The sequence below is a fragment of the Streptomyces sp. NPDC056061 genome (genome assembly GCF_042266885.1).
In the GTDB taxonomy this organism is placed as follows: Bacteria; Actinomycetota; Actinomycetes; order Streptomycetales; family Streptomycetaceae; genus Streptomyces.
This window is the reverse complement of the sequence record NZ_JBHJWQ010000022.1, coordinates 1-57,671: the sequence shown is the minus strand read 5'-3', so window position 1 is coordinate 57,671 and position 57,671 is coordinate 1. Positions and strand designations below refer to the sequence as shown.

General features: G+C 73.3%; 31 protein-coding genes (1 of these 31 running past the window's edge). 25 read left to right on the top strand and 6 right to left on the bottom strand.

Going from position 1 to position 57,671, the window contains the following annotated elements; translation table 11 throughout:
• Positions 1 to 6,929, bottom strand: partial view of an amino acid adenylation domain-containing protein gene (locus tag ACFC79_RS26850; protein ID WP_376244825.1) — the 5' portion only. It extends 589 nt beyond the left edge of the window; 6,929 of the gene's 7,518 nt are visible here — the first part of the coding sequence; it begins with the start codon at positions 6,927 to 6,929; its stop codon lies beyond the left edge, outside the window.
• Positions 6,930 to 7,074: 145 nt separating this feature from the next.
• Here ACFC79_RS26850 and ACFC79_RS26845 point away from each other — a divergent pair, with 145 nt between their 5' ends.
• Positions 7,075 to 8,247 (top strand): M20 family metallopeptidase, encoded by a 1,173-nt coding sequence (locus ACFC79_RS26845; protein WP_376244822.1) that lies wholly within the window; start codon positions 7,075 to 7,077, stop codon positions 8,245 to 8,247.
• Positions 8,248 to 8,388: 141 nt separating this feature from the next.
• Here the strand turns inward: ACFC79_RS26845 and ACFC79_RS26840 are convergent, their stop codons facing one another.
• Positions 8,389 to 9,384 (bottom strand): ABC transporter substrate-binding protein, encoded by a 996-nt coding sequence (locus ACFC79_RS26840; protein ID WP_376244819.1) that lies wholly within the window; start codon positions 9,382 to 9,384, stop codon positions 8,389 to 8,391.
• 461 nt (positions 9,385 to 9,845) lie between these two features.
• On the opposite strand from ACFC79_RS26840, the gene ACFC79_RS26835 reads away from it, so the two are divergent.
• From ACFC79_RS26835 to ACFC79_RS26825, 3 genes are all read left to right on the top strand, one after another.
• Positions 9,846 to 10,850: a sporulation protein gene (locus ACFC79_RS26835; RefSeq protein WP_376244816.1), complete on the top strand. Its 1,005-nt coding sequence runs from the start codon at positions 9,846 to 9,848 to the stop codon at positions 10,848 to 10,850.
• Positions 10,850 to 11,095 (top strand): twin-arginine translocase TatA/TatE family subunit, encoded by a 246-nt coding sequence (locus ACFC79_RS26830; RefSeq protein ID WP_376244813.1) that lies wholly within the window; start codon positions 10,850 to 10,852, stop codon positions 11,093 to 11,095. Before ACFC79_RS26835 ends, ACFC79_RS26830 begins: the two co-directional genes overlap by 1 nt.
• Positions 11,096 to 11,350: 255 nt before the next feature.
• On the top strand, positions 11,351 to 11,545 hold the full coding sequence (locus tag ACFC79_RS26825; protein ID WP_376244810.1) for an MbtH family protein: 195 nt from the start codon (positions 11,351 to 11,353) through the stop codon (positions 11,543 to 11,545).
• 32 nt (positions 11,546 to 11,577) lie between these two features.
• Here ACFC79_RS26825 and ACFC79_RS26820 read toward each other — a convergent pair whose 3' ends face one another.
• Positions 11,578 to 12,597 carry a LuxR C-terminal-related transcriptional regulator gene (locus ACFC79_RS26820; protein ID WP_376244807.1) on the bottom strand — a complete coding sequence of 340 codons (1,020 nt, stop codon included), beginning with the start codon at positions 12,595 to 12,597 and terminating at the stop codon, positions 11,578 to 11,580.
• A gap of 253 nt (positions 12,598 to 12,850) precedes the next feature.
• On the opposite strand from ACFC79_RS26820, the gene ACFC79_RS26815 reads away from it, so the two are divergent.
• From ACFC79_RS26815 to ACFC79_RS26730, 18 genes are all read left to right on the top strand, one after another.
• Positions 12,851 to 13,048 (top strand): hypothetical protein, encoded by a 198-nt coding sequence (locus ACFC79_RS26815; RefSeq protein WP_376244804.1) that lies wholly within the window; start codon positions 12,851 to 12,853, stop codon positions 13,046 to 13,048.
• 30 nt (positions 13,049 to 13,078) lie between these two features.
• Entirely contained in the window at positions 13,079 to 13,981 is a 903-nt protein-coding gene (locus ACFC79_RS26810) for a LysR family transcriptional regulator (RefSeq protein ID WP_376244801.1), read from the top strand.
• 447 nt (positions 13,982 to 14,428) lie between these two features.
• Positions 14,429 to 15,235, top strand: coding sequence for a thioesterase II family protein (locus tag ACFC79_RS26805; protein ID WP_376244799.1), 807 nt, complete (start codon positions 14,429 to 14,431; stop codon positions 15,233 to 15,235).
• Entirely contained in the window at positions 15,232 to 16,872 is a 1,641-nt protein-coding gene (locus tag ACFC79_RS26800) for a condensation domain-containing protein (RefSeq protein ID WP_376244796.1), read from the top strand. The genes ACFC79_RS26805 and ACFC79_RS26800 overlap by 4 nt, the downstream gene beginning before the upstream one ends.
• 34 nt (positions 16,873 to 16,906) lie before the next feature.
• Positions 16,907 to 18,757 (top strand): amino acid adenylation domain-containing protein, encoded by a 1,851-nt coding sequence (locus ACFC79_RS26795; RefSeq protein WP_376244794.1) that lies wholly within the window; start codon positions 16,907 to 16,909, stop codon positions 18,755 to 18,757.
• Complete coding sequence (locus ACFC79_RS26790; RefSeq protein ID WP_376244791.1) at positions 18,754 to 23,394, top strand: beta-ketoacyl synthase N-terminal-like domain-containing protein; 4,641 nt, start codon at positions 18,754 to 18,756, stop codon at positions 23,392 to 23,394. The genes ACFC79_RS26795 and ACFC79_RS26790 overlap by 4 nt, the downstream gene beginning before the upstream one ends.
• Positions 23,387 to 24,652, top strand: a complete 1,266-nt coding sequence (locus ACFC79_RS26785; RefSeq protein WP_376244788.1) for a MupA/Atu3671 family FMN-dependent luciferase-like monooxygenase — start codon at positions 23,387 to 23,389, stop codon at positions 24,650 to 24,652. Before ACFC79_RS26790 ends, ACFC79_RS26785 begins: the two co-directional genes overlap by 8 nt.
• Positions 24,649 to 28,776 (top strand): amino acid adenylation domain-containing protein, encoded by a 4,128-nt coding sequence (locus ACFC79_RS26780; protein ID WP_376244785.1) that lies wholly within the window; start codon positions 24,649 to 24,651, stop codon positions 28,774 to 28,776. Before ACFC79_RS26785 ends, ACFC79_RS26780 begins: the two co-directional genes overlap by 4 nt.
• Positions 28,769 to 30,034 (top strand): MFS transporter, encoded by a 1,266-nt coding sequence (locus ACFC79_RS26775; RefSeq protein WP_376244783.1) that lies wholly within the window; start codon positions 28,769 to 28,771, stop codon positions 30,032 to 30,034. The genes ACFC79_RS26780 and ACFC79_RS26775 overlap by 8 nt, the downstream gene beginning before the upstream one ends.
• On the top strand, positions 30,031 to 33,243 hold the full coding sequence (locus ACFC79_RS26770) for a condensation domain-containing protein (RefSeq protein WP_376244780.1): 3,213 nt from the start codon (positions 30,031 to 30,033) through the stop codon (positions 33,241 to 33,243). Before ACFC79_RS26775 ends, ACFC79_RS26770 begins: the two co-directional genes overlap by 4 nt.
• Entirely contained in the window at positions 33,240 to 34,547 is a 1,308-nt protein-coding gene (locus ACFC79_RS26765) for an enoyl-CoA hydratase/isomerase family protein (protein WP_376244778.1), read from the top strand. The genes ACFC79_RS26770 and ACFC79_RS26765 overlap by 4 nt, the downstream gene beginning before the upstream one ends.
• A complete protein-coding gene (locus tag ACFC79_RS26760; protein WP_376244775.1) occupies positions 34,544 to 36,115 on the top strand; it encodes an amino acid adenylation domain-containing protein in 1,572 nt (523 codons plus the stop codon). The genes ACFC79_RS26765 and ACFC79_RS26760 overlap by 4 nt, the downstream gene beginning before the upstream one ends.
• On the top strand, positions 36,112 to 38,625 hold the full coding sequence (locus ACFC79_RS26755; RefSeq protein WP_376244772.1) for an amino acid adenylation domain-containing protein: 2,514 nt from the start codon (positions 36,112 to 36,114) through the stop codon (positions 38,623 to 38,625). Before ACFC79_RS26760 ends, ACFC79_RS26755 begins: the two co-directional genes overlap by 4 nt.
• A 266-nt stretch (positions 38,626 to 38,891) precedes the next feature.
• Positions 38,892 to 40,139: an acetyl-CoA carboxylase biotin carboxylase subunit family protein gene (locus ACFC79_RS26750; RefSeq protein ID WP_376244770.1), complete on the top strand. Its 1,248-nt coding sequence runs from the start codon at positions 38,892 to 38,894 to the stop codon at positions 40,137 to 40,139.
• Positions 40,132 to 40,836 carry an HAD family hydrolase gene (locus ACFC79_RS26745; RefSeq protein WP_376244768.1) on the top strand — a complete coding sequence of 235 codons (705 nt, stop codon included), beginning with the start codon at positions 40,132 to 40,134 and terminating at the stop codon, positions 40,834 to 40,836. The genes ACFC79_RS26750 and ACFC79_RS26745 overlap by 8 nt, the downstream gene beginning before the upstream one ends.
• The gene (locus ACFC79_RS26740) at positions 40,833 to 41,966 is read left to right on the top strand and encodes a hypothetical protein (protein WP_376244765.1); all 1,134 of its coding nucleotides are present in this window, start codon (positions 40,833 to 40,835) and stop codon (positions 41,964 to 41,966) included. Before ACFC79_RS26745 ends, ACFC79_RS26740 begins: the two co-directional genes overlap by 4 nt.
• An 883-nt stretch (positions 41,967 to 42,849) precedes the next feature.
• On the top strand, positions 42,850 to 45,678 hold the full coding sequence (locus ACFC79_RS26735; RefSeq protein WP_376244763.1) for a LuxR C-terminal-related transcriptional regulator: 2,829 nt from the start codon (positions 42,850 to 42,852) through the stop codon (positions 45,676 to 45,678).
• A 240-nt stretch (positions 45,679 to 45,918) separates the two neighbouring features.
• Positions 45,919 to 47,580 (top strand): flavin monoamine oxidase family protein, encoded by a 1,662-nt coding sequence (locus tag ACFC79_RS26730; RefSeq protein ID WP_376244760.1) that lies wholly within the window; start codon positions 45,919 to 45,921, stop codon positions 47,578 to 47,580.
• A gap of 78 nt (positions 47,581 to 47,658) precedes the next feature.
• Here ACFC79_RS26730 and ACFC79_RS26725 read toward each other — a convergent pair whose 3' ends face one another.
• Both ACFC79_RS26725 and ACFC79_RS26720 read right to left on the bottom strand, forming a co-directional pair.
• Positions 47,659 to 49,071: a class I adenylate-forming enzyme family protein gene (locus ACFC79_RS26725; protein ID WP_376244758.1), complete on the bottom strand. Its 1,413-nt coding sequence runs from the start codon at positions 49,069 to 49,071 to the stop codon at positions 47,659 to 47,661.
• Positions 49,072 to 49,123: 52 nt separating this feature from the next.
• On the bottom strand, positions 49,124 to 49,795 hold the full coding sequence (locus ACFC79_RS26720; RefSeq protein WP_376244755.1) for a thioesterase II family protein: 672 nt from the start codon (positions 49,793 to 49,795) through the stop codon (positions 49,124 to 49,126).
• Positions 49,796 to 50,508: 713 nt separating this feature from the next.
• Here ACFC79_RS26720 and ACFC79_RS26715 point away from each other — a divergent pair.
• From ACFC79_RS26715 to ACFC79_RS26705, 3 genes are all read left to right on the top strand, one after another.
• Positions 50,509 to 51,537, top strand: a complete 1,029-nt coding sequence (locus tag ACFC79_RS26715) for an ABC transporter ATP-binding protein (protein WP_376244752.1) — start codon at positions 50,509 to 50,511, stop codon at positions 51,535 to 51,537.
• A complete protein-coding gene (locus ACFC79_RS26710) occupies positions 51,534 to 52,601 on the top strand; it encodes an ABC transporter permease (RefSeq protein WP_376244749.1) in 1,068 nt (355 codons plus the stop codon). Before ACFC79_RS26715 ends, ACFC79_RS26710 begins: the two co-directional genes overlap by 4 nt.
• A 97-nt stretch (positions 52,602 to 52,698) precedes the next feature.
• Positions 52,699 to 53,652 (top strand): ACP S-malonyltransferase, encoded by a 954-nt coding sequence (locus ACFC79_RS26705; RefSeq protein WP_376244747.1) that lies wholly within the window; start codon positions 52,699 to 52,701, stop codon positions 53,650 to 53,652.
• 86 nt (positions 53,653 to 53,738) lie between these two features.
• On the opposite strand, the gene ACFC79_RS26700 is transcribed toward ACFC79_RS26705, so the two are convergent.
• On the bottom strand, positions 53,739 to 57,659 hold the full coding sequence (locus ACFC79_RS26700; protein ID WP_376244744.1) for a type I polyketide synthase: 3,921 nt from the start codon (positions 57,657 to 57,659) through the stop codon (positions 53,739 to 53,741).
• Positions 57,660 to 57,671: the final 12 nt, after the last annotated feature.

Sequence of the window (57,671 nt, the reverse complement as noted above, 5' to 3'; positions counted from 1 at the left end):
TAGTGCGCGGCCAGCTCCTCCAGGGTGGTGGGCAGGGGCCGACCGGCTGTGGCGGGGCCGACGCCCTGCGCCTGGAGGCCGTAGATCGGCACGTCGGCGGGCAGGTGACGGATGAGGCCGGCGTAGCACCAGCTGAGCCCGCCGGCCGGGTGCACGCAGTACAGCGGGGCGCGGTCGCCGTCGCGGGCCGGACGGAGCGGCAGCAGCACGTCGAGCGGGTCGTCGCCCGCGCCGTCCGGTGCCGTGTCGAGTGCGGTGGCCAGGGACGCGACCGTCGGGGACCGGAAGACGGTGCCGATGGACACCTCGGTGCCGAGGGCGGCCCCGACCCGGGCGGCGAGACGGACGGCGAGCAGCGAGTGGCCGCCGAGGTCGAAGAAGTTGTCGTCGGCCCCGACCCGGTCCGTGCCGAGCACCTCGGCGAAGATCGCGCAGAGCTGCTCCTCGCGCGGCCCGCGCGGGGCTCGTGCGAGGGCCCCGGCGGCGGGGCGGCCGGGGGCGGGCAGGGCCTTGCGGTCCAGCTTGCCGTTGCCGGTCAGCGGCAGCCGCTCCAGTTCGACCACGGCGGACGGGACCATGTGGGCGGGCAGGTCGCGGGCGGCGTGCTCGCGCAGCCGCCCCGCGAGGTCCGCCGTCGTGGTCCCGGTGCCCGTTCCCGCCGCCGTGTCCGCGTCCGTGACCCGCGCGGTGTCGGGGGCCGGGGCGGCGGATGTGTCCGGCGCGGCGGGCACCGCGTAGGCGACGAGCCGTTTGTCGCCGGGGACGTCCTCGCGGACCACCACGGCCACGTCCGCCACCTGCGGATGGGCGGCGAGGACGGCCTCGATCTCGCCGAGTTCGATGCGGAAGCCGCGGATCTTGACCTGGTGGTCGGCGCGGCCGAAGTACTCCAGGGTGCCGTCCGCGCGGCGGCGGGCGAGGTCGCCGGAGCGGTACATCCGGCTGCCGCTCTCCCCGAACAGGTGGGCGTGGGGGTCGGCGACGAAGCGGATCGCCGTCAGGTCGGGCCTGCCGAGGTATCCGGCGGCCACGCCCGCTCCGGCGACGTACATCTCCCCCGTCACGCCGGGCGGTACCGGCTGGAGCCGTTCGTCGAGTACGTAGACGCGCAGGTCGGGGATGTTGACGCCGATGGCGGAGGAGGTCGCGGCGGCGGCCGTGCGGCGGTCCAGGGCGTGGTGGGTGACGTGCACGGTGGTCTCGGTGATGCCGTACATGTTGACCAGCCGGGGGGCGTCGTCGGCGTGCCGGGCGTACCAGTCGTCCAGGCGGCCCGGTTCCAGGGCCTCGCCACCGAACACGACGTAGCGCAAGGCGAGTTCGTGTCCGGGGTCCTCGCGGTCGGCGGCGGCCAGCTGGTAGAAGGCGGACGGCGTCTGGTTGAGGACGGTCACCCGTTCCGCGGCGAGCAGCCGCAGGAAGGCGTGCGGGTCGCGGCTGGTCAGGTGGGGCACGACGACGACCTTGCCGCCGTACAGCAGCGCGCCCCACAGCTCCCAGACGGAGAAGTCGAAGGCGTAGGAGTGGAACAGTGTCCAAGTGTCGTCCGGTCCGAAGCCGAACCAGTGGTCGGTGGCGGTCAGCAGCCGGGTGACGTTGTGGTGGGTGACCACGACGCCCTTGGGGCGGCCGGTGGAGCCGGAGGTGTAGATGACGTACGCCGGGTCGTCGGGGGTCAGCGGGCGGACCCGGTCCTCCTGGCGGAGCGGGGCGTCGTCGTACGCCGCGTCGGCGGCGCCGTCGACGGTGATGACGGGCAGCTCGTGGGCGGGCAGCCGGGGCGCGGTGGCGGCGTCGGTGACGACGGCGGCGGGGCGGGCGTCGGCCAGCATGTACGCCAGCCGGTCGGCCGGGTAGTCGGGGTCGAGCGGGAGGTACGCGGCGCCCGCGAGACAGACCGCGAGCAGCCCGGTGACCAGGTCGGGGGAACGGGGCAGGGCGAGGGCCACGATGGAGCCGGGGCCGATGCCGCGGTCGGCGAGCAGCCGGGCCAGCCGGTGGGCGTGCCCGGAGAGTCCGGCGTACGTCAGCGAGACGCCTTCGTGGCCGACGGCGGTCCGGCCGGGGTGGCGGCGGGCGGCTTCCTCGTAGCGGTCGGCGAGGGTGGCCGCGGCGGCGGGCGCGGCGGGCAACACGCGGGAGACTCCGCACGTCGCGGCGCCGTTCTGCGCGGTGCCGCTTCCCGGGCCGCCGTCCTCCGTGACTCCGTGCCGCGCGGTGCCGTGCTCCGTGCTGCCGTGCTCCGTGCTGCCGTGCTCCGTGCTGCCGGGGAGATTGCCGTCGACCAGGGCGTGGTGGCGCTCGTCCTCACTGAGCAGCGGCAGCAGGCTCAGCGGGGTGTCGGGGGTCTCGGCCGCGGCGCCGAGCAGGCGGACCAGGCGGTCGGCGAGCGCCTGGGCGGTGGAGCGGTCGAAGAGGTCGGTGCGGAACTCCAGGAAGCCTCCGATGCCGCCACCGGCGAGTTCGCCCGCGTTGAGGGTGAGGTCGAACTTGGCGGTGCCCGAGGTCATGGTGGACAGCCGGGCGGTGGCGTCGGGCCCGAGCGGGAAGGCGGCGTCCGGTACCGACTGCCAGGCCAGCATGGTCTGGAAGAGCGGGTGACGGGACAGCGAACGGGGTGGGTTGAGGGCTTCGACGAGGTGGTCGAAGGGCAGCTCGTCGTGTTCGAAAGCGGCGAGTGCGGAGGTCCGTGCCCGCTTCAGCAGGTCCCGGAAGGTGGGGTCGCCGGAGGTGTCGGTGCGCAGCACGACGGTGTTGGTGAAGAAGCCGACGAGGGCGGCGGTGGCGTCGTCGTCGCGTCCGGCGACGGGGGTGCCGAGCGGGATGTCGGTGCCGCAGCCGTGCCGGGTGAGGAGGGCGGCCAGGCCCGCCTGGACGGTCATGAAGACGCTGGCGCCGGTGGTGCGGGCGAGCCGGACGAGGGCGGCGTGCGTGCCCGTGTCCAGGGCGAAGGGGACGGTGTCGCCGTCGGACGGGGCGACGGCCGGGCGGGGCCGGTCGGTGGGCAGGTCGAGCTGGTCGGGAAGTCCGGCCAGTGTCCGCGTCCAGTGGTCGAGCAGGGCGGTGGCGAAGGGGGTGGGCTCGGCGGGGGTGCCGAGCCGGAGCCGCTGGCGGGCCGCGTGGTCGGCGTACTGCACGGGCAGTGGGGCGAACTCCGGTGCCCGGTCGGCCAGCCGGGCGCGGTAGGCGGCGGCGAGGTCGTGGGAGAGCGGGGTGGTGGAGGCGCCGTCGCCCGCGATGTGGTGCAGCACCAGCAGCAGGGTGTGGCGGTCGTCGGCCCCGCTGAACAGGGTGGCGCGCAGCGGGATCTCGCGGGCCGGGTCGAAGCTGTGGCGGGCGGCGGCGGTCAGGTCGCCGCCGTCGGGGACGCGGTGCAGGACGGGCCGGGCCGCCGGGTCGCCGGGGGCGAGGACGTGCTGCCGGGGCAGGCTGTCGGAACCCTCGTCGGGGACCGGGTAGAGCGTCCGCAGTGTTTCGTGGCGGGCCGTCAGGTCGGCGAGGGCGTCGGTGAGGGCGCCCTCGTCCAGCGTTCCCTCGACGGTGAGGACGAGCGGGATGTTGTAGGTCGGGCTCGGCCCCTCCAGCCGGTGCAGGAACCACAGCCGCTGCTGGGCCGGTGACAGCGGCAGTTCGCCGGTGCGGGGCACCCGGACGAGGGGGACGTCGTCGGTGGTGGCGTCGTCGGTGTGACGGGTGCGGACCAGGGCGGCGAGGGCGGCCGGGGTGGGCTCGCGGAACACATCGGCGACGGAGACCGGCACGTCGAAGACCTCGCGCAGCCGGGCGGCGAGCCGGGCCGCGAGCAGCGAGTGCCCGCCCAGGTCGAAGAAGGAGCCGCCGGGGGCGGGGGCGGTGTCCAGGCCGAGCAGGTCGGCGAAGAGCCCGGCGACGACGTCGGTGTGCGGGTCGGCCGCCACCGGGCCGGTGGCGGCGGCCTCGGCGGTCTGCGGGGCGGGATCGGGCAGGGCGCGGTGGTCGAGCTTGTCGTTGGCGGTGAGCGGCAGGGTGTCGAGGAGGACGACGGCGGCCGGGACCATGTGCGCGGGCAGTTCGGCGGCGAGGTGGTCGCGCAGGGCGGCCGGGTCGGCGTCGGTGCCCGGCCGGAGGACGGCGTAGGCCAGCAGCCGCTTGCCGCCGGGCGCGTCGCGGGCGATGACGGCGGCGCGGGCGACGGCGGGGTGCCGGGCCAGGACGGCCCGGATCTCGCCGGGTTCGATGCGGAAGCCGCGGATCTTGACCTGGTCGTCGGTGCGGCCGAGGAACTCGATGGTGCCGTCGGGGCGGCGGCGCACCAGGTCGCCGGTGCGGTACATCCGGCCGCCGGGCTCGTCGTGCGGTGCCCCGAAGGGGTCGGCGACGAATCGCTGCGCCGTCAGGTCGGGCCGCCCGAGATAGCCGCGGGCGAGACAGGCCCCGGCGACGTACAGCTCGCCGGGCACGTCGTCGGGGGCCGGGCGCAGGGCCGTGTCCAGGACGTAGAGGCGGGTGGCGCGCACCGGGCTGCCGTCGGAGTCCGGCCCGGTCCAGTGGCAGGCGTCCACGGTGGTCTCGGTGGGTCCGTAGAGATTGAGCGGGTGGACGCCGTCGGCGGCGGCGAGGCGCTGCCAGAGCGGTGCGGGGACGCTCTCGCCGCCGACGACGAGGACGGCGGGCCGGTGGTGGCCGTCGCCCAGCAGCCCCTCGGCGAGGAGGGCCTCCGCGTAGGAGGGGGTGACGTCGAGGTAGTCGACGCGGTGCTCGTCGACATAGGCGGTCAGCGCGGCCGGGTCGCGGTAGGTCGCGTCGTCGAGCAGGTGCAGTTCGTGGCCGTGGACCATCCACAGCACCGGGTCCCAGGAGGCGTCGAAGGCGAAGGAGGCGCTGTGGGCGACCTTGAGCCGGGCGCGGCCGGTCCGGGCGACGGCGGGCGCGATGTGGTCGGTGCCGTGGCCGGCGTACAGGTTGGCCAGGGAGGCGTGGGTGACGACCACGCCCTTGGGGCGGCCGGTGGAGCCGGAGGTGTGGATGACGTACGCCGCGTCGTCCGGGCCGGGCACGGCGGCGGGGCGGTCGCCGGGGGCCCGTCCGAGGACGGTGCGCGTCTCCGGGGCGTCCACGGCGATCACCGGCAACCCGTGTGCGGGAAGGGCGGCGAGCGCCTCGGCGGTGCCGAGGACGCAGGCGGGGCGGGCGTCCTCCAGCACGGCGAGGGTGCGGGCGGCCGGGTGGCCGAGGTCGAGCGGCTGGCAGACGCCGCCCGCCTTGAGGACGGCGAGCAGGGCCGTGACCATGCCGGTGGAGCGCGGCAGGGCGAGCGCGACGGGTGTTTCGGGGCCGACGCCGTGGGCGGTGAGGTGGTGGGAGAGCCGGTTGGCGGCGGCGTCCAGTTCGGCGAAGGTGAGCGTGTCGCCGCCGCAGCGGACGGCGGTCGCGTCCGGGGTGCGCGCGGCCCGCGCGGCGAACTCCTCGGGCACGGTCGTGGTGACGCGCGGCTCCGAACGGCCCGCCGTGGCGCGGTGCACCTCGTCCTCGGTGAGCAGGTCGAGTGCGGCGAGCGGTCGGTGCGGGTCGGTGAGCAACAGTTCGGTGAGGCCGTCGAGGCAACGGCGGAGGGTGGCGGCACAGCGGTCGGCGTCCGCGGCGGTGTAGCGGGCGGCGTCCGCCTCCACGACGAGGGCGAGGCCGTCGTCGTGGCCCGGCCAGGCTCCGACGGAGAGATCCTCGACCGGTCCGGCGGCGAGGTTGCGAACGGTGCCGGGCAGCCCGTCGAAGTCCAGCGAACCGCCGTCGTGGGGCTTGATGTTGACCATCGGTCCGGTGAGCGGTGCGGCGGGTGCGGTCAGACCCAGGTCGCGGCGGAGGTCGGCCTGCGGGTAGCGCTGGTGGCGGCGCACCTGCCGGATCTCCAGCACGATGCGGCGGAGCAGTTCGGCGGCGGTGTCCTGCGGGCGGACGGCGATCCGCAGCGGCAGCACGTTCACGGTCATCGCGGGGGTGCGCAGCGCGGCCGGGCCCCGGCGGTTGGTGAGCGGCAGGCCGAGGACGACGTCCTGGGAGCCGGTGAGCCGGTGCAGCTGGACGGCGGTGGCGGCGACGACGAGTTCGGCCCAGGTGGCCTTGGCGGCACCGGCGGCACGGGTGAGGCGGCTCAGCGCACCGGCGGGCAGGTCGGCGGCGCGGCGCAGCAACGGGCCGTCCGCGGGGGCGGCGGCGTCCGGTGCCGGGTCGGAGTCCGACGCGCTTGCGGGCGTCGTCGGGGCGGGGCGTGCGGAATCGACGGAACGTGCGGACACCGCGGGCGCGGCGGGCGCGGCGGGCGGCGCCAGGGTGACGGGGACGGCGTCGGCCATCCGGCCGGCCCAGAACTCCCGGTCGGCGGCGTACTGTTCGCCCGCCAGGTACTCCTGCTCCTCGGCGACGACGTCGCGCAGCGGCACGAACCGGGCCTCCGGCGGTGTCCGCCCGTCGGCCGTGTACAGCTCGGCGACCCGGCGGCCGATCAGGGTCAGGGCGTAGGCGTCGACGGCGATGTGGTGGACCCGCTGGTACCACCAGTACCGCGTGTCGCCGACCCGGAACAGCGCCTGGTTCATCAGGCCGTCCGCCGCGGCGAGTCCGCCCGGACGGGACAGGTCGGCGCGTATCCACCGCCCCGCCTCCCGGACGGGCTCGTCCGCCGCCCTCAGGTCGATTCGGTGCAGCGTGAACCCGGCACCGGGGTCGGCGTACTGGACCGGCGTCCCGTCCTCCTCGGCGATCCGCAGCCGCAGGGTCTCGGCCTCGGCGACGGTACGGCGCAGCGCGCGCTCGAAACGGTCCTCGTCGAGGGCCCCGGCGATCTCCACGACGTCCGCCGTGTGGAACTCCGTGCTGCCCGGGGCGAGCTGTTGTGCGTAGTGGATACCGCTCTGCGCGGTGAGCAGGGGAAACGGCTCCGGACGCTGGTTCATGTGGGGACAACTCCTCGGTTGTGAAAGCCTTGCCGCGCACTGGCCGCCAAAGACTTAGGTAAGCCTAAGCTAAATTCTTGTATCGCATGCCTCCGGCACGAGCTTCACGGCGGAGGGCAGCACGAGCACACCGGAGGAAGAACCGATGACCGACCCGCACGGCGACACCGCCGCCACCCATCAGGACGTCAGATCCCGTGTGCGGCAAGGGATCGAGCGGGATACGAACGCCCTGCTCGGCCTCAGCCGCCGCATCCACGGCCACCCGGAGACCGCGTTCGGCGAGTACCGGGCCGCCGCCTGGTGCACCGAACTGCTGGCCGACCGCGGCTTCGACGTGACCGCCCCGGCGTACGGGCTGGACACCGCCTTCGAGGCCACGGCGGGCAGCGGCCCCACGACGGTCGCCATCGTCTGCGAGTACGACGCCCTGCCGGACCTCGGTCACGCCTGCGGTCACAACCTCATCGCCGCCGCCGGGATCGGCGCCGCGCTCGGCCTCGCGCCGACCGCGCACGAACTCGGGCTGCGGATACGGGTGCTGGGCACCCCGGCCGAGGAACGCGGCGCGGGCAAGGCACTGATGCTCCGGGAGGGGGCCTTCGACGGGGTGGACGCCGCGATGATGGTCCATCCGTGCCCGTTCGAGATGACGGACTTCCGGTCCTTCGCACTCGGCACCCTGTCCGTCACCTACACCGGCCGGTCCGCACACCCCAGCCTCGACCCGCACAACGGCCGCAACGCGGCGGACGCGCTGACCGTGGCCCAGGTGGCCATCGGCCTGCTCCGCCAGCAACTGCCGCCGCAGTGGCGGGTGCACGGCATCACCACGGAGGCCGGCAGCGCGCCCAACGCGATCCCGGACCGGGCCCGCGCCTCGTACGAGCTGCGGGCCCTGGCCGCCGAGGACCTCACCGAACTGCGGGCGCGGGTGGAGGCGTGCTTCCGGGCGGGCGCACTCGCGACCGGCTGCGAGGTGTCCCTGGAGCGTCCCGAGCCCGACTACCTGGACTTCCGGGGCGACCCCGGGCTGCTGCGGCTGTGGGCGGCCAACGCCCGCACCCTCGGCCGCCCGGAGCCCGTGGAGCGGCCCCCGTTCGCCTGCACCGACATGGGCAACGTGTCGCACGTGGTGCCCTCCATCCACCCGGTGCTCGACATCAGCGGCGGCACCTGCGGTCCGCACGAGGCCGCCTTCGCCGAGGCGGCCGTCTCGCCGACGGCCGAGCGGGCGCTGCTGGACGGGGCGACGGCGATGGCGTGGACGGCGGCCGACTTCGCGCATGCGCGACAGGACGGACGACGACCCGCGTGAGCGGCGCAGGGTGCGGGCGGACGGGAGCCCGCCCGCACCCGGCACCCGGCACCCGGCACCCGGCACCCGGCACCCGGCACCCGAGCATGCGGCACCCGGCATGCGGCACCCGCCATGCGGCACCCGCCATGCGGCACGCGCTCAGGAAGCGCCCAGCGCCTTGACGATGTCGTTCACGACCACGTCGGCGGCGAGCGGTCCGCCGCGGGTCGACCAGACGGAACCGTCGACCGTCACGGCATGGCCCTTCCCGACGGCGTTCAGCTCCTTGTACGCCGGCTTGGTCTGGACGTCCTTGAGCGCCTTCTCGCCGTCGGAGGTGAGGGTCGACAGGAACAGCCAGTCGCCGTCGATCTCGTTGATCTTCTCCAGGCTGAGCGACGGGGTGTGGGCGTTGCCGTCCTTGTTCTGCGCCTCGGGACGCTTCAGCCCCATCTCCAGTGCGATGCCGCCGGCGAACTGCTTGTTCTCCATCCAGCTGGGGCCGTCCGGGTTCCAGCGGACGATGGAGACCTCGGCGCCCTTGTTCGCCCCCAGCTTCTCGCCCGCCGCCTTGGCGGCGCTCTCGCGCTCGGAGATGACCCGGTTCGCCGCGTCGAGCTTGTTGAGGGCGTTGCCGATGCCGCGGAACGACAGCTTCCAGTCGTCGGTCGGCGCCATGGTGACCAGGGTGGCCGGGGTGATCTCGCGCAGCTGCTTCAGGACCTGCTCGTCCTGCATGTCACCGGCGAGGATCAGGTCGGGCCTGGCGGCGACGACCTTGTCCATGACCGGCTGGAGCAGGTTGCCGACGACGTCGATGCCCTGCACCTTGTCGGCGAGGTAGGCGGGCGGCTCGTCGAGCCCCTGGCCGTTGGTGATGCCGACCGGCTTCACGCCGAGCGCGAGGACCGCGTCCAGCTCCTCCTGAGTGAGGGTCACGATCCGCTTGGGGGCGACCGGAACCTGGACGGCGCGGCCGGTGGCATCCTTCACCGTGCGGGTGGCCGAGGCCGAGGAGTCCTTGCCCGAGCCGCCCTCGGCGTCGTCGGAGTCCGAGCCGCAGCCGGTCACGAGCAGCGTGGTCGCCGCCGCGACGGCGGCGACCCGCGCCGCACCGCGTGAAAGCATCGAGGAGGGGCGTCTGGACAGGGACATGGGGACTCCATGATTCATGGGGACGTGCAAACAGCGCGGACGGCAGGCCGATGCCCCATGGACACCGAACCACCCGACCACGAGAACTAAGGTTAGCCTTACCTCAGACACCTCGGGCAAGGGGATCTCCCGACCTCGTTCACAGCCCCCTCGGGACCGCCCGCCCGGTGACGGAACCGGCTCGCCCGCTCCCGCCCGACCGACCCCGGTCCGCGATGCCCGACGACGGCCCACCACACCCCTCGCACACGTAAAGGCACGGCAAAACGCGCTCGTCAAGCGCCCGAACGGACGGCCTGGGCAGCCCTTTTCGGACTTTTCCGCCCGTCGGTTCCGCGTACCCCGCAAAGCCCCGCCGCCGCCCCTATGCTTCTACACGCCTGTAGAGCGCGGGTGCCCGTCCGGTGTTCCCGAGGGGTACCCGACGCCCCTCGTACGCACGTAAGGGAGTGAACGCCGCGATGGTGTTCAAACGACTGCTCGGCTCACTCGGTGTGGGCGGCCCCACCGTCGACACGGTTCTCGACGCCGGGGCGGCCGTCCCCGGCGGCCCCCTGTCCGGCCGGGTCGAACTCAGGGGCGGCGGCGCCGCCTTCGACATCGAGCACATCACGCTGGAACTCGTCGCGCGGGTGGAGGCCGAGCACGAGGAGGGCGAGCGGGAAGGCGTCGTGGCCTTCGAACGCTTCACCGTCGGCGGAGGCTTCCGGTTGGCCGAGGACGAACTGCGCAGCGTGCCCTTCACCGTCGTCCTGCCGTGGGAGACCCCGGTGACCCAGCTGTACGGGCAGGACCTCGGCATCGTCCTCGGCGTGCGCACCGAACTCTCGGTGGCCGGCGCCCGGGACAAAGGCGACCTCGATCAGCTCGTCGTGGCACCGCTGCCCGTGCAGGAGGCGGTCCTCGACGCGTTCGGCCGGCTCGGCTGCGGCTTCGCGTCCGCGGACCTGGAGTACGGCCGGATCGGCGGCACCCACCAGCAACTCCCCTTCTACCAGGAGATCGAGCTGCTGCCGCCGCCGCAGTACGCGGACCGGATCGAGGAGATCGAGGTGACCTTCCTCGCCTCCCCGGGCGGCATGGACGTGGTCCTGGAGGCCGATCTGCGCGGCGGACATCACTCCGGCGGACACGACGCGCTCGCCCGGTTCACTGTCGGCCACGACGACATCGCCCACCGGGACTGGCAGGCGCTCGTCGACGAGCAGCTGCGCCGACTTGCCGAACTCCGCCCGGCGTACCCGGTGGAGTACGGGCACGGGGCACCCGGGTACCACGGCGACGGACACGGACACGACGGTGCCCATCACACCGACGGCGGACACCGTTCCGGTCCGGGCGTGGGCACCGCCATCGCGGCGGGCGCCGCCGGTCTCGCCGTGGGCGTCGTCGGCGGCATGGTCGCCGCCGAGGTCGTCGACGAGGTCGGGGACTTCTTCGAGGACGACGAGGAGGGCGAGGACTGATGTTCGGAATCAGCGAGATCGGGGTCGTCCTGATCGTGGTCGTCCTCGTCCTGGGCGCCAAGAAGCTCCCCGAACTCGCCCGTTCCGCAGGCAAGTCGGCGCGCATCCTGAAGGCCGAGGCCAGAGCGGCGAAGGAGAACGGGGGCACCGGCGGCCCGGAACCGGCGCCCCGGATCGTCCGCGGCGAGACCGTCGCCCGGACCGATCCGGGCGAATCGGGGAGCGGGCGGCACCCGACGGGCTGACGACCGCCCCCGCACCGTCTCCCCGGCAGAGGCGGGGCGCCGGTCCCGCCACACCTCGCCGCGCCGCCGGGCCGACCGCGCACCCCGTGCATGCGGACGGCCCGGCGTGGCCCTGCGTGCTCCTGCCCCGTGCGGCGTCCGGCATCGAAGGAGCCGATACCGGCGTTCGGAACGGCGCATGGGGCGGCCCTTGTCGCAACTCCGCCCGGTGCCCGAGGCTGTTGCCGTCGGCCAAGTCATGCATGGAGGTGGGGCGTGGTCCGGAACGACGGCGTCGACCGGTTCGTCGTGGTGATCAACGACGAGGAGCAGTACTCGATCTGGGCGCAGGAGCGCGAGCTGCCCGCCGGCTGGCGGGAGGCCGGGTTCTCCGGGACCCGCGAGGAGTGCCTTGCGCATGTGGACGAGGTCTGGACCGACATGCGCCCGTTGAGCGTCCGCGGCGCGTAGCCGACGTCGTGCGGTCCACGCCTCCGCCGGTGTCACGGATCGCTGGGGAGCCATCCCCGTTGGACCGCCCGCACGCCCGCCTCGAACCGGCTGCGCGCGCCCAGGCGTTGCATCAGGACCGTCGACATGCGGCGTGCGGTGCGGTGCGAGAGCCCGAGCCGCTTCGCTATGCCCGCGTCGGTGTGGCCCTCGGCCAGCAGGCGCAGGGCCGCGGCCTCCTGACGGTTGAGCGCGTCCTCGTCGTCCCGGCGCACCAAATCGTCCAGCGGTTGCGCCGTCTCCCACACCAGCTCGAACAGGGTGCACAGCGCGGTGAGGGGGCCCTGGCCGGTCAGGACGACGGCTCCCTCACCGCTGTCCTCGCTGTTGACCGGGACGACCGCCACCTCCCGGTCGATGAGGGTGAGCCGGAGGGGCAGCGCGGCGACGGTGCGGACCTGGCCGCCCGGTCCGGTGAGCCGACGCGCGTGGGCGAGCGCGGCCGGATCGTTGCGCACACTGTCCAGGCAGACCGTCCGCATCGCCACCCCCTCGCACAGCAGCCGCTCGTCGAGCGGACGGGCGGCGGCCATCGTGTTCTCCTCCCTCCGGGCCCCGTCGGGGACGAAGGTCATCACCTCGCGCCGTACCCGCTCCGAGAGTGCGGCGAGTCTGACCCGGACCTGGGCCATGTCGGCGAGGTACTCGACCCCGACCGGACAGTGCGGGGCCTTGAGTTCCGCGTACTCGGAGAGCAGCCGGGACGCCGTGGTGCGCGCGACGGAGATCCGCTCCCGGTCCCGGGCCAGTTCGGCCTGCATCTGGGAGAGCAGGTGGTCGAAGGCGATCTCGGGACTGATCGGACGCGGGGTCTCGGTGGGCCCGGACCGGGACGGCGCCCCCGGCGGGAGCTGGACCAGGGACAGCTCGGCCAGTGTGTCCCAGGCCCGGCGCACGGATTCCTCCGAGGTCCGCAGACGGTGGGCGAGCGCGGTCGCGTCGTCCCCGGGCCCGGCGAGCATGGCCCGGTAGACCGCCTCGGTCAAGGTGTCCAGTCCCAACACTTCCAGCACGAGGGCCTCAGTCCTCCCGTTCACCCATGCGCGATGGGCGTCCTCGCGTGCGCGACGCCGACGCCGGGCCGGTGCTCCGGCCCACCGGCGATGGCCTGAATGGGCCTTGGCCCAATGGGGCCACCCCTTCCCCCTTTTCTCGCGCCCCCACGTGCGGTGATGCTAATGCGCGGCGGCGAACCCGCCAAAGCCGAAACGCGCTCAGCCGTCACTGTCCACCACCACGGAAACCGGCCTCGGAAGGATGCTCCTCTTGCTCCGCGACCGCGTCGTCGGGACCGCCGTCGTCACCGTTCCCACGGCCGCGACGTTCCCCGTTCCCAGCGCCGCCGTCGCGATGGCCGCCCCCTCCCCCGCCCGCCGGACCGCGCAGGCACGGCCGCAGCCGCGGGCCCAGGACCGGCCGGGGCCGGGCGCCGAGACGTCGGGGAGCGACATGGGCCGGCAGTGACGCGCGGAGCGGTGAATCACGGGGGATGAGATGGACCTGAGACAACTGACAACGTTCCACCGGGTCGCGACACTGCTCAGCTTCACCCAGGCGGCGACCGAGCTCCACTACGCACAATCCAGTGTGACCACGCAGGTCAAGAGTCTCGAAGTGTCGCTGGGGGTGGAACTCTTCGAACGGCTCCACGGCAAGATCCGCCTCACTCCGGCCGGGGAGCGGCTCCTTCCCTACGCGGAGCGGATCCTGTTCCTCGTCGAGGAGGCCCGCGAGAGGACAACCGGGTGGGCGGAACCCTCCGGGGTGCTCACCGTCGGCACCGTGGAGAGTCTGACCTCGTACCGGATGCCGCCGGTACTGGAGTTCTTCCACCACCGCTATCCGCGGTTGCAGATCGCGCTGCGGCCGAGCCCCTCGGCACAGACCTGCGAGGCGCTGCGCCGGGGGACGCTCGACATGGGGTTCTTCATGGAGGCGCAGACCGAGCACGCGGGGGTGCGGGCGGAGGTCCTCGGGAGGGAACGGCTCGTGGCGGTCGCGGCCGCCGGACACCCCCTCTCGGGAGTGCCGGCCGTCACGACGGAGGAGCTGCGGAGCGTTCCCGTGCTGGCGCCCGAGGCCGGCTGCTCGTACCAGGAGCTGCTTGCGGCCGAGCTGGGCGCCGGGGAACCCGGAACGCCGTGGCTGGAGTTCGGCACCATCGAGTCGATCAAACGCGGTGTGGCCGCGGGACTCGGGGTCAGCGTGTTGCCGGAGATCGCGGTCGCCGAGGCGGTCACCGCCGGAACCCTTGCGGTGCTCGACTGGGAGCCCCCGTTCGAGGTCTACACGCAGATCGCCTGGCGGCACGGCAAACAGGTGACCCGCGAAATGCGGGCGTTCATCGACCAGACGGCACGCTTCATGTCCCAGGACCGGCCGGTTCCGGTGGGCTGAGGTGGCCGGAACGATCCGGGCATCCGGTCGGCACGGCCCGCTCCGTGCGGTCATCGAATTCGCCGATCCCCCGCATCGAAATCGCCGTCGCCGGAACATTGACCGCGATCTTCGCTCTGGCCAAGGCTGTGGGCGGTCCCGTTCGGCGGGGCCGTTCACGACGACGGGGGACGTCATGCACAGGACCATCGAGGTGGTCGGGATCGGGGGATCCTCCATTCCGGACTCCACGGCGGAGCGGGCCGTGCGCCCGGTGTCGCGAAGCGGGGCCGGGCCGATCGGGGGCTCCGGACGGACGACGCGGCAGGTGCGCCGGACGGGTTGAGCACCGGGCCCCGCCCCCACTCCCCCCCACTCCCCCGCACCCGCGCACCCATGCGCCCGCGCTTCCTTCTTCCCTCCTTCGCTTCTCGACGTCCACGCACACGGATCCGACAGGGATGAACGTTGACTCGTGACACAGACATGGCCGGTGACGGCACGGACCGGTGGCTCCGATGCTTCCGTCCCGGAGCCGGGACCGGCCGCGCGGTGATCTGCTTCCCGCACGCGGGCGGTGCGGCCGGCTACTACTTCGGCCTGGCCGCGGCGCCGCCCCCGGACACCGAGGTGCTGGTGGTGCAGTACCCGGGGCGGGAGAACCGGCTGTTCGAGGAGCCCTCCGTCTCCCTGGAGTCCCTCGCGGACTCCGTGGCCCGGGTGCTGCGGGCACGGCAGGTGATCCGGCCCGTCCTGTTCGGCCACAGCATGGGGGCCCTCGTGGCCTTCGAGGTCGCCAGGCGTCTTGAGGCGGCGTCCACCGCCTCGGCCCCGGCCGCGCTCGTCGTCTCGGCCTGCTCCGCCCCCTCGCACCACGCGGACCGCGCGGACCGACTGCGCGGCATCGAGGAGGAACCGGACGCGGAGGTTCTCGCCCGTGTCGTGGGGCTCGGCGGCACCGGCCGGGCGGTGGCCGAGGACGAGGAGCTCGCCCGGTTGTTCCTCCCGGCGCTCCGCGCCGATCTGAGCGCGGTGCGGAGGTACCGGGCATCGGCGGACACGACGGTGCGCTGCCCGGTCACGGTGTGCGTGGCCGACGCGGACCCCGATGTCCCGGTGGCGGAGGCCGGGTTGTGGGGCCGCCATACGACGGCGGGCGCCTCGGTGCACGTCTTCGAGGGCGGCCACTTCTACCTCGGCACCTGGCCGCCGCGCCTCCTCGACCTGCTGCGCCCGGCGGGGCGTCCCTCGTGTCCCGAGGGCGTGAGCGCATGACGGCCATGGGATTCGTGGAGGAGGAACTCGCCCTGATGTGGGGCGAGCTGCTGCACGTCACCGGCGTCGGGCCGGGCTCGCGCTTCGGGGCGCTGGGCGGCGATCCGGGCACCGCGGACCGGCTCGCGGACCGGATCGACACGGATCTGGGCGCGCGGGTCGACCCGGCACGACTGCTCGGCGCGGACTCCCTGGAGGCCATGGCCGGGCTGGTGCGCGAGGCCATGAGGGCGGCGGAGCCGGGCGGTGCGGAACCGGCCGCCGCCGGTCCACGGCCGGGGGTGCGCGACGAGCGGCCGCCGCTCTCCTTCGCCCAGCAACGGCTTTGGTTCATGCAGCAGTTGGACCCGGGCAGCACGCTGTACAACGTGCCCACGGTGCTGCGTCTGCACGGCGCGCTGGACCGGGCCGCCCTGGCACGCGCCCTGGACGCACTGGTCGCCCGCCACGAGGTGCTGCGGACGACGTACGCGGCGTCCTCCGGAACCCCGTACCAGGTGATCGCTCCCCCGGCGCCGGTACCGTTGCCCTGCACCGACCTGGCGGACGACCCCGATCCGGTGGCGGGGGCGGAGCGCATCGCCGCCGAGGAGGCCGCGCACGTCTTCGACCTGGCCGGCGCTCCTCCGATGACCGCCCGGCTGGTCCGGCTCGGCGGGACGGAACACCGGTTGATGCTGACGTTCCATCACATCGCGGTCGACGGCGCCTCGGTGACCGTCCTCTACCGCGAGCTGGGGCTGCTCTACGGCCGCTCGCCGGAGGTGCTGCCCGAGGTGACGTGGCACTGCGCGGATCACGCCGTCGCGCAGCGGGCGTGGCTCACCGGCCGCACGCTGGACTCCCTGATCACCCACTGGCGCGCCGTGCTCGGGGACGACCCGCAGGCCCCGGTCCTGCCGTCCGACCGCCCGCGGCCCGCCACCAAGAGCTTCCGCGGGGCGGTCGCCACCCGGGACCTGCGGCCGGAACTCGTCCGGGCCGTAAGGGAGTTCGGACGCCGGGAGCGCGCCACCCCGAACATGACGCACCTGGCGGCGCTGTTCGCGCTGCTGGCCGGCTGGGCGGGGACCACCGATCTCACGGTGGGCATTCCGGCGGCGGGCCGCAACCGTCCCGAGGTGCAGGACATGGTGGGCTGCCTGATCAACATGGTGCCGGTCCGCGCCCGGCTGGACGGCGGCCCCGGCTTCCGGGAGCTGCTGGCCCGGGTGCGGGGCGCGGTGCTCGACGCCACGGCGCACCAGGACCTGCCCTTCGACAAGCTGGTCGAGACCCTCGTCTCCCGGCGCGGGCGGGACTTCATGCCGGTCTTCCGGGTGATGTTCAGCTATCTGGGCGCGCGGCGGCCCCCGGTCCTCGACGGGCTCGACGGGTGCGTGCTGGACCTCACCGGCCCCCGGGACACCGCCAAGTACGACCTGAGCCTGTACGTGGAGGAGCGCGGCGACGGTGTCGCGCTGGCCCTGGAGTACGACACCGATCTGTTCGGGCCGGACACACCGGCCGCTCTGCTCGCCGCCTACGAGCGGACGTTGGAAGAAGTCATCGCCGTCCCCGACAAGCCGGTCCCGGACCTCGCGGCGGTCCGGGCCATCGGCCCCGGCACCGAGAGGAACACCGATCGTGACCGTTGACGGACGGGCCCCGGCGGGCCCGGACACCCCCGGCATGCCCCAGACCCTTCACGCGTGGTTCGCGCAGCGGGCCGCCGACCGCGGCGACGCCGTCGCCGTGACCGGCCCCGACGGCAGTCGGACCTATCGGGAACTCGACCGCGACGCCAACCGGCTCGCCCACCGCCTGCGGACGCTCGGCGTCGGTCCGGAGGTACGGGTCGCCGTCCGGATGCGGCGGGCCACGGGCCTGGTGACCGCGCTGCTGGCGGTGGTCAAGGCGGGCGGGGCGTACGTTCCGGTGGACCCGGCGAGCCCGCCGGAGCGGCAGGCGTTCGTGCTCGCCGACGCCGGGGCGGCGGTGCTGGTGACCGACGAGGCCGGAGGCGGGCCGCGGGCCCCGCACACCGTGGTGACCGGTCCGGGCGGCACCGGCCTCGACGACCTGCCCGGCACCGCGCCCGCGGACGTCGCGACGGGCCCGGCGAACCTGGCCTACGTCATCTACACGAGCGGTTCGACGGGCACACCCAAGGGCGTCATGGTCGAGCACCGCAACGTGACGGCGCTGCTCACCGGTGTCCGGGACAGGTTCCGGTTCGGGCCCGAGGACGTGTGGTCGATGTTCTCGTCGGCGGCGTTCGACGTGTCCGTGTGGGAGATGTGGGGTGCGCTGCTGCACGGTGGCAGGCTGGTCGTCGTGCCGGACGACGTGCGCCGGTCCCCGCAGGACTTCCACGCGCTGCTGCACCGGGAGCGCGTCACCGTCCTCAACCAGACGCCGTCCGCCTTCCGGCAGCTGATCCGGTACGAGGAGGAGCGGGCGGCGGCGGGCCCCGGGCCCGCGGAACTCGCCCTGCGGCTGGTGGTCCTCGCCGGGGAGGCACTGCCGCCCGCGATGCTGCGCCCGTGGATCGCCCGCCGCGGCGACGCGGCGCCCGTGCTGGTGAACATGTACGGAATCACGGAGACCACGGTGCACTCCACCTGTCGGCGGATGACGGCTGCCGACTGCGCGGACGCGGGCGACAGCGTGATCGGCGGGGCACTCGACGGCTGGACGATGCGGGTGCTCGGCGCCGACGGTCTGGAGGCGGCGCCGGGCACGGCCGGTGAGCTGTACGTCGGCGGGGCGGGCGTGACCCGCGGCTACCTGGGTCGCCCGGCCCTCACCGCGGAACGCTTCGTGCCCGACCCGGAGGCGGCCGTGCCGGGTGCGCGCCGGTACCGTTCCGGCGACAGCGCCCGGCGCGATGCGGACGGCGACCACGCGTACCTGGGCCGCCTGGACCTCCAGGTGAAGGTGCGCGGCCACCGCATCGAGCTCGGCGAGATCGAGAACGCGCTCGCCCGGCATCCGGCGGTGCGCGACGCGGCGGTGGTCGTCGACCGGGACGCCGCCGGGGAGCCGCGGCTGGTGGCGTACTGGGTCGCCGCGGCCCCGGCCGGGCCGTCGGAGCTGCGCGAACACCTGGCCCGGAGCCTGCCCGAGTACATGCTGCCGAACGTGTACGCGGTGCTGGACCGGATGCCGCTGACGCTCAACGGCAAGACCGACCGGCGGGCGCTTCCGTCCCCGGACACGGTGCGGCCCGACCTGGACGCGGGCTTCGCCGCCCCGGACACCCCCGTCGAGAAGGCGGTGGCGGACGTCTGGGCCGAGGTGCTGTCGGTCGACCGGGTGGGGCTGGACGACGACTTCTTCGAGCTGGGCGGCCATTCGATGCTCGCCACCCGGGCCGTGGCCGTCGTCGGGGAGCGGCTGGGCGTCGGGGTGACGCTGCGGATGTTCTTCGACCGGCCGACGGTACGGGAACTCGCGGGCGCCCTCGACGAACTGCTCGCGGCACAGAACGGCCCCGGCGGGGGCCGGTCCACATCCGAACCGCATGGGGGGAACGCATGACGGAACGCGTGACGCACGAGACGGAGCTGCCCGAGCAGTGCGTGGCCATCATCGGGATGAGCGGGCGTTTCCCGGGCGCCGAGGACGTCGACGCGCTGTGGCGCATGGTGGTGGCGGGTGAGGAGGGCGGCACCCGCTACACCGACGAGGAACTCGCGGCGGCCGGGGTGCCGCAGAGCCTGCTGGACGATCCGGCGCTGGTGAGATCCGGTTTCCCGTTGGACGGCTTCGACCGCTTCGACGCCGACTTCTTCGGTGTCACCCGCTCGGAGGCCGAGCTGATGGACCCGCAGCACCGCCTGCTGCTGGAGACGTCCTGGCAGGCCCTGGAGCGGGCCGGGTACCCGGCGGGCGCCGCCGAGGGCCGGACCGGGGTGTTCGCCGGTGTGTCGGGCAGCGGCTACCTGCGCGAACGCATCCCGCACGGCGGTACGGACGGTCCGGTCTCGGACGAGATCCAGGTGGCCATCGGCAACGACCCCGGCATGACGGCGCTGCGGGTGTCGTACAAGCTGGGCCTCACCGGTCCCAGTCTCACCGTGCAGAGTGCCTGTTCCTCGTCGCTGGTGACGGTGCACCTCGCCGTGCAGTCGCTGTTGAGCGGGGAGTCGGATCTGGCGCTGGCCGGTGGGGTGGCGGTGCGGGAGTTCGAGCCGCGCGGCTACCGCTACGAGGAGGGCGCGATCCTCTCCGCGGACGGGCACTGCCGCCCCTTCGACGCGGCGGCGACCGGCACCGTGTCGGGCGACGGCGTGGCGATGGTGGTGCTCAAGCGGCTTCAGGACGCCGTCGCCGACGGCGACCACATCCACGCGGTGATCCGCGGCAGTGCCGTCAACAACGACGGCGCGGCGAAGATCGGCTTCACCGCGCCGTCGCAGCACGGTCAGGCCGAGGTCGTCGCCGAGGCACTGGCGGTCGCCGGGGTCGAGCCGGACACGATCCAGTACGTGGAGGCGCACGGCACCGCCACGCCCCTCGGCGACCCGATCGAGGTGCAGGCGCTCACCGAGGTGTTCGGCCCCGCCGCCGGAGCCGGGACGGTCCATCTGGGCTCGGTGAAGTCGAACGTCGGCCACCTCGACGCGGCAGCCGGTGTCACCGGTCTGATCAAGGCGGCGCTGGCGCTGGAGCACCGGCACATCCCGCCGACCGCGCACTTCAGCAGCCCCAACCCGCACCTGTCGCTCGACAAGGGGCCGTTCCGGGTCGACGCCGAGGGGCTGACCTGGCCCCGGACGGAACGTCCGCCGCGCGCCGGGGTGAGCGCCTTCGGCATCGGTGGCACCAACGCGCACGTGGTCCTGGAGGCGGCGCCGGCCGTCGCCGGGGAGGGTGACGGGCCGGAGCCGGACGACGACTGGCACGTGCTGCCGCTGTCGGCCCGCACCCCGGAGGCCCTGCACGCCACCGCCGAGCGGCTGGCCGCCGCGCTGGAGGCGGAGCCGGACGGCGGACTCTCCGATGTCGCGCACACCCTCCAGGCGGGCCGCGCCGTCCTCCCGTACCGCCGTACCGTGGTGGCCGGCGACCGTGCCTCGGCCGCCGCCGAGCTGCGCCGCCCCGTCCCCGCCGCCGAGCCGGTCGCGCCGGACGGCCCGGCGCCCGCCGTGGTATTCCTGCTGCCCGGCCAGGGCGCGCAGTTCGCGGGCATGGGCGCGGACCTCCACCGCCATGAACCGGTGTTCCGCGAGGCGTTCGACCGCTGCGCCGAGATCCTCCGCCCGCTCGTCGGCCGGGACCTGCGCGAGATCGTGTTCGCCGCCGACGGGGACGAGGCCCGCGAACGGCTGCGGCAGACCCGGTACACCCAACCCGCGGTGTTCTGCGTCGACTACGCCGTGGCGCGGCTGCTGATGTCCTGGGGCGTGCGCCCCGACGCGATGACCGGGCACAGCATCGGTGAGCTCGTCGCGGCCTGCCTGGCCGGGGTGTTCACGCTGGAGGACGCGTTGCGGGTGGTGGCCCGGCGGGCCGGGCTGATGCAGGATCTGCCGCCCGGCCGGATGCTGTCCGTGCTGCTCGACGAGGACGCGCTCGCCGAGGCGCTGGACGGCCGTGCGACGATCGCCGCCGTCAACGCACCGGGCTCCTGCGTGGTGGCCGGAACCCCGCAGGAGGTCGCCGAGGCCCGTCGGGTGCTGACGGAACGCGGCGTGCCCGTACGGGAGTTGGAGACCTCGCACGCCTTCCACACCGCTCTCGTGGAACCGGCACTGCCCGGACTCGCCGAGGTGCTGCGCCAGGTGCGGCTGAACAAGCCGCGCATCCCGTTCCTGTCGAACGTGACCGGCACCTGGATCACCGACGAGCAGGCCACGGACCCGGAGTACTGGGTCGCCCACACCCGCCGCCCGGTGCGGTTCTCGGACGGGATCGGCGCACTGGCCGAGCGAGGGCCCGTCGTGTTCGTCGAGGTGGGCCCCGGCAGCCAGTTGAGCGGCCTGGTGCGAAGCCGCCCGGAGCCCTCGACGGTGGTGGCGCCGCTGCGCCGGCCGCGCGGCACGCAGGAGGCCGCCGGGCACCGGTCGGTGCGCGAGGGGCTGGGCGCGCTGTGGCGGCTCGGGGTGCCGGTCGACTGGGCGGCGCTGCACCGCGGCCGGGCCCGGCGCCGTGTCCCGCTGCCCGCCTACCCCTTCGAGGGCCGCAGCCATCTGCTGCCCCGGCCCGGGGCGACGTCCGGAGGCGGGAGTGCGCGCACCGACCCGGCCCGATGGACGTACGCCCCCGTCTGGCATCGCGCGCCGCTGCCGGCCGTGCCGCAGGAGTCCGTCGGTGAGCCGCGGACCTGGCTGGTCCTCACCGACGAGCACGGACTCACCGACGAGGTGTCCGCCGCCCTGCGGGCGGGCGGCCACACGGTCGTCACCGTGCGCAAGGGGACGGCGTACGCCCGCAGGTCCGGGCACGACTTCACCGCCGATCCCGCGGACCCCGGTCACCTCCCCCGTCTCGTACGGGAGTTGCGCGGCGACGGCACGACACCCGACCGCATCCTGCACGGCTGGTCCGTCGGCGGCGGGGACGAGGACGGGACCGGCGCCGCGGACAGGTACCGCGACGCGCTGGACGCGGGCTTCCACAGCCTGGTCGCACTGGCCCGGACCCTGGGCGAGAGCGGCGACACGCGACCGGTGCGCGTCGACGTCGTCACCGACGGCCTCCAGGACGCCCACGGCAGCGCCGTCGTGCGCCCCGAACGGGCCACCCTGTACGGCGCGGTCACCGTGCTCCCGCAGGAGTACGCCTGGCTGACCTGCCACAGCATCGACATCGAACTCCCCCGCGACGCGTCGGAACGCACCCGGGCGGCCGGGCGGCTGGTCGCCGAACTGTCCGGGCCCGGCCGCGAACCGCTCGTCGCCCACCGGGGCGGCCTGCGGCTGCTGCGGGCGTTCGCGCCGGTGGAACTCGCGGCGGTGGCGCCCGAGCGTGCGTGGCGGGAGGACGCCGGGTATCTGGTGACCGGGGTGTCCGGCGAGGCCGGGCTCTCCTTCGCCGAGCATCTGGCGTCCGTCGGGGCGCGGCTGATGCTGGTCGGCGCCCCGGACTTCCCCGCGGAGGACGACTGGGCGTCCTGGCTCACCGGTGCGGCGGGCGACGACGCGGGGGTCCGGGACCGGGTGGCACGCCTCGCGGCGCTGCGCGCGGCCCGGCCGGACGCCGTCGTCTACCGGGGCGCCGATCTCGCCGACCCCGACCGGGCGGGCCGCGTCGTCGAGGAGGCACGGAGCCTGTTCGGGGCCGTCCGGGGCGTGCTGCACCTCGCCGACGAACGGGGCTCGGGACTTGTCGCGCTGAAGGAGCGCGGCGACTTCGACGCGGTGCTGGCCGCCCGGGTGCGCTCGACGCTGCTGCTGGGCGAACTGCTGGCCGCCGAGGAGCCGGAGTTCTTCCTCCTCGGCTCGGCGACCACGGGCATCGTCGGCGGTTTCGGCCAGTCCGAGAACTGCGCCACCGCCGCGTTCCTGGACGCCTACGCCCAGGCCGCCGCGGCCGACGGACGGACCGTGGTCACCGTCGACTGGGCTCAGTGGGAGTGGGACGACTGGTTCGAGCAGCAGATGGCGGGCCTGCCGGAGGTGCGCGCGCTGTACGAGCGGTTGCGCCGCACGCAGGGCGTCCCGGTCGCCGACGGCCTGGCCCTGGCACGCGCGGCCCTCGCGGGCGGGCTGCCGCAGGTCGTGGTCTCGCGGGCGGACTTCCACGAGGTGCTCGCCGACCAGTCGGGGCTCACCGCCACGTCGTTCACCGACGCGCTCGGCAGCGGGCGGGAGCGGTCCGACGACGACTGGGACCCGGCGACGGTGTGGCCGGACGACGAGGTCGCGCAGTCGGTGGCCCGGGTGTGGCGCGACATGCTCGGGGTGTCGCCGATCGGCCCGGACGACGACTTCTACGACCTGGGCGGGAACTCGCTGTTCGCGATCCAGATCGTGGGACGGCTGCGCCGGGCGCACGGTGACTTCCCGATGAGTGCCGTCTTCGAGGCACCGACCGTCCCGGCGCTGGCCGCGGCGATCCGGGCACACCAGGCCGAGGCGATCGGACTTGACGAATTCGAGGCGCTGTTGCGCGAGGTCGAGAGCCTCTCCGCGGACGAGGCAGAGGCGAAGCTGAGGGGCGATCATGTCTGACGAGACCACCGGACCCGACGACGGAACGACGCGGCGAATCCAGGAACGGCTCGCCTCGCTGACCCCGGAGCAGCGCGCCGTACTGGAGAGATCGCTGCGCGACCGGGGCGCCAAGGCCCCCGCCTCCCTCGACACCGGGGAGCGCCCCGCCGCCCGGTCCGCCGCCGCGCGCCGCGGTCGGCGGCCGGACAGCGTCATGGACTTCAGCCTGTTCTTCTTCTCCGGCGACGGCACCGCCGCCGGACCGGGCAAGTACCAACTGCTGCTGGACAGCGCCCGCTACGCCGACGCCAACGGCTTCAGCGGCATCTGGGTCCCCGAACGCCACTTCGTGGACTTCGGCGGCCTCTACCCGAACCCGTCGGTGCTGGCCGCCGCCATCGCCGTGCTCACCGAGCGCATCGAGATCCGGGCCGGCAGCACCGTCCTGCCCCTGCACCACCCGGTGCGGGTGGCCGAGGAGTGGGCCGTCGTCGACAACCTGTCGGGCGGGCGGGCCGCGATCTCCGCCGCCTCGGGCTGGCATCCCGACGACTTCATCCTGGCGCCCGGCGACGGGCAGCGGCGCTATCCGCACCGCAAGGACGAGATGTTCGAGGCGATCGACACCATTCGGCGGCTGTGGGCGGGCGAGAGCGTCGAACTGCCGCGCGCCGACGGGTCCTCGCAGACCGTCCGCACCCTGCCGCGCCCGCTCCGTCCGGTGCTGCCGGTGTGGGTGTCGGCGCAGGGCAGCCCGGAGACGTTCGTGCGGGCCGGGGAGATCGGCGCGCATCTGCTGACCGGGCTGGTGGCGCAGCGGCCGACCGATCTGAAGGACAAGGTGGCCGCGTACCGCGAGGCACGGGCCGCGGCCGGGCACGATCCGGCGACCGGCCGGGTGACGGCGATGGTGCACACCTTCCTCTGGTCGGACGAGGACGAGGCGAGGGAGCTGGTGCGGGGGCCGCTGACCGGCTACCTGAAGACCTTCCTGGCCCAGCAGGACAGCTTCGGCAGCGAGTTCTCGAAGCTCGGCGAGGCCGAGCGGGACGTCATGCTCGCCGCCACCTTCGAGCGGTACTTCGACTCGCTGGCCCTGCTCGGCACGCCGGACACGTGCGAGTCGCTCATCGAGGACCTCGTCGACATCGGGGTGGACGAGGTCGCATGCCTCGTCGACTTCGGACTCGACGAGGACCAGGTGCTGAAGGGCCTGGAACACCTCACCGAGCTCAGGAACCGGTACCGGGGCACGCCCGAAGGAGAGCGGTCATGACGGAACTTGCCGACCGGCTCGCCGGTCTCACCCCGGCCCAGCGGGCCCTGCTGGACCGGCGGATGCGCGAGCGTGCCCAGGCCCCCGCCACGGCGGGGCCCGTGCCCCGGCGCACCGGCGGGAACCGGGTCCCGCTCACGGTGGACCAGGAACGGATCTGGCTCATCCACCAGTTCGACCCCGGGGATCCGGTCTACAACGTGTACTTCGCCTCGCGGCTGCGCGGCGCACTCGACCCGGACGCGCTGCAACGCGCGGTGGACGCCTTCGTGGACCGGCACGAGGCGATGCGTACCACGTTCGAGCAGGACGGTCACGCGCCCGTGCAGGTCGTGCACGGGGCGATGGCGGTTCCGGTGCGCCGGCTGGACCTGCGTCCCGTCCCCGCCGAGCGGCGCGAACAGGAGATGCTGCGGCTGGCCACCGAGGAGCTGCGCACCCCCTTCGACCTGGTGCGCGGCCCACTGCTGCGGGTGGCGCTGCTGCGCCTGGACGACCGGGAGCACGTGCTGGTGGGCACGGTGGACCACCTGGTCTGGGACCGCGGTTCGATGGGCATCTTCAATGCCGAGATCGCCGAGTTCTACACGGCGTTCGCCACCGGCCGGGAACCGGAACTCCCGGCGATCGAGGTGCACTACCCGGACTATGCCGAGTGGCAGCCGCGATGGCTGCGCGAGGAGGTCGCGCGACGCCATCTGCCGTTCTGGAGGCAGCAGCTCGACGGCGCCGCCCCGGTACTGGAACTGCCCACCGACCGGCCGCGTCCGCCGATGCAGACCTCGCACGGCGCGCGCCATCAGTTCCCACTGACCGCGGAACTGACCCGGGCCGTCCGGGACCTGGCCCGGCGCGAGGGGGTGTCGGTCTTCGTCGCGCTGCTGGCGTCCTGGCAGGTGCTGCTGCACCGGTTGTCCGGGCAGGAGGACATCGTGGTCGGCACCACGTCGTCCACCCGCGGCCGGCCCGAGACGGAGCCGATGGTCGGGTACTTCCTGACCATGCTGCCGCTGCGCACCGCGGTCCGGCCCGGGATGACGGTGCGGGAGCTGCTCCGGGCGACGCGCACGACGATGCTGGGCGCGTTCGACCACAACGACATCCCGTTCGGGACGCTGCTGGACGAGCTGGCGCCGGATCGCGACCCGAGTCGTACGCCGTTGTTCCAGACCTCGTTCATCCTCGTGGACTTCCATCACGAGGAGGAGGTGCCGATGGCGGGGCTGGAGGTCGAGGAGCTGATGCTCGACAACGCCACCGCCAAGGACGACGTGATGCTGGGCTTCTTCGACGACCCGGCCGTCGCCGAGGACCACTTCCACGCGGTGCTGGAGTACAACACCGATCTGTTCGACGCGAGCACGATGGACCGGATGGCCCGTCAGATCGTGCGGCTGCTGGAGCAGATGACCGCTGCTCCGGAGCTCGCCGTGCGCGACCTGTCTCTGGTCGACGACGCGGAGGCCCGCACCCTGCTGGTGGAGTGGAACGACACCGCGGCGGAGCGTGAGGCGGGTGTGTGCCTGGAGGACCTGGTGCGGCGCTCCGCCGCGGCCGCTCCGGACGCGGTCGCCGTCTCCTGCGGCGACGAGCGGGTCGGCTACGCCGAACTCCTCGACCGGGCGGGCCGCCTCGCCTCGTACCTGCGCCGCCGGGGCGTGACGGCCGAGTCGGTCGTCGGGGTCTGTCTGGACCGCTCGGTGGATCTGGTGACCGCGCTGCTGGGCGTGCTGATGTCGGGCGGTGCCTATCTGCCGCTGGACGCCGGGTATCCGTCGTCGCGACTGGTGGACATGACCACCGACGCGGGTGCCGGGCTGGTGGTGACCCGTTCGGGGCTGCTGGACGCCCTCGACGGCTGCCCCGGCGGGCGGGTGTGCCTGGACACCGACGCGGCGGCCGTCGCCGCCGAGTCGCCCGAACCGGCCCGTGCCGAGGGCGGCGAGGACCGGTTGGCGTACGTCATCTACACCTCCGGCTCCACCGGGCGGCCCAAGGGCGTGGAGGTCACCCACCGCAATCTGGTCAACCTGCTGCTGGCCATGGTGGACGAGATCGGCCTCGGGCCGGACGACGTCCTCGCCGCGGTCACCCCGGTGACCTTCGACATCGCGGGTCTGGAGCTGTACGCACCGCTCGTCGCCGGTGCGCGCACGCACGTCGTGCGCAAGGAGGAGGCGGTCGACGGGCACCGGCTGACGGCGGTGCTCGCGGAGACCGGCGCGACCGTCATGCAGGCCACCCCGGCGACCTGGCACCTGCTGGTGGAGGCGGGCCGGGAGGACGACGGGCGGCTGCGCGCCCTGGTGGGCGGCGAGGCGCTGCCGCCGTCCCTCGCCGAGCGGCTGGTCCGCGCGCCGGGCCGCACCTGGAACGTCTACGGCCCCACCGAGACGACCGTCTGGTCCACTGCGCACCGGCTGGACAGCGGCACCGGGCAGATCTCGATCGGCCGCCCGCTCGCCAACACCCGGGTGTACGTCCTTGACGACCGGATGCGTCCGGTCCCCATCGGCGTGCCCGGCGACCTGTACCTGGGCGGCACCGGCGTGGCCCGCGGCTACCGCGGCCGCCCGGGGCCGACGGCGGAGCGTTTCGTGCCCGACCCGTTCGGCGACCGGCCCGGCGCCCGGCTGTACGCGACCGGCGACCGGGCACGGCTGCGCTCCGACGGCACGCTGGTCTTCCTCGGCCGCGACGACGGCCAGGTCAAGCTGCGCGGCTTCCGCATCGAGCTCGGCGAGATCGAGGCACGACTGGAGGAGCACCCGGCGGTGCGGCGCGCGGTCGCACTGGTCCGGGAGGACCGGCCCGGCGACAAGCGGCTGGTGGGGTACGTCGAGAGCGCCGACGCGTCCGTGCCCGCGGAGGCCCTGCGCGAGCACCTGCGGGGCGTGCTGCCGGACTACATGGTGCCGTCGGTGATCGTTCGGCTGGAGACGCTCCCGTTGAACACCAGTGGCAAGGTCGACCGCCGGGCACTGCCCGCGCCCGTCGTGGAGCGGGACGCGGGGAGTTACGTCCCGCCGCGCGACGCCGTCGAGCTGGAGGTGGCGCACATCTGGGAGGAGGTGCTCGGGGTGACGCCGGTCGGGCTGCACGACCGGTTCTTCGACCTGGGCGGGCACTCCCTGCTGGTGCTGCGGCTGATGGCGGAGATCGAGCGGCACTTCGGGCAGCAGCTGCCGATGGCGGCGATCTTCCGGGGCGCGACCGTGGAGCGGTTCGCGCGCATGCTGCGCGAGGGGTACCGGGAGGAGGACGGTGTCCACCTCGTGGAGATCGGCTCCGGAACGGCCGGGAACCCGGTGTTCTTCGCCCACCCGGCGGGCAGCGAGGTGGTCTGCTACATGCCCTTCGCCGGGCTCGTCGGGGGCGACCGGCCGCTGTACGCCCTGGCGTCGCCGCCCCCGGTCGACGGGGTACTGCCGTTCGCCGGTTTCGGGGAGCGGGCCGCCGCGTACGCGGACCTGATCCGCGAGGTGCAGCCGCAGGGGCCCTACACACTGGCCGGCTGGTGCTACGGCGGTGCCAACGCGTTCGCCGTCGCCGGTGAGCTGGAGAAGGACGGCGCGGAGGTGTCCGTCGTCATGATGGACGCGCACGCCCCCGCCGTCGTCCCCGCCGGATCGGAACCGGACCGGGCCGACATCGTCGAGGCCGTCGCGGCGAACCTCCAGTGGGACTACGGCGACCGGCTGAGGACGGCGGACGAGCTGCGGGCCCTGACGCCCGAGGAGCACCTGGACTACCTGCTGGAACTGGCCCGTGCCTCCGACTACCTGCCGCCGGACGCCGGACGCGAGCAGATCGGCCAGGTCCTCGACCTGTGGCTGGCCAATCTGCGGCTGTTGTGGAACTTCCGGCCGACTCCGCTGAAGGGACGGGTCACACTGCTGCGGGCGGCCGAGGAGGAGCACGACCTCGCCGCCTCGTGGCGGGAGCTGACCGGGCAGCGGGTCGATGTCCGGACGGTCCCCGGCAATCACTACACGATGATGCGCCACCCGCACGTCGCGAAGCTTGCCGAGGTCCTCGACGAGGTCGTGGGCGGATCCGACGGCACGGCGTCCGGCGACGGGTCGGCGCCGACGCCGGCAGGAAAGGCCGTGAAGCATGCTTGAGCTCCTCAAGGACCGGACGTACATCCGTTACTGGCTGTCCGTCGTCTCGTCCTTCCTCGGCGATGCCATCACCAAGATCACTCTGATCTACGTGGTGGCGACCGAGACCGGCAACCCGGTCCTGTACGTGTCGCTGGTGGTCATCGCCCAGTTGCTGCCCTCCGGCGTGCTCGGCGCGTTCGTGGGCCCGCTGGCCGACCGGATTCCGGCCCGGCTGCTGATGGTCGGCTCCGACCTGATCCGGGCCGTGCTCGCACTGGCGATGATCACGGTGCGCGACCAGCCGCTGCTGCTGCTCGTGCTGGTCCTGCTCAGCGGCGTCGGCAAGGCGGTCTTCGAGACGGCCCGGATCACGGCGATCCCGCTGGTCGTGCGCGGGCACAGCATTCCGACGGCGGTGGCGCTCTTCCAGTCGACCAACCACACCCTCAACCTGGTGGGCCCCGCGCTGGGCGGGCTGCTGCTCGCCATCGGCAGCGTCACCGCCGTCTTCGTCATCGACGCGGCGACGTTCGTGATCTCGGCGGTGCTGCTGGGCAGCATGGCGGTGCTGCGCGAGGTGCCCGTCCCCGGACCGGACAGCGGCCGGGAATCCTACTGGCGGTCCCTGCGCACCGGGATCGGCGGGGTGCTCGCCGTTCCCTCGCTGCGCTTCCTCGCGGTGGTGCTGGTGCCCGTGATGCTGGCCCTCGGTCTGTTCACCACCAACCTCAACTCCCAGCTGCTCGCCGTGTTCGACCTGAAGCCGCTCGACTTCGGCCTGTCCCAGGCGGCGTTCGGAGCGGGGTCGATCGCCGGGGCGCTGACCGGGCCGCCGATGGTCCGCAGGTTCTCCGACCGGAAGCTGCTCATCGGCTCCATCGTCCTGTTCGGGGTCTCCCTGCTGCTCCTGGACCCGACGGGCCGGCTGCGGGACTCGCTGGGCGTGTCCGTGGTGCTGGTGTGGTGCCTGGTGGCGGGGCTCGGCTCCGGCCTGTTCCAGGTGCCGGTGGCCAACACCCTGCTGAGCGACCTGCCCGAGGCCCTGCGGGGCCGGGGCGTCGGCCTGCTCAACGCGCTGATGGTCAACTTCACCATCCTCGGCGTGGTCCTGGGCGGGGTCGCCGCCGACCTGATCGGCATCGCCCATTCGATCATCCTCACCGGCGCGCTGCTGCTGCCCGCCGCGGCCCTGCTCGCCCTGCACTCGCTGCGCGGGGCCCGCCGGGCCGGGACGGCCGCCGGTCCGGCGACCGCCGACTCGGAGGTGGCCCGATGACGGCCGATCCGCACCTCCCGCTCACCCCGGCCCAGCGCAGACTGTGGGCCCTGGCCCAACTGCGCCCCGGTGACCCCTTCTTCAGCATTCCGTTCGCCGTCGACATCGACGGGCCGCTGGACACCGGAGCCCTTCGCGACGCCCTCACTGAACTGACGCGTCGTCACCCCGCGCTGCGCACCCGGATCGTGCGGGATGCGGCGGGCGAACCCGTGCAGCACATCGGCGCACCGGCACCGATCGCCACGGAGGTCGTCGAGGCGGCGGGCCGGGCGGACGCACTCGCCGACGCCTTCGCGCGCACCCCGTTCGACGTGGACGGCGGGACGCTGCTGCGGGTCCGGCTGCTGCGGCTCGGCGACACCGCGCACCGGCTGCTCGTCGGCGTCCACCACATCGTCTTCGACGGTGCGTCGCTGGACGTCTTCACCACCGAACTCGTCGCACTGTACGAGGCATTCGCACGGGGCCTGCCCTCGCCGCTGCCGGAGCCGGCCGTCGACCAGGGCGCCTTCCTCGCCGCGCGCACGGAGCAGGACGACCGCGACCGCGAGAAGAACCTGCGGTACTGGACCGAGCGGCTCGCCGGTGCCCCCGAGGTCCTGGAACTGCCGCTGACCGGGCCCCGCCCGGCACGCGGCGGGCACGACGGCGGCCGCCGTACCACCGTCCTGCCGCACGAGGTGGTGGAGCCGCTCGGACGGCTCGCCCGCGCCCGCCGGTGCAGCCTGTTCATGGTGCTCAAGGCGGCGGTGGACGTGGTGCTCGGCCGGTACGGCGGCACCGACGTGCTCACCGGCATGGCCGTCTCCGGCCGTGAGACCACCGACAGCACCGGCCTCATCGGCTACCTCACCCGGCCCGTGGTGCTGCGCGCCGACCTGTCGGACGACCCGGAGTTCGTCGAGCTGCTGGGCCGGGTGCGCGGCGACCTGCTGGACGCCCTGGACCACGCCGATCTGCCCGTCGACGAGGTGATGGACGCGCTCGGCATCGCCCGCGACCCGAGCTACCACCCGCTGTATCAGGTGATGTACACCCATCAGCCGGCGGCGCCGGTCCACCGGGCGGGCGGGGCGGTGTTCCGGGCGACGGAACTGCGGCTGCCCACGGTGAAAACCGACCTCGCGATCGACACCGTGGAGACCGAGGACGGACTGCTCGCCCTCGTCGACTACCGCACCTGCCTCTTCGACGACGCCACCGCGGAGTCGCTGCTGGCCCGGCTGCGGACCGTGCTGGAGCGGATCGGCGCGGATCCTCGGGCCCGGGTCTCCGCACTGGCGCGGCCCACCGCGGCGGAGCACGCGCAACTGGCCGGGGAAGGGAACCCGGCGGCCGGGGAACCCGCCGCCGAGGAGTGCCTGCACTCCCTGGTGGCCGAGCAGACCGCCCGCACCCCGGACGCCGTGGCCGTGGCGGGCGCGGGGCGGTCCTGGACCTACCGGCGGCTGGACGCCGCCGCGGAGCGCCTGGCGACCCGGCTGCGGCATCGCGGTGTCGGACCCGAGGTGTGCGTGGGGGTGTGCGCACCGGTCTCCTTCGACCTCGTGGCCGCCCATCTCGCCGTGCTCCGGGCGGGCGGGGTGTGCGTCCCGCTGGACCCGGCGACGCCCGCCTTCCTGCTGCGGCTGGCCGTGGACGACCTGGGGGTGGACACCGTCCTGGCGGACAACGCGTCGTTCTCGCTGTTCGACCACACCCGGGTGCACGTGATCGAGCTGGACGCAGCGGCCGACGGGCCGGGGGCCGGGGATCCGGCCGACGGTGCACCGGACGGACCCGCCGCGCCGGTCGGGCCCCGCAACGCCGCCTGGGTGCTGCGCACGTCCGGCGCCACCGGGGAGTCCAGGACCGTGGTCGCCGAGCACCGCCAACTGGCGTCCCGGCTGCGCTGGGCCCACCGGGCGCTGCCCGCCGCGGCCCTCGACGCGGTGGTGCCGCTCGGTCCGCCGGACGCGCCGGGCGCGGTGTTCGAACTCTTCGCCCCGCTCACCCGTGGCGGCCGGGTGGTGGTGCCGGACGGCGCCGCCCCCGGCACGGTGTACTGCGCCCCCTCGGAACTGCCCGCACCGGTGCCCGGCGCCGCGCACGTGCTGACCGGGGGCGAACCGCTGGTGCCCGCGCAGGTGCGGGCCGCCTACGGGGCCGGGGCCGAGGCGGTGCACCAGCTGTACGTCACCGCCGAGACCGCGGGGCCCGCCCTCGGCGGACCGGTCGCACCGGACACGGACCCGGTGGCGCTCGGCGCCCCGGCCGCGGCGACGGCCCATGTCCTGGACCCGGCGGGCCGGCCGGTCCCGCCGGGCGTCGTCGGCGAACTGCACATCGGGGGCCCGGCCGTGGCCCGCGGCTACCTGGGCATGCCGGGCGCGACCGCGGATCGGTTCCGGCCCGACCCGTTCGCGACGCGGCCGGGCGGTCGGCTGTTCGCCACCGGCGACCTCGCCCGCCGCACACCGGACGGGCGCCTGGTGTTCGCCGGGCGGGCCGCGGAACAGGTCCGGGTGCGCGGCGTCCGGGTGGCCGCGGTCGATGTGCGGGCCGCGCTGCTGGCGCACCCCGCCGTGGTGCGCGCCGAGGTACTGACGCATGCCAGGGAGGCGGGGTCGGGCGACGGGCTCACCGCCGTGGTCGTGGTCCGGCCCGGCACGGGCGCGACCGCCGAGGTCCTGCGCGGGCATCTCGTGGAGTCGCTGCCCGGGTACATGCTGCCCGGACGGCTGGAGGTCCTGGACCACATGCCGCTGCTGCCCGGCGGACGCCCGGACCGCACCGGGCTGGCGAGGGCACTCGCCGAGGCGACCGCGCGGCGCGAGACGGCACGGGCCGCGGCACGGGCAGCGGACGAGCAGCCGCTGGACGCGGCCGAACGCCTCGTCGCGGAGGTGTGGGAGCAGGTCCTGGGCCGCGTCGTGGGCCCGGAGGTGGGCTTCTTCGACGCGGGCGGCAACTCGCTGCTGCTCATCCGGCTGCGGGACCGCCTGCGGGCGGCGCTGGAGCGCGACATCGAGGTGGTCGACCTGTTCCGGCACTCCACCGTGCGGTCCATGGCGTCGCTGTTCGCGGGCGCGGCCGGCGCCGGGCCGCAGGACACACCCGACGCCACACCACCGGCGGCGCCCGGCACCGGCTCCGACCGCGGCCGGACGCGGCAGGCGGCGATGAGGACACGCGGCCGTGCACTCGGCCGGAGGAGGAACCGATGACGACGACGAACGCGGTGGCCGCACCCCGGCTCGGCGGGGCCTACCCCGACGACCTCGCGGCGACGACCGCCTTCCTCACCCGCGTCGAGGACGAACCGGACACCGACGGGCCGCTCGGCGGGGCCGACGGGCCACTGCACACGGCGGCCCGCCGGTTGCGGCACCAGTTCGTCACGCTCCACGCGGAGCGCCTGTACGCCGAACTCACCGACGAACTGCGGATGTTCCGGCGGCTGGACGAACTCGCCGCCGCGGCGGCGGAGCTGGTGCCCGGTCTGGTGCCGACGAAGGAGCAGATCGAGACCGAGCGACGGCGACCGCAGCGGGAGAAGGAGGGCCGGGAGATCGACCACGGCATCTTCTTCCACGGGCTGCTGCGCGCGGAGACGGCGGGACGGCACCTGATGGAAGCCATGCGCAGGCCGGGTCCGAGGTCGCTGGCGGCACTCGCCGGTTTCCGCGCGACCGGCCGCGCCGACCTCGGTATCGCCTCCGTCGAACGGCGCGGCGACGTGGGCGAGGTGACCGTGAACAACGCGGAGTTCCTCAACGCGGAGGACGATCTGCTGGTCGCGGCCCTGGAGACCGCGGTCGACCTGGTCCTGCTGGACGACCGGATCCGGGTCGGCGTCATGCGCGGCGCCCCGATGACCCATCCGCGCCACGCCGGACGCCGGGTGTTCGGCGCGGGCATCAACCTCACCCGCCTGTACCGGGGCGAGATCTCGCTCGTCGACTTCTTCCTCGCCCGGGAACTCGGATACATCAACAAGGTGTTCCGGGGGCTCAGCGTGCCGGACGACGGCCGGGACTGGCTGCCCGGGGCCGTGGAGAAGCCGTGGGTGGCCGCCGTGGACTCCTTCGCGATCGGCGGCGCGGCGCAGATCCTGCTCGTCTTCGACCGGGTGATCGCGACCGACGACGCCTACTTCACCCTGCCCGCGCTGCGCGAGGGCATCATCCCGGGCGCGGCGAACCTGCGGCTGCCGCGGGTGGCGGGCAACCGGCTCGCCCGGCAGTCGATCTTCGACGACCGGCGGATCGACGCGTCCTCGCCCGAGGGGCGGCTGCTGTGCGACGAGGCGGTGCCCGCCGCGCGCATGGACGCGGCGGTCGACGCCGCGGCCGCCGCCCTCGCCGATCCGGCCGTCGTGGCGAACCGGCGTGTCCTGCACGCCCACGAGGAGCCCGAGGACCTGTTGCGGCACTACCTGGCGGACTACGCCGTCGAGCAGTGCCGCCGCCTGCACAGCCCCGACCTCGTCGAGAACCTGGAACGCACCTGGATATCGAGGAACCGATGACATCCGTTCAGCAGCGCACCCTGTACCAGTGGTTCGAGGAGTCGGCCCTGCGGCTGCCGGATCGGCCGGCCCTGGAGGTCGGCGACGAGGTCCTCACCTTCGCCGGGCTCCGGGCCCTGGCCATGACCCTGGCGGACCGGATCGTGCACAAGCACGGCCGCGCGCCGCGCCGCGTGGCGCTCGTCGCCTCCCGGACGGTCGCCGCCTACGCGGGCTACCTGGCCGTCCAGCGGCTCGGCGCGGGCATCGTCCCGCTCAACCCCGACCACCCCGAGCAGCGCAACCTGGACATCGCCCAGCGCGCGGGGGTGGAGGTCGCCCTGGTCGACGGCCGCTCGGCCGGTCTGTTCTCACTCCTTCCCGAGCGGCACCGGCCGACCGTGCTGGAACTCGACGAGGACGAGCGGGCCGACGGCCCGGTATCCCCGGGAACACCTCCGGCGCCGTACGACCTCGGCGGCGAGGCGTACCTCCTGTTCACCTCGGGGTCGACCGGCCAGCCCAAGGGCGTGCCGATCCTGCACCGCCACATCTCGCCGTACCTCGCGCACAACATCACGCGCTACGAGATCGCGCCCGGCACACGGCTGTCGCAGGTGTTCGGGCTCACCTTCGACGCGCACGTCTTCGACCTGTTCGCGACCTGGGGCGGCGGGGGCACCCTGGTCGTGCCGTCGGCCACCGACCTGTACGCCCCGGTGGACTTCATCGTGGAGCGGCGGCTCACGCACTGGTTCTCGGTCCCGTCGGTGGTGCGGGAGGCGCAGCGGCTCGGCAACCTGCCGACGGGCCGGGCCGTCAATCTGCGCCACAGCATGTTCGGCGCGGAGCCGGTCACCGCCCAGCACGCGGCGCTGTGGCGCGAGGTGGCCCCCGCGTCGCAGATCCACAACGTGTACGGCCCCACCGAGCTGGCCATCTGTTGCACCAACCACCGCCTGACCGGGCCGAGTTCGCACTGGCCGGAGTATCCGGGCGGCACCGTGCCGATCGGGGTGATGTTCCCGCACATGCAGGGCGTCCTGCTGGACGAGGACGGGCTGCCCGCCGACGAGGGCGAGTTGTGCGTGCGCGGGCCGCAGCGGTTCGACGGCTACCTCGATCCGCGGGAGAACGCCGGACGGTTCCTCTCCCACGAGGAGGGCAGCCGGGCCGTCGTGTACGACGGCACCGCCCCGCTCACCGACCGCCACTGGTACCGCACCGGTGACCGGGTCCGCCGCGTGGACGGCGTCATGGTGCACTGCGGCCGTCTCGACCAGCAGGTCAAGGTGCGCGGGCACCGGATCGAGATCGGCGAGGTGGAGGCGGTGCTGCGGCGTCACCCGTACGTCGTCGACGTGGCGGTGGCCGCACTGCCCACGGACGACGGCGAGACGGAACTCGTCGCCGGGTACGCCGGGCGCGAGGTGGATCCTGCCGTGTTCGAGGCATGGCTGGGCGACCGGGTGCCGCTGCACATGGTGCCCGCCCGGATCCGGCGGCTGGACGGACTGCCGCTCAACGACAACGGAAAGACGGACCGCAACGCACTCGCGCGGATCCTCGCCACCCGGGAGGGGTCATGACCGACGCATCCACCGACGCGCTGCAACGCCGGCGCACCGAACTCGCCGGTCTGGAGCCCCTGGGGCTGCCCACCGACCGGCCGCGTCCCGCGGTGCCGGACGGCGGCACGGCCCGGCACACCCGGACCGTGCCGGCCGGTGGCGCCGACGCCCTGCGCAAGACGGCCGCGGCCTGCGGCGTCGTCCCGTCCGTCGCGCTGCTCGCCCTGTACCAGCTCCTGCTGGGCCGGTGGAGCCGCAGGCGTGATGTCGCCGTCGGCACACCCCTGGACGGCGAACTCGTCGTCGTCCGGACGGATCTCGGCGGCGACCCGGACCTCGGGCGGCTCGTCGGGCGGGCCGACGCGGCCCTGCGGTCGGCCGGGGCACGGCCGAGGCCACCGTTCGGCGAACTCGCCGCCGTCCTCGCACCGGAGACGGCCGCCGGTCATCACCCGCTGGTGCAGGCGGTGTTCGCCCCGCAGGACGCCGCATGGGAGGCCCCGGAAGGAGGGTGCCCGCCCGATCTGGTGCTGAGCCACGCCGAGCGGGGCGCCGAGATCCACCTGTGTCTGGAGTACCGCACCGCGCTGTTCGACGCCGCGACCGCCGAGCGGTTCACCGGTGCCCTGCTCACCCTGACGCAGGCCGTCTGCGCGAACCCCGGCGCCACCGTCGGCCGTCTCGACCTGCTCACGCCGGACGAGCGCGACCGGACACTGGAGCGGGGCCGTCACGTCGTCGAGTTCCCCACCGGGTCGACGGTCGCCGAGTTGGTCGCCGAGCAGGCCGCCCGCACACCGGACGCGACGGCCGTGGTGTTCGGCACCGAGGAGGTCGGCTACCGGGAGCTGGACGCCCGGGTCGCCCGGCTGGCCCGCCACCTGCGCGCACTGGGCGTGGCACCGGACGTGCCGGTCGGCGTCTGCCTGGAGCGCGGCACCGAGCTGATCGTCGCGCTGCTGGCCGTGCTGCGGGCGGGCGGGGCCTTCGTGCCGCTCGACCCGGAGCATCCCGCGGAGCGCCTCGCGTTCGTCCTCGCCGACACGGCGGCGCCGGTCGTCGTCACCCAGGAGTCGCTGCGCGACCGGTTCCCCGGCGCGGGGCGGAGACTGGTGGCGGTGGACACCGACCGGGAGGCGATCGCCGCCGCCCGCGACGGCCTCCCCTCCCCCGCCGCCGGTCCGGAGAACCTCGCGTACGTGCTCCACACCTCGGGCTCCACCGGCACCCCCAAGGGCGTGGCGATCACGGTCGGTTCGCTGGTCAACCTGCTGCTCGGGATGTGCCGGACGTTCCCCCCACCGGCCTGCGACCGGGTGCTGTTCAGCACGTCGTCCACCTTCGACATCGCCAATGTCGAGGTGTTCCTGCCGCTGCTCACCGGCGGCACCCTGATCGGCGCGGACCGGAACCAGGTCCGCACGCCGAGCGCGCTGGCCGGTCTCGTCGACCGGCACGCCGTCACCCTGGTCCAGGCCACCCCGTCGGCCTGGCGGCCGCTGCTGGACGCGCTCGGCGACCGGGAGGCTCCGTGCGAGCTCACCCTCTTCACGGCGGGCGAGGCGCTGCCCGCGGATCTCGCCGCGAGGATGCTGCGGGTGGGCCGTCGCGTCGTCAACGGCTACGGCCCGACCGAGACCACCGTCTACGCGACCACCGCCGAGATCCGTGACGCGACGGACCCGGTCCCGATCGGCAGGCCCACGGCCAACACCGAGGTGTACGTCGTCGACGAGGCCGACCGGCCGGTGCCGGTCGGGGTGCCCGGTGAGCTGCTCATCGGCGGCGCGGGACTGGCCCGCGGCTACCTGGGCCGACCCGACCTGACGGAGGAGCGGTTCACCGGCGCGCCGTTCCCGGGGGCGGCGGGGCGGGTGTACCGCACCGGGGACCTGGTGCGGTGGCTGCCGGACGGGAACCTGGAGTTCCTGGGGCGGCTGGACCATCAGGTGAAGGTGCGGGGCTTCCGCATCGAGCCGGGCGAGGTCGAGGCGGCGCTGCTGGCCCACGCGGACGTCGCCGCCTGTGTGGTGACCGCCCGTGAGGACCTGCCGGGCGGGCGGGCGCTGGTGGCGTACTGCGTCCCGGTGGCGGGCCGGGCGCTCGGCGTCGGTGCCCTGCGCGAGTGGTGCGGGCGCACCCTGCCCGGGTACATGGTGCCGGCCGCGTTCGTCTTCCTGGACCGGCTGCCGCTGACCACCAGCGGCAAGACGGACCGCGCGGCGCTGCCCGCGCCGGACGGCGACCGGTCCGGTCTGGAGACCGGGTTCGTGGCGCCGCGCACCCCGGCGGAGCGCGCGGTGGCCCGGGTCTGGGCCGAGGCGCTGTGGGCCGACGAGGTCGGCGCCCACGACGACTTCTTCGAGCTCGGCGGGGACTCGCTCGTCGCCACCCGGGCGGCCCTGAAGCTCCAGGAGGAGTTCGGCCTGGAGATCCCGGTGCACGTGTTGTTCGCCTGCTCGACGGTGGAGACGCTCGCGAAGGCGCTGATGACCGCACGCCGGGGCGGGGGCTTCCCCGCGCCCTGAGGGGGTGCGCGGCCGGCCCGTACGACCGGCCGCGCGCCCCTCCCGCGGTGGCACGGCGGGAGGGGACCGCACCGTCCGCACCGTGCGCCGCGCCCCGCCGGGCGCCCGCGCCTCCCCGCCCCCTCCCGGCCGCACGGCCCCGCCCCGCACGGACGCCCGGCGCCACCGGGCGCACTGCTTCCCGCACGACCCGTGCGGACCGGTGGCCCGGTCGTCGTCGCGGGCGCACACCGCCCCATCGCCCCTCCGACACAGAGGTTGAACCCATGAGTGACCAAGCGGTGCTACTCGTCGTCTACGACACCGGCAGTCTCGCGCCGACCCGGCTGGCCCGGGCCGCCCGGGAGGTGGGCTGCACGCCGGTGTTCGTCGTGGCCGACACGGACCACGCGCGGGAGATGATCCCGACCCTGGAGACGGTCGGCACGGTGGTGGACACCGCGGGCCTCACCGAGGCGGAGACCGTCGAGTCGCTGCGCGCCCTCGACCCCGCGGGCATCATCACGTTCAGCGAGTTCCGGATCGCCGCCACCGTCCGGCTCGCCGACGCGCTCGGCCTGCGCTACCACCGTCCGGCGGACGTGGACGCCATCACGCACAAGGACCTCCAGCGCGCCCGTTTCGCGGCGGCGGGCGTCGACGCGGTCCGCTTCCGCACCATCACCTCGGCCGGCCAGGTGGACGACGCCGTCGCGCACGTCGGGCTGCCGGCCATCATCAAGCCCGTCGTCGGCGCCTCCAGCCGCAACACCCGGGCCGTGACGACCGCGCAGGAGTGCCGCGCGGCCGTCGCGGAGGTCTTCGACGAGGCCGGCGACGGCCCCGTCGAGACGGCGGTGATGATCGAGGAATTGCTGGTCGGCCGGCCCACCCCGGCGCCGTGGGGCGACTACATCGCCGTGGACTGCGTGGCGGACGGGGACGACGTCCGGCCGGTCTTCGTCACCAGCAAGTTCGCGCTGGCCCACCCCTTCCGCGAGCGCGGTGGCTACGGCGGTTTCTCGATGGTGTCCGAGGACGACGAGCGGGCGGTGCGGGAGCTGGCGTGCCGTGCGGTGCGCGCCCTGAACGTCCACGGCGTCGCCGATGTCGAGATCAAGCTGACCGCCGACGGCCCCCGGGTCATCGAGGTCAACGGCAGGCTCGGCGCCTGGGTGGACGATCTGGCCGTCCGTTCCGGCACCTCGGACCCGGCACGGGTCGCCGTCGCGGCCGCGCTCGGCCGGCCGTACGAGACACCGGAGATCCGGAAGGACGGGCCGATCGCCTTCCACTACCTGGTCGTGCCGCCCGCCGACGCACGCCGGGTGCGGTCGATCCGCAACGTCTCGGCGCTGCGGCGGCTGCCGAACGTCGATCGGGTGACCGTGCTGACCGACCCGGGTGCGTCGGTGGACTGGCGCATCGGCGCCCGCGGCAACGCGGCCGCCGTCATCGGTACCGCCGCGACCCACCAGGACCTGGCCGCCACCGTGGCCGCCATCGAGAACGTGGACTGGATCGACTATGAGTGAACTGCTCGTCATCTGCGACCTGGACGGGGTCCTGGTCGACACCCAGGACGCCGAGAACGGCGCGCTGGCCCACATCGGTGAACTGATGGGGCTGTCCCTCGGCCGGGAACGGCGCGACGAACTGTTCTCCGGCAAGAAGATGCAGGAATGCCTGGACCTGATGGAGGAGCTCGCCGGGACGCCCCCGCCGCCGGACGCCGTCCCGCTGGCCCGTGCCAGGTGCGAGGAGCTCATCGGTGACCGGCTGGAGCCCCTCGCGGGCGTCACCGAGGCGCTCGGCGAACTGGGCGCCCTGCCGGACATCGGCCTGTGCGTCGCGTCCAACAGCCCGCCGGAGATCATCGGGAGCCGACTGGCGAAGGCCGGCCTCCTGCACCACTTCGACGGGCGCCTCTTCTCCGCGTACGACATCGGGGCCTGGAAGCCGGATCCGAAGCTGTTCCTGTGGGCGGCCGAGCGGTGCGGTGCCGCCGTCGACGACTGCCTGGTGGTCGAGGACAGCCCGGTCGGTGTGGACGCCGCGCTCGACGCCGGCATGCGGGTCCTTCAGTACACCCCCGATCCGGCGACGGGACCGCACCGCGACGGTGCCGTGGTCCTGCCGTCGATGCGCGACCTGCCCGCCCTGGTCGCCGCCCACCGGTCGGCCGCCGCCCCGCACGCCCCCGTCAGCGCCCGCCCCGGAGGTACGTCGTGAACGCCGCACGCAAGATCATGGTCCTGGGCGCCGGTGACCTCGGCCGTCGGGTCTTCCACGAACTCGCCCACAGCGACCGGCGTCGCCACGTCCAACTGGTCGGCCGGGACGAGGAGGCCGTGCTGCGGGCCGCCAACCTGACGCGCTTCTGCGGTCTCCAGCGCGGTCACACGCCCACCGTCAGCCACGCCGTGACGGATGTGACGGACGTGGCGCGCACCGCCGAACGGATCGCCGCGTTCGCACCGGATGTCCTCTTCCTCGCGGTCAGCCTCCAGTCGTGGTGGGTCATCTCGACGCTGGAGGACGCCGCGTTCCGGCGGGTGTACGCGGCGCGGTACGGGCCCTGGCTGCCGATGCACCTGGTACCGGTGATGAGGGCCATGGAGGCGGTGCGGCTGTCCGGCACGGAGGCGGTCGTGGTCAACGCCGCCTATCCGGACGCGGTGCACCCGGCGCTCGCCGCGATCGGTCTCTCCCCGGACATCGGCATCGGCAACGTCGCCAACAACGTGCCGGGCATCACCGCGGCCGTCGCCGACGAACTGGGCCGCGAGCCCGCGGACATCGAGGTGCGGCTGGTCGCCCACCACTACGTCTCGCACCGGTTGTCCCGCCACGGCAACAGCGGTTCCGCGGCGATGGGCCTGGGCATTCGCGCGGACGGCCGCGACATCACGGCGGAGCTGGACGTCCCGGCCCTGCTGAACCGGCTGCCCGCCCGCTACCGGCGCACCGGCGGTCTTCCCGGCCAGGCGATGACCGCGGCATCCGCCCTCAGCGTGCTGGAGCCGCTGGCCGACGGGCGGGACGCCCTCGTCCACGCGCCCGGGACGGACGGCGCGCTCGGCGGCGGCCCGGTGGCGATCGAGGCCGGCAAGTTCCGCAGGCTGCTGCCCGACGGCATGACGGAGGAACAGGCGCACGCCGTCAACGTCTCGGGCCAGGTGCAGGACGGCATCAGCGAGATCCGTGCCGACGGAACCGTCGTCTTCGAACCGTCGTCGATGGCGGTCATGACCGAGGAACTCGGCTACGCCTGCGCCGAGATGACGCTCGCGGAGGCCCCGGACCGTGCCACCGAGATCGCCGAGCGCTTCGCGGCGTACCGCGCCCGGACCTCCATGTGAGGCTCGCACGGCCCCGGCCGCCGTCCGGGACGGGACACCCCCGGCAGCACGAACGCCCCGCCCCCGGCGGGGCGTTCGTGCTGCCGGGGACGTGACGAACCTCTCTCCGCCTTGCGATGCACCACATCTGACGCCGCGTGCCGATCCACCACGGATCACGGGGCAGCCCTTGCCCCACCGCACCAGGCGGTACGGACCGGATCGCCTGGTCAGCGACCGGACGTAGCGGATATCGCCCCGCTCCTGGCCACACATCGGCGCGGACCAGGTTATTGGCGCAAAAAAGACACAGCGAGAACTCCGCCCCGTCGAAGGGCCGATTTTCGCCTGGCGTAACTTTCGCGTGAACTGGCCATGGAGCTACTGCCCGCCACCCGTGAAGCAATGGTGGAGGAATCTGCCGGAGGTGTGCGGAAAATCGACACCCTGGCCGAATTTCACTGGCTGAAATCCATCGCCGCGACGTGCAGGATGCGCGCTCGACGGCCTGTCCAAGGCAAGAGGAGCGGCTGTCAAGGGGCGTAATCGAGCCCATCGTTACCCATCGCGGATTCGCCACAAACCATGAAAAGGGTGACCTACGGCCGGAGCGCCGGACACTGCTACAGTCCCATCATCCTCTCGGGACGGCAGGTTTGGGGACACGGCCTGTCATACGTCCCACCGCAGAAAGCCGGGCGCTCTCGACCGGAGTATCACGCCGCCGGCACAGCTCAATACCGGAAGGAGTCGGGGCGGGCCCGAGGGCATGGGGAGTTTTGAGTACGGGGTAGCGCACGTTCTTCGGTCCCGGACATCCGTGGATGAATCACTACATGCGCAGAGCGTGCCAGGATCTGTCGCGCCCCCGGAAAGTCTTTATCGGGGGAAGGAGTTCACGCAGGTGTTGGTGGAGCGCGACAAGGAAATGGCTCGACTCACCCAGTTGTTCGCCGGGGAGACCGGCGAAACGGGCGGGATCGGCGTCATCAGCGGTACCGTTGCCTCGGGCAGGACGGAGTTGCTCAACCAGGTTTCCGAGGACGCCGTCACGAAGGGCGTCCGGTTGCTGAGCGCCATCGCGTGCGCGTCGGAGCAGAGCTTCCCGTACGCGGTACTGGAACAACTGTTGCACGGGGCGTCCCCACGACCACTCGGGCCGGACTTCGCGGACGCCGGGGACGGGGAATCGGACCGGGTTCCGCTGGGCGTGCTCCAGGGATTTCACCGGGCGATCACCGAATTGGCCGAATCCGCACCAGTGCTGATCGCCATCGATGACATACAGTTCGCCGACGCGCAGTCGCTCCAGTGCCTCGCGTACACCATCCGGCGCTGCCGCGGCATGGCGCTGACCACGGTGGTCACCCATCGCCCGCGGACCGGACACGCCACCCCCACCACGCTGTACGAGCTGTTGCAGCAGCGGCAGGTCCACCACGTGCGGCTGGGCCCGCTCACCGTCGACGGCGTCTCCCGACTGCTGGCCGATGAGCTCGGCGCCGAGGGCGCGCGGCGTCACGCCGCCGCCTTCCACGCCACCACCGGCGGCAACCCGCTGCTGCTGCGCAGCCTGCTGGAGGACCGCCTCTCCCGGCTCGCCCGCGGTCAGCACCCGGACGCCTCCGGGGACACCGCGGACGACGGCCCGGTGATCGGAGACGTCTTCCGCCAGGCGGCGCTGTCGTGCGTGCACCGCTGCGGCGGCACGGACCAGCTGCGGGTCGCCCAGGGCATCGCGCTGCTGGGCGACGCCACCTCCCCCCGGCTGCTGAGCAGTCTGGTCGAGAAGGAGGAACGCGTCGTACGGCAGTCCGTCGCCGCCCTCGGCGAGGCGGGCATCCTCCGCGGCACCGGGTTCCGGTGCGACGAGGTCCGGACCGTGCTCCTCGACGACCTGCCCGGCGAGGAGCTCGGACGGCTGCATCGCCGGGCTGCGCACCTGCTGCATCAGGAGGGCGCCGACCCCACCGACGTGGCCGAACAGTTGCTGAGCCACGAGGAGGCGGCACCGAACGAGGAGTGGGCGTCGTCGGCGTTGCGGGAGGCGGCCCGGCTGGCGCTCGCCGAGGACCGCCCCGAGCTTGCCGTCCGCTGTCTGCACCTGGCCAAGCACTGCTGCACGGATGAGCAGGAGTCACTCATCATCCAGGCGACACTGGCCGACGCGCTGTGGCGGGTCAAACCGCTGACACAGGGGCAGCGACTCCAGTCGCTCGCCGGTCCGGCCCGAGAGGGGCTGCTGCCGCCCCGGCACACCCTGCGGGTGGCCGCCGGGCTGCTGCGCATCGGTTCGCTGGACGACGCCGCCGCCGCCGTCGGGCAGGTCACCCGGACCCTGGCACAGGCCCCCGGGGCGGAGCTGGACCCGGAGCTGCGGGCCCTCGGCCTGAACCTGTCCTGCACCTTCCCCGGCGCCGCACTGCCGGAGTTCCTGGAGCTGCGGAGCATCGTCGAGGACGAGGAGCAGCACCGGGACCTCGGCCCGGCACCGGACCTCGGCACCGGCGACACCCCCGAGATCACCGCTCTGACCGCCCTGCGGCGGGTCATGGCCGACGCCACCGACGTCTCCGCCGTGCAGGCCGCGGAGCGGGTGCTGGAGAGCACCCGGCTGAGCGAGCGGACGGCGTACGCGCTCCGGGTCGCGCTGCGCACGCTGATCTACGGGGATCGCATCACCGCCGCGGCCACCTGGTGCGACAGGGTGCTGGCGGAGGCCGGGGACCGCTTCACCCGGGCATGGCTTGCCGACTTCGGCGCCATCCGCGGCCACATCGCCCTGCGCAGGGGACGCCTCCACGACGCGGCGCGGTACGCGGAGGGCGCCCTGGAGCAGCTGCCGGCACGCGGCTGGGGGGTGAACGTGGGCATGCCGCTGGCGGTGCTGGTCGAGGCGCACACCGCCATGGGCCAGCACGACGCGGCGGGCAAGCTGCTGGCCCGCCCGGTCCCCGAGGCGCTGTTCCAAACCCGGTTCGGGCTGCACTATCTGTACGCCCGCGGTATGCACCAGCTGGCCACCGGCCGTCACCACGCGGCCCTCACCGACCTGCGCGCCTGCGGGGAGCGGATGACCGCCTGGGGCCTGGACTCCCCCTCCGTGGTGCCGTGGCGCCTGGGCTTCGCCGAGACCTGGCTGGCGCTGGGCCACAAGGAGAAGGCGGCGCGGATGGCACAGGAGCAGCTCGACCTGGTGCCTCCCGTCCTGCCCCGTACCCGTGGCTCCTCGCTGTACGTGCTCGCCGCGACCCGGCCGGTCGCCGAGCAGCCCGAGCTGCTCCAGCAGGCGCTGGACCTGCTGCAGAGCGGCGACAGCTGGTACGGGATGGCGCGCACGATGGCGCAGCTCGCCGAGGCGCACAAGCAGCTGGAGGACGCGGACACCAGCCGTCTGATGACCCGCCGTGCCTGGCGGCTGGCGGACGGCTGCGGCGCCGAGGAGCTGTCCCGTTCGCTCCAGCGCGCCCGCGGCCGGGGGGCGGCCGAGGCCGTGGGCGCACGGCAGGCGGGCGGCGGGTCCGTGGCCGGGTTCTCCTGCCTCTCCGACGCCGAGCGACGGGTCGCGGCGCTGGCCGCCTCCGGGTACACGAACCGTGAGATAGCGGCCAAGCTGTTCATCACGATCAGCACGGTGGAGCAGCACCTCACCCGCGTCTACCGGAAGATCAACATCAGTCAGCGGCGCGACCTCCCGGCGGGTCTCGGATCCGACGTGGCGCACACCGCGTAGGGGCCGCTCCGCACCCTCCGGCGGGCGCGGTCCGGACCCCGGTCGTGTCCGCGAGCGCGTCGCGGGCGTCCGCCCGGAGGCGGGGCAACCGGCCCCGGTCTCCGGGCGGACGACGCCGCCCCGGGGGGCGCGCCCCGACCGTTCACGGCCCGTCGGCAAGGGGCAGCTAGGGGTTGTCGGTCCGACGGGGCCGCCCCTAGCGTGAGATCGTCTTCGGCACGCCCCCGAGAGGTTCTCCCCATGACGTCAGCCACTGCGGCTCCGACGACAATGCTCGTGCCGGATTTCCCTTTCTCGTACGACAGTTGGCTGCGTCATCCGGCGGGTCTCGGTTCGCTGCCGCCCGCGGCGGCGGGCACCGAGGTCGCCGTGATCGGTGGCGGCATGGCCGGCTCGACGGCCGCGTACGAACTGATGCGGCTGGGGCTGCGTCCGGTCCTCTACGAGGCCGAGCAGCTGGGCGGGCGCATGCGCTCGGTTCCCTTCCCGGGGCACCCGGAACACGTGGCGGAGATGGGGGCCATGCGCTTCCCGGTCTCCGCGCGCTCGCTGTTCCACTACATCGACCTGCTGGGCCTGAGCACCCGCCCGTTCCCCAACCCGCTGGCACCGTCCACCCCGAGCACGCTGATCGACCTCAACGGCGTCCGGCACCGGGCGTCCACCGTTGCCGAACTGCCCGGTGTCTACCAGGAGGTCGCCGACGCCTGGGAGAAGGCGCTCCAGGAGCACGCCGAGCTCTCCACGGTCCGCGACGCCATCCGTCGGCGGGACGTCGAGACGCTCAAGGCGGTCTGGAACCGGCTGGTGCGGGAGTACGACGACCAGTCCTTCTACGGTTTCCTGGCCACCTCCGGCGCCTTCCAGTCCTTCCGCCACCGGGAGATCTTCGGGCAGGTCGGCTTCGGCACCGGCGGCTGGGACACCGACTTCCCCAATTCGGTGCTGGAGATCCTGCGCGTCGTCTTCACCGAGGCGGACGACAACCACCACAGCATCGTGGGCGGTTCGCAGCAGGTGCCGCTGGGGCTGTGGGAGCACCGGCCGCGGCGGCTCGCCCACTGGCCGCAGGGCACCTCGGTCGCCTCGCTGCATCCGGACGGCCGCCCCCTGCCCGCGGTCACCCGGCTGCGGCGCACCGCGGAGGGCATCCGGGTCACCGACGAGAGCGGCCGGGCCCGGGACTTCCCGGCGGTCGTCTTCAGCCCGCACGTGTGGGCGCTGCTCAACCGCGTCGACTGCGACCCCGCGCTGTTGCCCACCGAGCACTGGACGGCGGTGGAGCGCACCCACTACATGGGGGCGTCCAAGCTGTTCGTGCTGGTCGACCGCCCGTTCTGGCGGGACCGCGACCCGGTCACCGGCGCCGAAGCGATGAGCATGACGCTGACCGACCGCATGCCGCGCGGGGTCTACCTCTTCGACGACGGCCCGGACCGTCCCGGCGTGATGTGCCTGTCGTACACCTGGAACGACGACTCGCTGAAGGTCGCCACGCTCTGCGCCGAGGAGCGGCTGGAGGTCCTGCTGTCCCGGCTGGCGGAGGTGTACCCGGCGGTCGACATACGTTCCCATGTCATCGCGGAGCCGTTGACCGTCACCTGGGAGACGGAGCCGCGCTTCATGGGCGCCTTCAAGTCCAACCTTCCCGGCCAGTACCGCTATCAGCGGCGGCTGTTCACCCAGTTCATGCAGGAGGACCTGGACGCGGCGCAGCGCGGTCTCTTCCTGTGCGGCGACGACGTGTCCTGGACCGCGGGCTTCGCCGAGGGCGCGGTGACCACGGCCCTCAACGCGGTGTGGGGTGTGCTGAACCATCTCGGTGGGACCACCCACCCGGACAACCCGGGCCCCGGCGATCTGTTCCACGAGCTGGCGCCGTTGGATCTGCCGTACGGCTGAGAGTCCGCAGGGACGAGGGGGCCGGTGGTGGAGCGATCCACCACCGGCCCCCTCGTCGTCGCCGTGCGCGACCGCCGGTTACGGCTGTTCCCCGGCCAGCTTCTCCAGCGCCTTCTTGTCCGGCTTGCCGTTGCGGTTGAGCGGGAACGACTCCAGCACCACGACCCGGTTGGGCTGCTCGTAGGCGGGCAGCACCTCGCACAGCCGGTCGCGCCAGTACGAGGCTTCCCGCCGTTCCTCGTCCTCGACGAAGAAGACGAGCTGCGCGCCGCGCCGCTCGTCGGGCAGCGGCACGATACGGGTGGATATGTGCGAGACGGCGGCCTTGCGCTCGATGAGTTCGGGGTAGAGCGTGTATCCCATGCGGTGCACGGCGAACTTGCGGCCCAGGACGTAGAGGTTGTCCTGCGCGTCGAGGTAGCCGAGGTCGCCGGTGGGCTGCCAGCCGGTCGGGAACGAGTCGATGCCGCCGTCCTCGGCCAGGTGGCCCTCCAGCGCGTCCGGGGTGTCGACCTCGATCTCGCCGGCTTCGCCGGGGGCCACCGGAATCCCGTCCTCGTCCACGATCCGCAGCTTGATGCCGTCCATGGCCCGGCCGCAGGAGACCGGGTTGTCCAGGGTGGCGAAGGCGATGTTGCCGAGCTCGGTGGAGCCGTAGCTGTCGAGCAGCGCCAGCCCGAACGCGTCGAGATAGCGGTCGGAGAGCGTTCCGTCCAGCGGCGCCGCGCCGGAGCAGAACATCCGCACCGACTCCAGCTGGGCGCGCAGGACGGGCTTGCGGTTGACCAGGTTGAGGATGGAGCGATAGCTGGAGGGGGTGGCGTCGATGACGGTGGTGCCGGTCCGTCCGGCCAGTTGCACCGCGCGGTCGAGCCGCTTGTACGGGGCGATGACCAGCGAGCACTGCCGTATCCAGGCGATCAGCACCATGGACAGCCCGTACTGGTGGGCGAAGGGCAGCAGCGGCATCAGGACGTCGTCGGAGCGGTGGCCCACCTGGTCCGCGTTGCGTTCCAGGTTCTTCAGGAACTTGGCGCCCGACTTGACGGCGCCCTTGGGGCTGCCGGTGGAGCCCGACGTCCACATGATGAGGCCGTCGGGCCGGTCGCCCCAGGAGCCGAAGTCCAGTCGCAGGCCCGGGGCGACCGGGCGGCCGACGGCGGGAGCGATCAGCTCGTAGAGGTGCACGGCGGGGGTCTCGTCGTCGATCGGCGCGTCGTCGTCGACGAGCGCCATCACGGCGCCGGTGCGCAGCGCGATGCGGCGGGTCTCGTCGACGTGCTCCTGCTGGTCGACCAGCACGATGGAGGCGCCGACGTGCATCAGTGCGAACAGCACGCTGACATAGGCGGCGGAATTGCCGGCCTTGAGAATGACGCGGTCGCCCTCGGCCACCCCGCGTTCACGGATCACATCGGCGACACGCAGTGCGTCCTGCTCGAAATCTGCGAGGGTCTGCGCCGAGTCGACTGCAAAGATCTTCGCGGTCATCGGTCGTACTCTTCCTCTTCCTCTGTCTGGAGTACGGGCAGCCGCGGGACCTCTACGGCCCGTGGGCGCCCTTGTCGTCGGCGCCGATTTCCCACTCGGCATCGAGGTTTGACTGGGAGAGCAGCTGGTCGTGCACCAGATTGACGACCTCTCTCCGGCTCGCGTCGAGATAGCCGCGGGCCCCGGGAAACACCTCAAGGTCGAACCGTCCGCGGGTGCACCGCCGCCAGGCCCGCACGGCGTGCAGTGGTGTCTTCGGGTCGCGTTCGCCGGCGAGCGCGACGACGCGGCAGGCGAGTACCGGCGGGCCCAGCGGCGTGTCCCGTCGGCCGGAGCCCCGCTGCGCGGTGCTCCCGGAGACGAACAGGGTGAGCACCGCCGACTCCGACTCCCGTTCCAGGCGTTCGGCGACGCGGTAGGCGAGGGCGGCACCGGCCCGGTGGCCGAAGAGGGCGACGGGCCGGCCGGTCCACTCCCCCAGGACGTCGAGAACCCGGTCCACCAGTTCCGGCGAGTCGGTGACGTGGTCGCCCTGTCCACCGTCGATGTCGGGCAGGTACTGGACCACGAGCACCTCCACGGTGGGCAGGAGCAGCTCCGAGAGGGAGAGGAAATACGCGGTGGATTCGGCGCATTCGGGAAAGCAGATCAGCCGGAAGCTGCTGGGGGTCTCCGGTTGCACAATCCGAATGAGGTTGACACCATCGGGTTCGACCTTGCTCAACGAATACTTCCTCGTTGCCGGTTGATCCCGTCGGCGTGTGTGCCGCCGGTCGTCCCGGTGGTCGATGCCTTCATGAGTGGATCTCTACACCTTGCCGTCGTCGCCGCGAAGCCCTCGACGCGTTACCCACCCTCCCCCTCACCATTACTATCGGTAAAGAGCTGTTCGGTAAAGAGCTATTCGAAGCGCTCACGCCGCAAGGCTATGAGCTCGCATCCGAGTGCCACAACCCCTAGTAACCGCTATCCGCTCACATGGTTGCACCGGCCCGTCCCGGGGTATTCACTCCTCGCCGCAGGGGTGCCAGAGGTGTAAATTAATGAATTCACCACCCATATCCGGCACCCCCCTGAGGGCTGCCCCGCAATCCCTGGTGGATCGGCGTGCGGCGTCAGATGCGGTGCATCGCAAGGCGGAGGGGCGTCCGCATACTGGCCGCATTCGGGCGTTCCGACAACGCGACAAGGTGCCGCAGCTGTCGTCGCGCACCCGCCGGGGATTATGGGACAGCCCTTAGGTACCCCTCATCGCGTCGGACAACCCCCTAATTATCGAGGCCGCCCTGCCCTCGGGTTCACGGTGCGTGTTAGAACTGGGCACGTACGTTTCCGTAATCCCATAATCGGTGCGCGACAGCGCAGCAGGTCGCCTTTGGTCTGTTCTGGCACAACACCGCGCTGCCGTCTCGTGTTCCGTCCGATACACAGGCATCGATGGATACATCACACACCATGGATTTCGCCGTCATCGTCGACGGCCTCAAAAAGCATTATTCCGGCCGACCCGCGCCCGCGGTGGACGATCTGAGTTTCACGGTCAACCACGGCGAGGTCTTCGGGTTCCTCGGCCCCAACGGGGCCGGCAAGACCACCACCATCGGCATTCTGACCACCCGGGTGGCACCGAGCGGCGGGCGAGCGTTCGTACAGGGCGTCGACGTGGTGGCCAAACCGGCAGTGGCCCGTCAGTCCTTCGCCGTCGTGCCGCAACGGAACAACCTCGACCGGTCGTTGACGATTCGCCAGAATCTGACTTTCCACGCCGGGTACCACGGGTTGTCGCGGGTGGACCGCAACAAGCTCGCCGACGAGAGCCTGGAGTGGGTGGGGCTGTCCGACCACGGCGACGCCCGGGCGGATCAGGTCTCCGGCGGTCAGGCGCAGCGGGTGATGATCGCCCGTGCGCTGATGCACCGTCCGAGGGTGCTGTTCCTCGACGAGCCGGCCACCGGTCTGGACCCGCAGTCGCAGATCTTCGTCCACGAACGGGTGGCCGAGCTCAAGCAGCGCGGCGTCACGGTGGTCATCACCACCCACAACATGGACGAGGCCGCCAAGCTGTGCGACCGGATCGGGATCGTCGACCACGGCAAGCTGCTGGCGCTCGACACCCCGCAGGCGCTGATCGACACGATCAACAGCACCGCACTGACGGTGTCGGTGCATCCGCCGTCCAACGGGATCGACTACGCCCTCTCGCTGATCCGCAGCATCCAGGGCGTGGAGCGGGTCGAGACGTTCCAGCAGGATGACGACGACCTGGTGGACAGCCTGCTGGAGGGCGGGGTGAGCATCGACAACAGCGTCCGGCTGAAGGTCTACAGCGACGCGTCGTCCTCGGTCATCCTGCCCCCGACCATCAAGGCCCTTACCGACGCCGGTTGCGCGATCAAGGACCTGAGTGTCAGCCAGTCGACCCTGGAAGACGTCTTCGTCGAGCTGACCGGAAGAGAGCTGCGATGACCACCTCCGCAACCCCTTCCACACCCGCCGGGGGTGCCAGGCCCCCCGGCGGCGGGGCCGCCGGTGCGCCGGTGCCCGGCAAGGGCGGCAAGCAGTCCGGCGCGGACACGCTCGTCATCTCCGCCGTTCCGGCCGAGGAGAAGACCGCGACCATGTCCGCACCCGCCCCCGGTCCCGTCGTCGGCACGGTGACGGGACCCGGTGGTCCGCCCGGCCCCGTCGGTCCGAAGCTGCCTGCCGAGTCCACCCGTTTCCCGGGTGCCAAGGGCGGTCGGCACCGGCGCAGGGCCGGACGCTGGCGGACGTTCTTCTTCATCCTGTGGCGGGACATCTTCGTCACCGGCCGGGAGATCGCCCCCTTCCTGGGCCAGGTGCTGGTCGAGCCGTTCTTCATCCTGTTCGTGTTCGGCAAGGTGCTGGGCGAACTCGGCTACACCACGCCCGGCTTCGAGCAGGTGCTGCTGCCGGGTGTCGTCGCGCTCAACAGCTTCCTCGTCGCGCTGCAGAACACCGCACTGCCGCTGGCCATCGACTTCTCCTGGACCAAGGAGATCGAGGACCGGCTGCTGGCACCGATCCCGACCGCGCTGGTGGCGGTGGAGAAGGCGATCTTCGGTGCGATCCGGGGCCTCATCGGTTCGCTGATCATGATCCCGATCGGTCTGATGCTGCTGGACAACGTCTCCTGGCCGCTGCACACCCTCCCCCAGACGCTGGGCATCCTGAGCCTCGGCGGTCTGGTCGGCGGTTGTGTCGGGCTGACGCTGGGAACGCTGGCACCGCCGCGCCACATCAGCATCGTCTTCGCCATGACGCTGACCCCGATCATGTTCACCGGTGCCACCCAGTTCCCGTGGCAGAGCCTGTCGGACATCCGGTGGTTCCAGATCCTGTGCGCCTTCAACCCGCTGACGTACGTCAGTGAGGCGATGCGCGGGCTGCTGCTGCCGCCCGAGGGCCCGGACTCGATCCCGCTGTGGATCTGCATCTCCGCCATCGGTGCCGCCTGCCTGGTCTACGGCTTCATCGGCATCAGGGGATTCAACAAGCGGGCGCAGGACTGACCGCGAATCACCTGTGTGCGACATCCCGAGGGGCCTGCCCGCGCAGGCCCCTCGAACGCGTTTTCTCCCACCGTCCAGTAGTGAGGACACACCTGCCATGACGGCAACCGAGCAGACCGCGGCCGGGCAGCCCAGGACCGCCATCGTCTTCCCCGGCATGGGGCCGTCCGCCTTCGCCGAGGTGGGCAGGTTCCTGGTGCTCGACCCCTTCGCCCGCAGGCGGCTGGCGGAGGCCGACGAGGCGCTGGGGTACTCCGTCTTCGACCGGCTCCGCGAATCCCAGGACGACTACTCCGAGGCCACGCAGATCGCCTTCCTCGTCAACTCGATGGCCGCGGCCGACCGGGCGGTCGAGGAACTGGGCATCACCCCGGACATCTGCGTGGGCCCCAGCTTCGGCCAGAAGGCGGCCACCGCGTTCGTCGGATCGCTGCCCTTTCCCGAACTGGTCCGGCTCACCGCCGAGATGGCCCGCTGCGAACTCGCTTACTTCGCCGAGGAGTACCAGGACGCGGTGACCCACACCTTCTTCCGGACCCCGCAGGACCGACTCGCCGGCATTCTCGCCGAGTTCGACGAGCGCGGCGAATGGTACGACTACTCCGGCCACCTCGACGAGGGTTTCTGCATGGTCTCCCTGCGGGAGAAGGAGCTGGCGGAGCTCAAGCGCCGGGTCAGCGCGATCGGCGGCTACTCGATGTACACCATGGTCCCGGCGGTGCACGCGCCCGCCTTCAAGGAGCTGCGACGCCGCGTCGAGGAGGACGTCCTGCCGAAGTACGCGCTCGCCGACCCGAGGCTGCCGGTCGTCACCGACCAGGACGGCACGATCGTCCGGACCGCCGACGAGCTGCGCACCATGCTGCTGGACACCTTCGACCTGCCCATCCACTGGCCCAAGGTGGTCGACACGCTCAAGGCCGACGGTGTGACGAAGCTCTGCATCACCGGCCCCGACAACCTCTTCCACCGCCTGGACCGCACCAAGTCCAACTTCGAGGTGGTCAGGGTGGGTCCCGCCAAGCGGGGCCGGCCCCCGCGCCGACGCTGACGACCGGGCCCCGCACGAAGAGGGCCGGGCCCGCACCTCCCGAAGTCTCGGGGAGCGCGGGCCCGGCCCTCTTCGTGGTCGGTGTGTCAGGCCGACAGCCAGTCCGTCACGGCCCGAGCGGTCGTCGCGGCGTGCTCCTCCATCATGGTGAAGTGGTTGCCGGGCACGTCCAGCACGGTGTGCGCCGAGTCCCAGTACGCACGCCAGTCACCGCCCTCGCCACGGGTCCAGTCGAACAGCCGCTCCCCCGCCCGCACCAGCAGCGTCGGCGTCTTGATCTCACGCGGCCGCCACTCGCCGAAGAGCCGGAAGTAGGCGCCCATCGCCAGCAGCCGGGCGTCGTCGACCGGCACGTAGCTCTCGCTCCGCTCGCCCACCCCCGCGGTCAGACCGGGCTGGATGCCGGTGGCCGCGTCCGCGTCGTGGGAGTAGATGTCGAGCAGTACGACTCCCTCGGGGAAGACGCCGCCGCTCTCCAGCCGGGCGGCCACCTCGTGCGCCAGCATGCCGCCCGAGGAGTGGCCCAGCAGCACGAACGGGCCGCCGTCCGCCTGCCGCAGCACCGCCTCGGCCAGCACCTCGACGACCGCCTCCGCGGTGGCCGGGAGCTGTTCCCCGGCGACGAAGCCGGGGTTGGCCACGGCCCAGACGTCCCGGTGGCCGCGGAAGTCCGCGGCGAACCGCGCGTACTGGTGCGGGCCCGACAGGGTCAGGATCGAGGAGAAGCAGATCAGCGCGGGCGGCGCCGACTCCTCCCCGCGCGAGAGCCGCACCGGGGCGGGGGTCCGGGTCAGCTCGGCGGCACTGCCGAAGGACGGCCGGAAGCGCGAGACATCCATCAGCAGACGGGTGAACTCCTCCTGCCGCCCCGACGCCCCGGCCTCCCGCAGCATCGGGCCGAACACACCGTCCTGCCCGGCCCCACCGGCCGACTCCCTCTCCGCGCCCGCCGGGGCCGCGGAACCGGCCACCGCGTCGGCGAGATGCTCCAGCATGTGCCGCGCGACGAGGGTGGGTGTGCCGTGGTCGAACAGCAGCGTCGGGGGCAGCCGAAGCCCGCTCGCCGCGTTGAGCCGGTTGCGCAGCTCCACCGCGGTCAGCGAGTCGAAGCCCAGCTCCAGGAAACCGCGGTCGGGCCCGACGGCGTCGGCGTCCGCGAAGCCCAGGACGACCGCGGCCTGCGCGGACACCAGCTCTCGCACCACGCCTTCCCGCTCGGCCTCGGCGATCCCGGCCAGCCGCTGCGCCAGCGAGGGGCCGGCCAGATCCACGGGGGCGGCGTCGGCCTTACGCCGCCGGGCCCCGCGCACCAGTCCCCGGAAGACGGCGGGCAGTGCGCCCGCGTCGGCCTGGGCACGCAGCGGCCCGAGGTCCAGGTGCAGCGGAATCAGCAGCGACTCCGCGTCCACCGCATACGCCGTCCACGCCGCGTCGAACAGCTCCAGGCCGTCCGCCGAGGTCAGCGGCGCCATCCCGGACCGCGCCATGCGCGCCACGTCCGCGTCCGCCATGTCGCCGGTCATCGCCGAGCGCTGTTCCCACAGGCCCCAGGCCAGCGAGAGCGCGGGCAGCCCCGCGGCCCGCCGGTGCCGGGCGAGCGCGTCCAGGAAGACGTTGGCGGCCGCGTAGTTGCCCTGGCCCGGTGCGCCGAAGGTACCGGCGGCGGAGGAGAAGAGCACGAACGCGGTCAGGTCGAGGTCGCGGGTCAGCTCGTGCAGGTTCTGCGCCGCGGCCACCTTGGGCCGGAAGACACTGTCGATCCGGGCCGGAGTGAGCGCCGGGATCAGCCCGTCGTCCAGCACTCCGGCGGTGTGCAGCACCGCCCGCAGCGGCCGGTCCGCAGGCACCTCGGCCAGCAGCCGTGCCAGCGCGTCGCGGTCGGCGGCGTCGCAGGCCGCGACGGTCACCTCGGCACCTCGTGCCCGCAGGGCGTCGACGAGCTCGGGCACGCCCTCGGCCCTCTCGCCGCGCCTGCTGGTGAGCAGCAGGTGGCGCACTCCGTGCTCGGCGACCAGGTGCCGGGCCAGCAGTCCGCCGAGGACCCCGGTGGCACCGGTGATCAGCACCGTGCCCTCCGGGTCGAACTCCGGTGCCTGTTCGGGCGCCTCGTCCGCCACCCGGGTCAGCCGCGGCACGTGCAGGCCACCGGTACGCAGGGCGAGCTGCGGCTCGCCGGAGGCCACCGCGGCGGGCAGGGCGTACCGGGACGCCTCGTCGCCGTCCAGGTCCAGGAGCAGGAACCGGTCCGGATTCTCCGTCTGCGCGGTGCGCACCAGGCCCCACACGGGGGCGTGCACCAGGTCGGACACGTCCGCGTCGACGGTGGTGGCCACGGCGCCACGGGTGACGAACGCCAGCCTGGCCCCGGCGAATCCGTCCTCCGCGAGCCACGTCTGCACGTCCGCCAGCGCGGCGTGCGCGGCCCGTCCGGCCGCCTGCGCCGTGTCTCCGGCCGGTTCCGCGGCATAGGGAATCAGGACGAGTTCGGGCACGGGCCTGCCGGAGGCGATCAGCGCGGCGAGCCCGGCCAGGTCCGGGTGGTTCTCGCAGTCGACCCCGGCCGCCTCCAGCGCGGCACCCAGGCCCAGGTGGTCGGCGCCGACCACCGCCCACGGCGTGGTGGGCCGGGCCGCGGAGGCCGCGGCGGGCAGCGCCTGCCACTCCAGCCGGAACAGCGAATCGTGATAGGCGATCCGGGCCGCCCGCAGTTGCTCGGGAGCGATGCGCCGCAGAACCAGCGAGTCGACGGTCATGACCGCGCCGCCCGCCTCGTCGGCCACCGTCAGGGCGACCGCGTCCGGACCGGCCGGGGCGATGCGCACCCGCAGCGCCGAGGCACCCGCGGCGTGCAGGGCCACTCCGCTCCAGGAGAACGGCAGCCGTATGCCGTCCGCTTCCGTGCCGAGGAAGTCGCCGAGCGCGACCCCGTGCAGTGCGGCGTCCAGCAGCGCCGGGTGCAGCCCGAACAGGGCGGCGTCGGAACGCTGTCCGTCCGGCAGTCGCAGTTCGGCGAAGACCTCGTCGCCCCGGCGCCAGGCGGCCCGCAGGCCCCGGAAGGCCGGGCCGTACCCGAACCCGCCGTCCGCGAACCGCTCGTACAGCTCGTCCACCTCGACGGCGACGGCGTCCACCGGCGGCCAGACCGCGAGCTCCCCGGCCGGTCGCCCGGCCGTGTCGGCCATGAGCACGCCACTCGCGTTGCGGCTCCACGGCTCGTCGGCCCGGTCCTCGGCGCCCGCCCGCTGCTCCGCACGGGAGTGGATCTCCAGCGTCCGGCGCCCGGTGGCATCGGCTGCGCCGACGACAAGTCGCAGCTGGACCCCGCCGCGCTCCGGCAGGATCAGCGGCGCCTCCAGCGTCAGCTCCTCCAGCAGGTCGCAGTCGACCTGATCGCCCGCGCGCACCGCCAGTTCGACGAAGGCGGTACCCGGCACCAGTACGGTGCCCGCGACGGCGTGGTCGGCGAGCCAGGGGTGGGTCTGGAGCGAGAGCCGTCCGGTCAGCAGGACGCCGTCCGAGTCCGGGAGGTCGACGGCCGCACCCAGCAGCGGGTGCCCGGCGGCACCGAGTCCGGCGGAGGAGACGTCGCCCACGGCCGAGGCAGGGACCTCGATCCAGTAGCGCTGGTGCTGGAAGGCGTAGGTGGGCAGGTCGGTCCTGCGGGCACCCGTGCCCTCGAACACCGCGCCCCAGTCCACCTCGACACCCCGGGCCCATGCCTCGCCCAGCGACAACCAGAACCGCTCCGGACCACCCTCACCACGCCGCAACGACCCCACCACAGCCGCCTCACGACCCGCATCCTCAGCCGTCTCCTGCACACCCACCGCCAGCACCGGATGCGCACTCGACTCCACGAACACCCCGAACCCCTCATCCAGCAGACGACGGACCGCACCCTCCAGCTCGACGGTGCGCCGCAGGTTCGCGAACCAGTACTCCGCGTCCAGCTCCGGACCCTCCACCCACTGCCCCGTCACCGTCGACAGGAACGGCACCCGAGCCACCCCCGGCACCAC

Bases quoted from the DNA above. Each gene is read 5' to 3' on its own strand.
- ACFC79_RS26845 (WP_376244822.1), top strand. From the start codon at position 7,075: ATGACCGACCCGCACGGCGACACCGCCGCCACCCATCAGGACGTCAGA.
- ACFC79_RS26840 (WP_376244819.1), bottom strand. From the start codon at position 9,384: ATGTCCCTGTCCAGACGCCCCTCCTCGATGCTTTCACGCGGTGCGGCG.
- ACFC79_RS26835 (WP_376244816.1), top strand. From the start codon at position 9,846: ATGGTGTTCAAACGACTGCTCGGCTCACTCGGTGTGGGCGGCCCCACC.
- ACFC79_RS26830 (WP_376244813.1), top strand. From the start codon at position 10,850: ATGTTCGGAATCAGCGAGATCGGGGTCGTCCTGATCGTGGTCGTCCTC.
- ACFC79_RS26810 (WP_376244801.1), top strand. From the start codon at position 13,079: ATGGACCTGAGACAACTGACAACGTTCCACCGGGTCGCGACACTGCTC.
- ACFC79_RS26800 (WP_376244796.1), top strand. From the start codon at position 15,232: ATGACGGCCATGGGATTCGTGGAGGAGGAACTCGCCCTGATGTGGGGC.
- ACFC79_RS26795 (WP_376244794.1), top strand. From the start codon at position 16,907: ATGCCCCAGACCCTTCACGCGTGGTTCGCGCAGCGGGCCGCCGACCGC.
- ACFC79_RS26790 (WP_376244791.1), top strand. From the start codon at position 18,754: ATGACGGAACGCGTGACGCACGAGACGGAGCTGCCCGAGCAGTGCGTG.
- ACFC79_RS26785 (WP_376244788.1), top strand. From the start codon at position 23,387: ATGTCTGACGAGACCACCGGACCCGACGACGGAACGACGCGGCGAATC.
- ACFC79_RS26780 (WP_376244785.1), top strand. From the start codon at position 24,649: ATGACGGAACTTGCCGACCGGCTCGCCGGTCTCACCCCGGCCCAGCGG.
- ACFC79_RS26775 (WP_376244783.1), top strand. From the start codon at position 28,769: ATGCTTGAGCTCCTCAAGGACCGGACGTACATCCGTTACTGGCTGTCC.
- ACFC79_RS26770 (WP_376244780.1), top strand. From the start codon at position 30,031: ATGACGGCCGATCCGCACCTCCCGCTCACCCCGGCCCAGCGCAGACTG.
- ACFC79_RS26765 (WP_376244778.1), top strand. From the start codon at position 33,240: ATGACGACGACGAACGCGGTGGCCGCACCCCGGCTCGGCGGGGCCTAC.
- ACFC79_RS26760 (WP_376244775.1), top strand. From the start codon at position 34,544: ATGACATCCGTTCAGCAGCGCACCCTGTACCAGTGGTTCGAGGAGTCG.
- ACFC79_RS26755 (WP_376244772.1), top strand. From the start codon at position 36,112: ATGACCGACGCATCCACCGACGCGCTGCAACGCCGGCGCACCGAACTC.
- ACFC79_RS26750 (WP_376244770.1), top strand. From the start codon at position 38,892: ATGAGTGACCAAGCGGTGCTACTCGTCGTCTACGACACCGGCAGTCTC.
- ACFC79_RS26745 (WP_376244768.1), top strand. From the start codon at position 40,132: ATGAGTGAACTGCTCGTCATCTGCGACCTGGACGGGGTCCTGGTCGAC.
- ACFC79_RS26730 (WP_376244760.1), top strand. From the start codon at position 45,919: ATGACGTCAGCCACTGCGGCTCCGACGACAATGCTCGTGCCGGATTTC.
- ACFC79_RS26725 (WP_376244758.1), bottom strand. From the start codon at position 49,071: ATGACCGCGAAGATCTTTGCAGTCGACTCGGCGCAGACCCTCGCAGAT.
- ACFC79_RS26715 (WP_376244752.1), top strand. From the start codon at position 50,509: ATGGATACATCACACACCATGGATTTCGCCGTCATCGTCGACGGCCTC.
- ACFC79_RS26710 (WP_376244749.1), top strand. From the start codon at position 51,534: ATGACCACCTCCGCAACCCCTTCCACACCCGCCGGGGGTGCCAGGCCC.
- ACFC79_RS26705 (WP_376244747.1), top strand. From the start codon at position 52,699: ATGACGGCAACCGAGCAGACCGCGGCCGGGCAGCCCAGGACCGCCATC.